This window comes from Bradyrhizobium sp. STM 3566 (assembly GCF_045571445.1).
Taxonomy (GTDB): Bacteria; Pseudomonadota; Alphaproteobacteria; order Rhizobiales; family Xanthobacteraceae; genus Bradyrhizobium; species Bradyrhizobium vignae.
Map to the genome: position 1 here is coordinate 3,330,901 of NZ_CP120692.1, position 55,932 is coordinate 3,386,832.

At 62.4% G+C, this 55,932-nt stretch carries 55 protein-coding genes and 1 pseudogene (1 of these 56 only partly in view); 34 read left to right on the plus strand and 22 right to left on the minus strand.

Annotation, left to right across the window (positions count from 1 at the left end; all coding sequences use genetic code 11):
* Positions 1 to 287: 287 nt before the first annotated feature.
* The 18 genes from P6U27_RS16015 (at position 288) to P6U27_RS16100 (ending at position 16,795) form a co-directional block, all read left to right on the plus strand.
* The gene (locus P6U27_RS16015) at positions 288 to 536 is read left to right on the plus strand and encodes a hypothetical protein (RefSeq protein ID WP_407194283.1); all 249 of its coding nucleotides are present in this window, start codon (positions 288 to 290) and stop codon (positions 534 to 536) included.
* An 85-nt stretch (positions 537 to 621) separates the two neighbouring features.
* Positions 622 to 1,827 carry a hypothetical protein gene (locus tag P6U27_RS16020; protein WP_407194284.1) on the plus strand — a complete coding sequence of 402 codons (1,206 nt, stop codon included), beginning with the start codon at positions 622 to 624 and terminating at the stop codon, positions 1,825 to 1,827.
* A 3-nt stretch (positions 1,828 to 1,830) separates the two neighbouring features.
* Entirely contained in the window at positions 1,831 to 2,025 is a 195-nt protein-coding gene (locus tag P6U27_RS16025) for a hypothetical protein (protein ID WP_407194285.1), read from the plus strand.
* Positions 2,025 to 4,385, plus strand: coding sequence for an AAA family ATPase (locus P6U27_RS16030; RefSeq protein ID WP_407194286.1), 2,361 nt, complete (start codon positions 2,025 to 2,027; stop codon positions 4,383 to 4,385). The genes P6U27_RS16025 and P6U27_RS16030 overlap by 1 nt, the downstream gene beginning before the upstream one ends.
* An 811-nt stretch (positions 4,386 to 5,196) precedes the next feature.
* Positions 5,197 to 5,595, plus strand: a complete 399-nt coding sequence (locus tag P6U27_RS16035) for a hypothetical protein (protein ID WP_407194287.1) — start codon at positions 5,197 to 5,199, stop codon at positions 5,593 to 5,595.
* Positions 5,588 to 5,863: a hypothetical protein gene (locus P6U27_RS16040; protein ID WP_407194288.1), complete on the plus strand. Its 276-nt coding sequence runs from the start codon at positions 5,588 to 5,590 to the stop codon at positions 5,861 to 5,863. Before P6U27_RS16035 ends, P6U27_RS16040 begins: the two co-directional genes overlap by 8 nt.
* 235 nt (positions 5,864 to 6,098) lie before the next feature.
* Positions 6,099 to 6,704 (plus strand): phage tail protein, encoded by a 606-nt coding sequence (locus P6U27_RS16045; protein WP_407194289.1) that lies wholly within the window; start codon positions 6,099 to 6,101, stop codon positions 6,702 to 6,704.
* A 487-nt stretch (positions 6,705 to 7,191) separates the two neighbouring features.
* A complete protein-coding gene (locus tag P6U27_RS16050; RefSeq protein ID WP_407194290.1) occupies positions 7,192 to 7,662 on the plus strand; it encodes a hypothetical protein in 471 nt (156 codons plus the stop codon).
* A 10-nt stretch (positions 7,663 to 7,672) separates the two neighbouring features.
* Complete coding sequence (locus P6U27_RS16055) at positions 7,673 to 9,478, plus strand: phage terminase large subunit family protein (RefSeq protein ID WP_407194291.1); 1,806 nt, start codon at positions 7,673 to 7,675, stop codon at positions 9,476 to 9,478.
* A gap of 6 nt (positions 9,479 to 9,484) precedes the next feature.
* Positions 9,485 to 9,847, plus strand: a complete 363-nt coding sequence (locus P6U27_RS16060) for a hypothetical protein (RefSeq protein WP_407194292.1) — start codon at positions 9,485 to 9,487, stop codon at positions 9,845 to 9,847.
* A 146-nt stretch (positions 9,848 to 9,993) separates the two neighbouring features.
* On the plus strand, positions 9,994 to 11,565 hold the full coding sequence (locus P6U27_RS16065; RefSeq protein ID WP_407194293.1) for a phage portal protein: 1,572 nt from the start codon (positions 9,994 to 9,996) through the stop codon (positions 11,563 to 11,565).
* Between the two features lie 15 nt (positions 11,566 to 11,580).
* The gene (locus tag P6U27_RS16070) at positions 11,581 to 11,868 is read left to right on the plus strand and encodes a hypothetical protein (protein ID WP_407194294.1); all 288 of its coding nucleotides are present in this window, start codon (positions 11,581 to 11,583) and stop codon (positions 11,866 to 11,868) included.
* A 9-nt stretch (positions 11,869 to 11,877) separates the two neighbouring features.
* On the plus strand, positions 11,878 to 12,654 hold the full coding sequence (locus P6U27_RS16075) for a hypothetical protein (protein WP_407194295.1): 777 nt from the start codon (positions 11,878 to 11,880) through the stop codon (positions 12,652 to 12,654).
* Between the two features lie 16 nt (positions 12,655 to 12,670).
* The gene (locus tag P6U27_RS16080; protein ID WP_407194296.1) at positions 12,671 to 13,006 is read left to right on the plus strand and encodes a hypothetical protein; all 336 of its coding nucleotides are present in this window, start codon (positions 12,671 to 12,673) and stop codon (positions 13,004 to 13,006) included.
* A gap of 148 nt (positions 13,007 to 13,154) precedes the next feature.
* A complete protein-coding gene (locus P6U27_RS16085; RefSeq protein WP_407194297.1) occupies positions 13,155 to 15,410 on the plus strand; it encodes a phage tail tape measure protein in 2,256 nt (751 codons plus the stop codon).
* Complete coding sequence (locus tag P6U27_RS16090; protein ID WP_407194298.1) at positions 15,407 to 15,847, plus strand: hypothetical protein; 441 nt, start codon at positions 15,407 to 15,409, stop codon at positions 15,845 to 15,847. Before P6U27_RS16085 ends, P6U27_RS16090 begins: the two co-directional genes overlap by 4 nt.
* A 493-nt stretch (positions 15,848 to 16,340) precedes the next feature.
* Positions 16,341 to 16,565 (plus strand): hypothetical protein, encoded by a 225-nt coding sequence (locus tag P6U27_RS16095; protein ID WP_407194299.1) that lies wholly within the window; start codon positions 16,341 to 16,343, stop codon positions 16,563 to 16,565.
* Positions 16,566 to 16,627: 62 nt separating this feature from the next.
* Positions 16,628 to 16,795: a hypothetical protein gene (locus P6U27_RS16100; protein ID WP_407194300.1), complete on the plus strand. Its 168-nt coding sequence runs from the start codon at positions 16,628 to 16,630 to the stop codon at positions 16,793 to 16,795.
* Positions 16,796 to 17,039: 244 nt separating this feature from the next.
* On the opposite strand, the gene P6U27_RS16105 is transcribed toward P6U27_RS16100, so the two are convergent.
* From P6U27_RS16105 to P6U27_RS16130, 6 genes are all read right to left on the minus strand, one after another.
* Positions 17,040 to 18,164 (minus strand): DNA methyltransferase, encoded by a 1,125-nt coding sequence (locus P6U27_RS16105; RefSeq protein ID WP_407194301.1) that lies wholly within the window; start codon positions 18,162 to 18,164, stop codon positions 17,040 to 17,042.
* 2 nt (positions 18,165 to 18,166) lie between these two features.
* Positions 18,167 to 19,039, minus strand: a complete 873-nt coding sequence (locus P6U27_RS16110; RefSeq protein WP_407194302.1) for an SIR2 family protein — start codon at positions 19,037 to 19,039, stop codon at positions 18,167 to 18,169.
* Positions 19,036 to 20,097 (minus strand): ParA family protein, encoded by a 1,062-nt coding sequence (locus P6U27_RS16115; protein WP_407194303.1) that lies wholly within the window; start codon positions 20,095 to 20,097, stop codon positions 19,036 to 19,038. The genes P6U27_RS16110 and P6U27_RS16115 overlap by 4 nt, the downstream gene beginning before the upstream one ends.
* A gap of 153 nt (positions 20,098 to 20,250) precedes the next feature.
* Positions 20,251 to 20,613: a hypothetical protein gene (locus tag P6U27_RS16120; protein ID WP_407194304.1), complete on the minus strand. Its 363-nt coding sequence runs from the start codon at positions 20,611 to 20,613 to the stop codon at positions 20,251 to 20,253.
* Positions 20,614 to 20,693: 80 nt separating this feature from the next.
* Entirely contained in the window at positions 20,694 to 21,965 is a 1,272-nt protein-coding gene (locus tag P6U27_RS16125; protein WP_407194305.1) for a tyrosine-type recombinase/integrase, read from the minus strand.
* Between the two features lie 1,346 nt (positions 21,966 to 23,311).
* Positions 23,312 to 23,983 (minus strand): TetR/AcrR family transcriptional regulator, encoded by a 672-nt coding sequence (locus tag P6U27_RS16130; RefSeq protein WP_162500247.1) that lies wholly within the window; start codon positions 23,981 to 23,983, stop codon positions 23,312 to 23,314.
* Positions 23,984 to 24,104: 121 nt separating this feature from the next.
* Here P6U27_RS16130 and P6U27_RS16135 point away from each other — a divergent pair, with 121 nt between their 5' ends.
* Positions 24,105 to 24,470, plus strand: coding sequence for a hypothetical protein (locus tag P6U27_RS16135; RefSeq protein ID WP_407122712.1), 366 nt, complete (start codon positions 24,105 to 24,107; stop codon positions 24,468 to 24,470).
* A 15-nt stretch (positions 24,471 to 24,485) separates the two neighbouring features.
* Positions 24,486 to 25,079, plus strand: coding sequence for an alpha/beta hydrolase fold domain-containing protein (locus P6U27_RS16140; protein ID WP_407122711.1), 594 nt, complete (start codon positions 24,486 to 24,488; stop codon positions 25,077 to 25,079).
* Positions 25,080 to 25,209: 130 nt separating this feature from the next.
* On the opposite strand, the gene P6U27_RS16145 is transcribed toward P6U27_RS16140, so the two are convergent.
* The gene (locus P6U27_RS16145; protein WP_122402948.1) at positions 25,210 to 25,449 is read right to left on the minus strand and encodes a hypothetical protein; all 240 of its coding nucleotides are present in this window, start codon (positions 25,447 to 25,449) and stop codon (positions 25,210 to 25,212) included.
* Positions 25,450 to 25,806: 357 nt separating this feature from the next.
* Here P6U27_RS16145 and P6U27_RS16150 point away from each other — a divergent pair, with 357 nt between their 5' ends.
* A complete protein-coding gene (locus P6U27_RS16150) occupies positions 25,807 to 26,778 on the plus strand; it encodes an SDR family oxidoreductase (RefSeq protein WP_129145808.1) in 972 nt (323 codons plus the stop codon).
* A gap of 263 nt (positions 26,779 to 27,041) precedes the next feature.
* Complete coding sequence (locus P6U27_RS16155; protein ID WP_122402950.1) at positions 27,042 to 28,154, plus strand: S9 family peptidase; 1,113 nt, start codon at positions 27,042 to 27,044, stop codon at positions 28,152 to 28,154.
* Between the two features lie 16 nt (positions 28,155 to 28,170).
* On the opposite strand, the gene P6U27_RS16160 is transcribed toward P6U27_RS16155, so the two are convergent.
* Complete coding sequence (locus tag P6U27_RS16160) at positions 28,171 to 28,677, minus strand: MarR family winged helix-turn-helix transcriptional regulator (protein ID WP_162500248.1); 507 nt, start codon at positions 28,675 to 28,677, stop codon at positions 28,171 to 28,173.
* Positions 28,678 to 29,085: 408 nt separating this feature from the next.
* On the opposite strand from P6U27_RS16160, the gene P6U27_RS16165 reads away from it, so the two are divergent.
* Positions 29,086 to 30,642, plus strand: a complete 1,557-nt coding sequence (locus P6U27_RS16165) for a porin (RefSeq protein WP_122402952.1) — start codon at positions 29,086 to 29,088, stop codon at positions 30,640 to 30,642.
* A 273-nt stretch (positions 30,643 to 30,915) separates the two neighbouring features.
* Here P6U27_RS16165 and P6U27_RS16170 read toward each other — a convergent pair whose 3' ends face one another.
* The 3 genes from P6U27_RS16170 to P6U27_RS16180 all read right to left on the minus strand — a co-directional run bounded on the left by P6U27_RS16170 (position 30,916) and on the right by P6U27_RS16180 (position 32,822).
* Positions 30,916 to 31,407, minus strand: a complete 492-nt coding sequence (locus P6U27_RS16170) for a GcrA family cell cycle regulator (RefSeq protein WP_162500249.1) — start codon at positions 31,405 to 31,407, stop codon at positions 30,916 to 30,918.
* 75 nt (positions 31,408 to 31,482) lie between these two features.
* Positions 31,483 to 31,680 carry a hypothetical protein gene (locus P6U27_RS16175; RefSeq protein WP_024341172.1) on the minus strand — a complete coding sequence of 66 codons (198 nt, stop codon included), beginning with the start codon at positions 31,678 to 31,680 and terminating at the stop codon, positions 31,483 to 31,485.
* Between the two features lie 200 nt (positions 31,681 to 31,880).
* Entirely contained in the window at positions 31,881 to 32,822 is a 942-nt protein-coding gene (locus P6U27_RS16180; RefSeq protein ID WP_122402954.1) for an acetamidase/formamidase family protein, read from the minus strand.
* Positions 32,823 to 32,990: 168 nt separating this feature from the next.
* On the opposite strand from P6U27_RS16180, the gene P6U27_RS16185 reads away from it, so the two are divergent.
* Genes P6U27_RS16185 through P6U27_RS16195 form a run of 3 tightly spaced genes read left to right on the plus strand, consistent with a single transcriptional unit; the run spans position 32,991 to position 35,783 of the window.
* Positions 32,991 to 33,758, plus strand: a complete 768-nt coding sequence (locus P6U27_RS16185) for a YdcF family protein (protein ID WP_162500586.1) — start codon at positions 32,991 to 32,993, stop codon at positions 33,756 to 33,758.
* A 54-nt stretch (positions 33,759 to 33,812) separates the two neighbouring features.
* Positions 33,813 to 34,595, plus strand: coding sequence for a DUF169 domain-containing protein (locus P6U27_RS16190; RefSeq protein ID WP_122402956.1), 783 nt, complete (start codon positions 33,813 to 33,815; stop codon positions 34,593 to 34,595).
* 9 nt (positions 34,596 to 34,604) lie between these two features.
* Positions 34,605 to 35,783, plus strand: coding sequence for a trans-acting enoyl reductase family protein (locus P6U27_RS16195; RefSeq protein WP_122402957.1), 1,179 nt, complete (start codon positions 34,605 to 34,607; stop codon positions 35,781 to 35,783).
* 208 nt (positions 35,784 to 35,991) lie between these two features.
* On the opposite strand, the gene P6U27_RS16200 is transcribed toward P6U27_RS16195, so the two are convergent.
* A complete protein-coding gene (locus tag P6U27_RS16200; RefSeq protein WP_122400484.1) occupies positions 35,992 to 36,963 on the minus strand; it encodes an IS110 family transposase in 972 nt (323 codons plus the stop codon).
* Between the two features lie 315 nt (positions 36,964 to 37,278).
* Positions 37,279 to 38,450 (minus strand): annotated as a pseudogene (locus P6U27_RS16205) (FAD-dependent oxidoreductase).
* A 147-nt stretch (positions 38,451 to 38,597) separates the two neighbouring features.
* Between P6U27_RS16205 and P6U27_RS16210 the strand changes: the two are divergent.
* On the plus strand, positions 38,598 to 39,074 hold the full coding sequence (locus P6U27_RS16210; protein ID WP_164937089.1) for a MarR family transcriptional regulator: 477 nt from the start codon (positions 38,598 to 38,600) through the stop codon (positions 39,072 to 39,074).
* On the opposite strand, the gene P6U27_RS16215 is transcribed toward P6U27_RS16210, so the two are convergent.
* From P6U27_RS16215 to P6U27_RS16225, 3 genes are all read right to left on the minus strand, one after another.
* Positions 39,043 to 40,299, minus strand: coding sequence for an O-antigen ligase (locus P6U27_RS16215; protein WP_122402959.1), 1,257 nt, complete (start codon positions 40,297 to 40,299; stop codon positions 39,043 to 39,045). The genes P6U27_RS16210 and P6U27_RS16215 overlap by 32 nt on opposite strands.
* 156 nt (positions 40,300 to 40,455) lie before the next feature.
* Entirely contained in the window at positions 40,456 to 42,006 is a 1,551-nt protein-coding gene (locus P6U27_RS16220; protein WP_129144932.1) for an undecaprenyl-phosphate glucose phosphotransferase, read from the minus strand.
* Positions 42,007 to 42,124: 118 nt separating this feature from the next.
* On the minus strand, positions 42,125 to 43,258 hold the full coding sequence (locus tag P6U27_RS16225) for a glycosyltransferase family 4 protein (protein WP_122402961.1): 1,134 nt from the start codon (positions 43,256 to 43,258) through the stop codon (positions 42,125 to 42,127).
* Between the two features lie 202 nt (positions 43,259 to 43,460).
* Here P6U27_RS16225 and P6U27_RS16230 point away from each other — a divergent pair, with 202 nt between their 5' ends.
* Complete coding sequence (locus P6U27_RS16230) at positions 43,461 to 45,755, plus strand: exopolysaccharide transport family protein (RefSeq protein ID WP_122402962.1); 2,295 nt, start codon at positions 43,461 to 43,463, stop codon at positions 45,753 to 45,755.
* 63 nt (positions 45,756 to 45,818) lie between these two features.
* Here the strand turns inward: P6U27_RS16230 and P6U27_RS16235 are convergent, their stop codons facing one another.
* Positions 45,819 to 47,000, minus strand: a complete 1,182-nt coding sequence (locus P6U27_RS16235; protein ID WP_122402963.1) for a GNAT family N-acetyltransferase — start codon at positions 46,998 to 47,000, stop codon at positions 45,819 to 45,821.
* Between the two features lie 128 nt (positions 47,001 to 47,128).
* Between P6U27_RS16235 and P6U27_RS16240 the strand changes: the two genes are divergently transcribed.
* Positions 47,129 to 48,175 carry a polysaccharide deacetylase family protein gene (locus P6U27_RS16240; protein WP_129144930.1) on the plus strand — a complete coding sequence of 349 codons (1,047 nt, stop codon included), beginning with the start codon at positions 47,129 to 47,131 and terminating at the stop codon, positions 48,173 to 48,175.
* On the opposite strand, the gene P6U27_RS16245 is transcribed toward P6U27_RS16240, so the two are convergent.
* Complete coding sequence (locus tag P6U27_RS16245) at positions 48,172 to 48,393, minus strand: DUF2842 domain-containing protein (RefSeq protein WP_122402965.1); 222 nt, start codon at positions 48,391 to 48,393, stop codon at positions 48,172 to 48,174. The two genes, P6U27_RS16240 and P6U27_RS16245, sit on opposite strands and share 4 nt — an antisense overlap.
* 110 nt (positions 48,394 to 48,503) lie before the next feature.
* Between P6U27_RS16245 and P6U27_RS16250 the strand changes: the two genes are divergently transcribed.
* Complete coding sequence (locus tag P6U27_RS16250; protein ID WP_122402966.1) at positions 48,504 to 49,586, plus strand: COX15/CtaA family protein; 1,083 nt, start codon at positions 48,504 to 48,506, stop codon at positions 49,584 to 49,586.
* Positions 49,587 to 49,591: 5 nt separating this feature from the next.
* Here P6U27_RS16250 and P6U27_RS16255 read toward each other — a convergent pair whose 3' ends face one another.
* The 4 genes from P6U27_RS16255 to P6U27_RS16270 form a co-directional block, all read right to left on the minus strand.
* Positions 49,592 to 49,936 carry a hypothetical protein gene (locus P6U27_RS16255; RefSeq protein WP_122406631.1) on the minus strand — a complete coding sequence of 115 codons (345 nt, stop codon included), beginning with the start codon at positions 49,934 to 49,936 and terminating at the stop codon, positions 49,592 to 49,594.
* Positions 49,937 to 50,133: 197 nt separating this feature from the next.
* The gene (locus P6U27_RS16260) at positions 50,134 to 51,414 is read right to left on the minus strand and encodes an O-acetylhomoserine aminocarboxypropyltransferase (RefSeq protein ID WP_122402967.1); all 1,281 of its coding nucleotides are present in this window, start codon (positions 51,412 to 51,414) and stop codon (positions 50,134 to 50,136) included.
* A gap of 139 nt (positions 51,415 to 51,553) precedes the next feature.
* Entirely contained in the window at positions 51,554 to 52,138 is a 585-nt protein-coding gene (locus P6U27_RS16265; protein ID WP_122406632.1) for a CoA-binding protein, read from the minus strand.
* A gap of 124 nt (positions 52,139 to 52,262) precedes the next feature.
* Positions 52,263 to 53,087 (minus strand): enoyl-CoA hydratase, encoded by an 825-nt coding sequence (locus P6U27_RS16270; RefSeq protein ID WP_162500250.1) that lies wholly within the window; start codon positions 53,085 to 53,087, stop codon positions 52,263 to 52,265.
* Between the two features lie 86 nt (positions 53,088 to 53,173).
* Between P6U27_RS16270 and P6U27_RS16275 the strand changes: the two genes are divergently transcribed.
* From P6U27_RS16275 to P6U27_RS16290, 4 genes are all read left to right on the plus strand, one after another.
* Positions 53,174 to 53,602 carry a PaaI family thioesterase gene (locus P6U27_RS16275; protein WP_129144929.1) on the plus strand — a complete coding sequence of 143 codons (429 nt, stop codon included), beginning with the start codon at positions 53,174 to 53,176 and terminating at the stop codon, positions 53,600 to 53,602.
* 156 nt (positions 53,603 to 53,758) lie between these two features.
* On the plus strand, positions 53,759 to 54,223 hold the full coding sequence (gene rplM, locus P6U27_RS16280; protein ID WP_027576505.1) for a 50S ribosomal protein L13: 465 nt from the start codon (positions 53,759 to 53,761) through the stop codon (positions 54,221 to 54,223).
* Between the two features lies 1 nt (position 54,224).
* A complete protein-coding gene (rpsI, locus tag P6U27_RS16285; RefSeq protein ID WP_018642439.1) occupies positions 54,225 to 54,704 on the plus strand; it encodes a 30S ribosomal protein S9 in 480 nt (159 codons plus the stop codon).
* 229 nt (positions 54,705 to 54,933) lie between these two features.
* Positions 54,934 to 55,932, plus strand: partial view of a diguanylate cyclase gene (locus tag P6U27_RS16290; RefSeq protein ID WP_122402970.1) — the 5' portion only. It continues 222 nt past the right edge of the window; the window shows 999 of its 1,221 coding nt (coding positions 1-999); it begins with the start codon at positions 54,934 to 54,936; its stop codon lies off the right edge, out of view.

The following is a 55,932-nucleotide window of genomic DNA, read 5'->3' on the forward strand; positions in this document are numbered from 1 at the left end:
GCGGCGCGGGACCCGAAAACAGCCTGATCTTCAAATCCTGTTTTCGGGAGACTACCAATGACTACCGTTACGCGGCGCACAGCGTGCGCCACGATTCCCGCTGACTTCCCCAATCCGCACCGACTCGGCGGCCGAGACTTGTTCATTACGATACTCGGCAACCCGAGCGTTACAACGTTCAATCGCATGTTGGCCGCTGGAAAGATTCCCCAGCCGCGCAAGCTAGGACATCTGAACCGCTGGCTCGAAACCGAGATGGCCGCCGTCCGTGATTCGGGAGTCGCACGATGACCCGCGACCTAGACACGCTTGCACGCCTGGTCCGCCGTCACGCTGACCGCCTTCCGCTTCCGTCGCATATCGTTCGCGGCGAACTCGCAATCCCGCTCGCGTCATGGCTCGGCGGCCTGTCGACCGACCGCCAGCCCGCGCCTACGCACGTTGCGGCACTAATAGGCCACCCGGCGGAACGGCCCACCGTGGGCGAGATCGCCGCGACCCTGGCCGCTCGCATCGCTGAAGAGCGCCAAGCCTGATCACTCTGCACGCCGTAACGCCGCAGCGTCGTGAAGCCTCTCAGTGAGAAGCGACACGCCGCGCGGTGATGGGGACTGACTTACCATGAATCACGATACACCCGCTTCGCTGTTCGATGACCGCGAAGCACTCGCCCGCGACGGCGAAACTGAACTGAGAGAGCCGCTCTGCACGACCACAGCCTCGAAGAGCCTTGAGGCCGATGGCACCGCCTGGCTGGCTCAGCACGGCGACGACGCCAACGGAAACCCGCTTGGGACAGACGGCGCGCCCGTCGCAAGCGAAGACATCATGTCGCTTGGCAAACGTGTGAGCGAGAAGCGCGGTGCGTTGCGCCCTGAGTTCGTTAGCGAAGCCGCGCTGAACAGCGGGGCGAAGCTGCACGCGGACCCGGAGAGCGAAATCGACGCGAAGCGTCGGCACCAAGTTGCTATGCATAATTTCTACATTTCTCACACTCAGCCTTGCGAGGATGCGGGCCGATATGACCGGATTGAAGCGGGGCTCCGACTGCTCACCAACACCCAATCCGAGTTCGAGGCTGACTTTATCTTGGGAGCCATTCGCCGCGATTGCAAAATTCTCGGCGTCGGCACGCCTGCAAAGCTGGCGGTCGCAATGGGGTGCAGCACCTCGACAGTCTACACCCGCATGCGAGACGCGAGTCTTGACGCTGCAATCCTGGCGATTGCTGCTGAGAAGGACCAAAGCCTTGCCGACGCCCGCAAGCTGCGAAGCCTGAAGCTCGACATTCGGAGCGCAACGCGCGGCACCGTATTCGACAGCCCGGCTTGGCATCGCGAGATTGAACGGCTCTACGCGAGCTTGAAGTATCAGATGGTCGACGTGCTCGCGCGCGAAACGACGCTCAGCCGCTTCGACGCTCAGAAAGGCACCGACAGAGCGCTGAGCATGATCCCGCATAGCCGCCTTGAGCTGCTCGCGGAATTGGACCTTCTCAGCCCGGAAGTCTGCCGGATGCTGGGCAAGATGAGCGAGGCTGACCGCGACGAGTGGATTGCAGAGCGCGACGCGGAAAGCCTAGCGGAGCTGTGCGGCGACGCGGATCAACGGCGGAAGGCTTCGGAGCGTTGCGGCTCTCAGCGCTTTGTGAAGCGCATCAAAGCCTATCTCGCAGCGAATGGCCGTAACCCTAGCGGGCCGGTGCTGCCGAAGCCCAACACGCCAGCGGCGCGCAAACCCAAGAAAGCCGCATTAACCAAGAGCACTAAACGAACTGCACGCGCGAACGTCGAAACGTCGATTGGCGCACAGACAGGGGGACTTTAAGCCATGCCCAAGAGAGGAACGGCCGTTGCGACATTCACGAACCGCGACGGGGAAACATTCACGGTCATCATTCCGGCGACCTACTACAAGGGGCAACTCTTAATCGACGCGGCCAACTACAACACCGCTCTGTGCGCTATCCGAGCTGCGGGCCTCGATGAAGTTGAATTCGAATTCGTTGAGACGGAAGCGGCTTGATGACTGTAGCAGATAAGAAAGCGCCGCCTCCGCATCCCGACGACCTGCGACGGTCCCACAACTTCAATATTGGGTTGCGGCTGATAAAGGCGGGCATTCCCGTTTTCGTCTCGCTTAACAAGACTTCGCGCATCAAGCGTTGGCAGCACCTAGACACTGAGCTGACCGACAGTGAGCGCGAAAAGGCGCGGCAAGAATACATTGCGGAAGGCAAGGTGCCGCTGAGCGTGATAGGGTCGACGCTTGACTCGAAGAAATGGGAACGCATGCACCGTCTCGCGCATCGCGACGGAACGGCAAGCATTTGTTGCGGACTCGCGAAGATTGTTGTGATCGACGCGGACAACAAAGATAGGGACGGCCCTGCGCTCCTGGCCGCTTATCTCGACGAACACGGCGGCACGCCCGAAGGCACGGTTATTTTGACTTCCCAATCCGGGGCGAAGCATTACGTCTTCGCGGACCGCGCGGGGAAGTATCGAAATAGCGAGGGGCAGATTAACCGCGTGCTCGGCTGCAACGTGCGCGGCGTTGCGGGCCAGATTGTCGCGCCTGGCTCTTGGCGAGCGGACGGCAAGCGCTACGGCACGCTTGACGACTTGCAACGGTTTATCGAAGCGGTCGCGTTGGACACGTTGCCGGAACTACCGCAATGCCTGGCAGACCTTATCGGCGAACAGTCGGGCGAGTCGATCAATGACAGTGATCCGCGCGTCAAGGCGGGCATTGCCGAGCTGAAAAACGAGGAATGGCCTGCCTATGACGAGGTATTCGGTACGGATGGAAGGCTTGATCTTGATCGGCTGAAGAGCGGTTCGGAAAAATTCCGCAAGCTGATGGATGAGCCGAGTTCGGACCGTTCGTCAAATCGCCTTTCGGCCGCATCGGCCTTGAAGGGTGCTTCGTCGCGCACAACCGTGCGAGACTTTGCAGTGCTTTGCGCTGAGTACCCTGACATATTCGGCGAGCATGTCGACAAGAACGAAGGCAGCGGCACCTATGACGACCGGAACCTCTCAAAGGACTTCACGACCGCAACGGCCGCGAATGTGTCGCTCTCAGACGGTGGGGCGTTCAGTGCTGTCAGTGAAGATGACGAGACGGCAGATGAGCCGAAGGGCAAGCAACCCGCATGGGCCGCAAACCTAACGAGCATCCCGAGCGATCTTGACATCAGCGCGTTGCCGCCGCGCGCTTACGTTTACGGCACATACTTGCAGAAAGGGCAAGTCACTTTGCTTTCGGCTGCCGGTGGCGTCGGCAAGTCCGCGTGGACGCTGAGCGTCGGAATCGACATCGCTTGCGGCGTCGACCATCTAGGCGTCGGAGAAATCAAGCAGCGAAAGGTCATGGTGTACGATGGCGAAGACGATACAGGCGAGATGCTGCGCAGGGCGGGAGCCTACTACACCCATCATCAATTCACGGAACCGATGCGCCAAGAGGTGGAGAAGAATTTGACTATCCTGAGCGGCGTGGAAGCGCCGCTGCGGTTTGCGGAGTATCGCGACGGCAGAGTCGTCATAAAGAAATCAGCGTTGGAGGCATTCGAACAGTTGATTGAAGAGCGAGGCGTCGAAATTGTCGCTCTGAATCCGCTGATCGGCCTGCACTCCATACCCGAGAACGACAACGCCGCTATGCATGCGCTCTTGATCGAATTGAACAAGATCGCGGCCAAGCGCGGAATTGCGTTGATGCTGGCCCATCACGACAAAAAGAACCTGGGCGCGAAGAGTGTTGAGGATGCCAGTCAGGACGACACGCGCGGCGCGGGGGCGATCACAACGGCGGTTCGTACGGTTATCGCGATGCGCCGTCTGAGCCCGCGCGACGCACAAGCCTTGCGTATCCCGTCCGAGGACGTGCCGCGCATCATCGCTCTGTCGAAAGGCGCGAAGTCGAACTATTCCGCGCGGGATGTCAGCGCAAAGCTGTTCTACACGCACAGTGTTGCTGCCGACAACGGCACGGAGGAATTCGCCGCCGACAGCACCGTGGCTCTTGCACCGTACAAGTATGAGCGGCGCGAAGCGGGAATCGAAGATGGAGCAGCCGAGAGGATTCTTGCGGCTCTCGACGGTGGCGAGCCTGTGGGCGCAAACCCGCGTCACGCCAATTGGCTGGGCGCGCTGATCGCGCGGGAGCTGCAATGGAACGTACACGACAAGAAAGTGAGGCAGACCATCAACAGCGTGATTGCGGACTGGCTGCAACGCGGCTGGATCGTTGAGGGCGTGTCGGACGCGGGCGGAAAGGGCGCGGAGCGCCGGAAGCCTGTCAGCGTGTACAAGCGCGGCGGATCGAAGCCGGAGCCAAAGGCCTTTGAGTTCGGCGCGGTGGATGACGATGACGAATAGGACACGACGCCGCCTGCTTGAAATACTCGCAGGCGGCGTTGTCCAGCCCCGGGAGGGTGACCAGCAAAATCCCGGTAGAGATAAGTCAGCAAATCCCATGCCAAGGTTCATGTGCCGGGCTTGGACAGATCAGCACCAGGCTGAAAGTCCATCAGCCTGACAGACAAGAGGGGCGGTCCGGTCTTGATGCCCGGCCGCCCCTTCGCTTTTGGACCTGTAAACCCGCCATTCCCATCATTTTGGGTCGGTCAACGTCGCTTGTTAGGTCGACCGACCCGACCGACGTTGACCGACCCTAAAACGTTGACCGACCACTGACCGACCTTCGACCGACCAAGAGGGAAAAACCCAACAGAAACAATGGTCGGTCAATGTTGACGTTGACCGACCATGTCGACCGGGGTCGGTCGTCGGTCAATGTCTACACACCCTTTAGGGGTGTAGACATGTTGACCGACCGGGGCACGTCGACCGTCCCGCAACTGTACGCCTGAGAGCCTGAGAGCCTGAGAGCCAATCGAGTTAGAGCAGGATGGGTGCATCGGCCTTCCAGCTCGAAGCGTCCCCGGGCGGCGCTTAGGCCGGGAGTGTTGTCGAAGACCGGCAGACTGAAAGTCTTTCAGACCAACAGCTTAGCGGGCGAATTCCGGCCGGTGCGCGATTCTTGGCGCGCGTTCACCCATAGATGAGGGGCCTTGCAGGCGGGTGTCTAGGCCTCTCCGTTCTTGGCAAGCCGCGCGGTCGGTTAGTCCCCAGCCGCGCGGCACGCCGCTTCCCATACCCGCCGAACCATCTCCTGAAGGATCGCCCCATGACATATTCCGACCCGGTCTATGCCGGACTGATTGAAGGCCTTAAGCCCGGCCGCACGCGCACGCTTGATGCCGGTGACACGCTCACTCTTAAGCCCAAACTGTTGCGAGCTGCGGAACGCCTTCGCATCGTGCGAGCCGTCGAGCGACAAGCCGAGCTGAGCGAGTCAATCCTAGCTGCTCACCTGCGCATCGCAGATGCAGTCGAACGACAGGCCGACGCGCTCGAACTTATCGGCGGCTTGTTCGCTTCCACCATTGGAGTCGGGACCGCCGCTTGTGGCGCTAACGGACCTGACCCAACCACTTACCAGACCGTCAACTTCGTCCGCACGGGCTTGGGCCGTAAGGACTTCGTGTGCGACGGCGACAGCTTCGAGAACGCCAAAGATGATTGACACCGCAGCATGGGCACAGGCCGCGTTCGCGGCCAATACCCCCGCCGTCGCTTCGACCATGATCCAACTTGCCGCTACCGGCTTCAGCGTCATGGCGACCGCCCGGGAACAGCGCATTCTGAGCGAGCTAGAGATTGAGCGGGCCGCACGTCGGCGCGCGGACGCCGCATCGCGTATCGTCATCGTGAAAGCGAGCGACGCACCGCGTTATGCCCGTGTGGGCTTCAGCGCTGGTGGCCTAGACCAATTCCGAGCTGAGAGGCTTTGACGCGCAACGCGCTGATAGTGCGCTTTAGTTCCTTAGAGACCTTCGCGACTGGCGTGCGAGCTTTCGAATGCTTCTTCAAGGTCCGTACGTCGGTCGCAGTCCATTCGCGGCGTTGAGGTATCGCCTTCTTCTTCGCTGATTTCAACTTGTAAGCTCCGTAGTTGTTAGAGCCGCCGCTGTTAGCAATCGCGCGGAGCGCTCGCAACTAACAATTCAGACATTGTGGGTAAGTGCAATGCCGTCACTCAGCGTCACGCTTGACGCCAGCAAACTAGAAGCCTGGGCTTCCGAGCTATCCGCGCGCGGCCTGCGAAACGCCATTCGCCGCGCTGTCGACAAATCCGCGACGGCCGCCCGGAAGGTAGCGCTCGACATTATCGCGAAAGACGCAGGCGTTCCTGTTGCACGCATCAAGCCGGGCGTCACGAAGTTGCGGCGCACGACTCAGTATGACTTGAGCGCTTCGTTCACAGCTAACAAGCTGAGAATCGGTATTCTCAACGTGCAGGGCGCGAGCGTCAGCAAATCAGGCGGGCTACGCGCGAGCACCTTCCGCCTGACGGGAGGCGGTTCTACGTCGCTGCAAATCAAGAATGCGTTTCTCGTTCACGCCAACGGCGGAACGTTTGTGGCCTTCAGGCGTGGCAAAGAACGACTACCGATCAAGGGCGTCTATGCCGAAATGCCGTCGACCGCCATGGGCCAAGACAACGCCGCAGCGCGGGTCGCATGGCAGAAGGAAGCAGAGAAGCAATTGGCTACACGCTTACCGGCTGAGATACAGAAGCAGCTACTTGCTGAGGGCCTGCCGTACTCCCCGCCTGCCGATACAGGCGACTAATCGACACAAACACCGATACCGCTCAGCGCGCGAGAAGCGGACATTGCGGGGCCGTAGACCCGCTACGTTCGTCGCAGCGCGGGCGGCTAGCGCGCCATGCTCAAAGCGGATTGATCGGGCGATCTTCATCCGCGCGGGCGTGGCGCGCACCTATTCGAGCGGCAAGCCGGAGGCCACAGCGCACCGCGATTGCAAGCTCTCTTGTCGCCCCGCCTGCCCCTTCGCATGCGCTTGGCCTCGCACAGTGCGCGCCCGCACGTCGCGGGAAGCCAACGCGGGGGCAGGCGGGGGCGACGCAAAAGGTAGTGCCCAATCGGCACGCCATGCGCCGTTCGGGGCTCGCTTGGGTCCTTACGAAAACCCGAAGATCGCCCCTTGCGGTGCGCCGCCGCACTTTTCGCGCAAAAAACGCCAACGATTTCAATAGCAGAGAACCGCCATGGGCAGGCCGAGAGGCACAATCAGCAAGATCGCCGACGAAACGAGCTTGAACCAAGCGACCGTACGCCGCGCGCTCAAAGCATCCAACATGAGCGAAGAGGAATGCGCGGCCGACTTTGCGAAGGCTGTCGAGACGGTGAAAGCGTGGGCCGACAGCGACAAGGTGCTAGGCCACAGCGCGAGCGGCAGGGGTGAAGGCGGGGGCAACGGCTCCGCTTACACGGAGGCCAAAGCGCAAACTGAACTGTACCGCGCTGAGAAGTTCCGACTCCAAAACGAAAAGCTGGCCGGACGACTGATCGACCGACAGGACGTGACGGACACCGGAATACGCATACTCGCCGATGCCCGCACCGCCTTCCTGTCGCTGGGGCATCGCCTCGCTGACAAACTAGCCGGGATGACCGACGCTCGCGAGATCGCGCGAGCTATCGAGGCCGAGGCTCGAATAGTGCTCGGAGAACTCGCCGACGAAAAGAAATTCTTCGAAGCGCTCGAAATCGAGGCGCTGACTTAGGACATCCGCAATGATCGACCACGACCTAGCGCGAGCATGGTTGCGCGCGCTTGCGCCGCCGCCGATTGTCGCGCCGACTGCTTTCGCCGAAAGTCAAATCGTTCTTCCGGCTAGCGCGAACGCACTGCCTGGGCCGTTGCGTCTCGCGCCTTACCAGCGCGAGCCAATCGACGCTATCGCAGACGACGACGTTGAAATCATTGTGCTCATGCTGGCTTCTCAAACCGGCAAGTCGACTACCATCAACGCAATCATGGGGCACTGCATCGCCAGTGATCCCGGCCCTATGCTTCACGTCTCGCCGACCGGAGGGCGTTCGGAAGAGTTTGTACGCGAACGTTTTGACCCGCTTGTGGCTTCGTCGCCTGCGCTGCGAGCACTGATCGGCAAGGGCCAAGACACGCGAAAGGGAAGTAGCGGGGGCGTCAACTCGGTCACCGCGAAGACCTTCCCGGGCGGACAACTAAGCTTCGCGTCGTCGTTCAAGGCAGACGAGCTAGCCGCTCGCGCTGTGAAGTACCTGTTTCTCGACGAAATCGACAGGTTCGCGGCGTCGGCAGGCGTTGAGGGCGATCCTATCGGCCTGGCACTCAAGCGAACGAAGACGTTCGAAGGCAGGGGCCGTAAGATCGTCATCGTCAGTACGCCAACCACTCGCGTCGGCTCGCGCGTCAACGATTGGTATCTGCGCGGCGATCAACGGAAGTTCTTCGTCAAATGCCCCGACTGCGAACATTCGGCACCGCTCGCCTTCGAGAGCTTGAAATGGGAGCCTGGCAAGCCTGAAACGGCGCACTTGGTTTGCGAGGCTTGCGGCGTGGTTCACGACGAACGCGCCCGCCGATCAATGATCGAAGGCGGCACATGGCAAGCTACGGCGATAGGTGAGAAGGGTATTCGCTCTTACCATCTGACGGAGCTGTCTTCGCTCTTCAGCACCATGGCATCAGTCGCACAACAGTACGAGGCGGCCACAACACCGGAGCAAAAGCAGACCTTCTACAATACGACGCTCGCGCAGGTGTATGACGCTGGCACGGAGGTAGAGCTGTCACCGTCCGAGCTGCAACAGCGTGCCGAGAAGATCGCGCCGCCCTATGCGAATCTTGTCTGTGTCTCGGCAGGTGTAGACGTTCAGTCGAATCGTCTTGAAGTGACTTTCTTAGGTCACCACGCCGACCAGACGTTCAGCGTTCTAAATCACCTGAAGCTGACGGGTGACACAAGTGGCGACGCTGTATGGCGACAGCTCGACGAAGCGATGGGCTCGACGTTCCCGACGACAGACGGGCGTGCGTTGCCTGTTCTAATCCAGGCCGTCGATTCCGGCTTCAACGCCGATCAAGTCGTGAAGTTCATACATGCGCAGCGCGGGAAATCGCGTACTGCATTTCCCGTAAAGGGCAAAGAAGGCTTCGACCGAATGCCACTCGCTTCTGGCGGACGCCTTAAGGGGCAAATGCGGTTGCTGATTGTGGGCGTCGACGCGGTCAAGCTTAGTGTGCAAAAGGCACTTGCCATCGACCACCCGTCGCCTGGCTTTGTCCGATTGCCGGATCATCTCGACGACGATTACTTCGCTGGCCTCGCTTCTGAACAGTTGCGTGCTCGCGTCGTCAAGGGTGCGCCACGTTACGAGTTTCACCGCACTGTGCGGCGTAACGAGCCCCTTGACTGCTTGGTCTATGCAACAGCCATCGCGAGGCACCCATATGTGCAGGCTGCAATAAGCAAACCGCCTGCGCTCACACAACCCAAACCATCCCTCGAAGAGTCGGCCAAACGGATAGCCGCGCTCTCGCAACCCATGAGGTAACCACACATGTCTGCCCACAAGAAACAGCCTGCCGTGACTGGCGAGGCAAACGCTGCAATCGCCAGCGAGCGCTTGCGTATTGCCGCTATCTTGGAAAGCCCGGAAGGCAAGCGCAACCCGGCAATGGCGCAAAAGCTCGCGCTCGGTTCTGCGCTCGACGCTGAGACCGCGCGCAGCATTCTAGCCGAGGCACCTGCCGCCAATCCGTACCTTGCCGCTATGGACCGCGAAGGCCCGATTGGGTTGAGCGCCTCCACGGTCGACATCACAGGCGACCCGAAGGCCGCACGTATGAAAGAGATCGAAGGCAGCATGAAGGCGTTCAACGCCGAGAACCGCCGCGCGCAGGGCCGTGCAGCGAAGGGCTAAACAGTATGTCCAAGATCAAACGACACAAGAGGACGGGGAACACCCGTTTGGCCCGTCTCAGTCGGTCGTCACGGCCGACCGTGGCACAGGGGCTGCTTAGGCAGACGCTCGCACCTATTGAGGCGACATCCGCCCAAGCTGGAATCATGGACGGGACGGACGGTAAGCCGTCGCTCGTGTGGGCGCGCTACAACGGCGCACCGTTCATGTCCGGTCATCTCGGCGGCTGGCAGCCCTATTGGGGCACACCGGGAAGCGAGATTAGCCGGGAGCGTTCGCAAGTATCCTCAATCACTCTCGACCTGTTGATGTCCAATCCGGTCATTGCGGCATTGGTAGAGGGCTTCGCGACTTACGCTGTGGGGAACGGGCTCACGCTCTCGTCACGGCCTGACTATGCTGCGCTAGGCATTTCCAAGGATGCTGCGCGCGAACTGTCGAGTCAGATCGAAACGGCCTGGCAGGCCTGGGCCAAGAATGGTGCCGAGTGCGATGCTTCCGGCCGTCACCCGCTGCCTCAGCTAGCGGTCGCGGCATACAAGAGCTTCCTGCTCACAGGCGAAACGCTGTTCGTTATCGACTGGCAGCGGGCGGCCGGTGCGGCCACGCGGACGAAAGTCAACATGCTTGATGTCCGACAGCTCGACCAAAGCATTACCCGAGTTGTCGAAGGTAACAACGGGGGCAGCATCATGCAGGGCGTTCAGTTCGATAAGAACGGCAGGGTTGAGGGCTATTGGATCAGGCCGTTTGTTCTCGGCAATTTCAACTCTGCGCCGCAAGCCGTATTCGTCCGGGCTCGCACGTCGTGGGGCCGTACACGCATCGGCCATCTGTTCGATTTGATCGCACCCGGGCAAATTCGTGGCATCTCGCCGCTGGCTGCGGCTCTCACGCCTGCACATTCGAAATCGACACTGCGGGAGTTTGGGCTAGCTGCCGCCCTGGTGCAGTCCATGGTTGCCGCCACAGTGGAATCCGATTTGCCGCGCAATGACGCCCTTAGATCGCTTGCGACCGCTGATGCAATGGATATGCCGGCACCTCCGGGAATATCGCCTGAAGCGTGGGCGGCGGCTGGCGCAACGTACTATGAAAACGTCAAGGTCAATCTTCAACCGGGTGTAGTCACGCACATGATGAAGGGAGACCGGCTTGTGCTGCATCGGCCGCAGAGTCCCAACACTGTGCATGATGCGCTCGATAAGAGCTTGTCGCGGGAGGCTGCTAAGGCCGCTGGCTCGTCAGCGGAAGACGTTTCGGGCGACTATTCGCAGACATCTTTCAGTGCTTCGCGCCTCGCGCAAGAGCTCCCGTGGCGGATCAACAAACGCAGACGCAGTGCCATCGTCGAGCCGTTCTATCAAGCGGTGTTCGTCGCCTGGATGGAAGAGGCTTGCGAGACCGGGCGCATTCGTCTTCCGCAGGGCGCACCCGCGTTCTGGCAAGCCCCGGAGGCTTACAGCAATGCGGTGTGGCGCGGTGAAGGTAAGCCGGTTGCCGACCCGCTCAAAGCGGCGCAGGCTGACATTCTCGAAATCGAAAACGGCTTGTCGACGCTCGAAGCGAAGCTTGGCGAACGTGGCTTGGACTTCGAGGAAGTTCTGGCGCAACGCAAGAGCGAGCGCGAGCAACTCGAAGCGGCGGGCCTACGTTACCCCGTGCCGAAGAACCGGGACGACTGGAAGCCCGAAGACGACACGCCGTCGTCGACCTAGCAGGACATAACGATCATGACAGACTGTACACCGCGCGGCGGGATTCTCCCCGCCGTCGACAACCCCTGTGCGTTCCTGCCTCAACTTCGCGCCGCGCTTTACCAGCTTCTGGCAGGCCAAGCGCGCGCACAGGTTCGCAACGGCGACCAATGGCTGACGTTCCATCGTGCCGACGTGAAGACGCTTCAGCATGAGGTGCGTCGCCTCGAAACCATCTGTGAATCGGGAATGAACGTAGGGCGCGCCGTTCGCGTCGGGCCGTACGTCCCCGCCCGTTGGCCGTACCGGCCCTTTCGTTACTGAGGTACTTCTATGACGACCGTAGTTTATACTCATCCCGAAGCGCGCCGCGAGGTGCTGACATCTTCGGGCGAGCCGATGTCGCGAGCGGACGCAAAAGCGCTGGGATATACCATAGCGCCATATGCCGATCTAGTAGAGCCATCGGCGCGCATTGCCGTTAGGCACCCCGAACACTTGGACCTTGTGAGCTTACCGCCCTTTGGCTTGGTGACCACGGCACAGGCGGCGAAGACAATGGGGTTTGTCGTCTCGCAAATCGCGACCGTGCCGCGTGCCGTATCGCGCCCCGATCCGAAAGCCTCCTGGCGTTCAGCCATCTTTACGTCGCCTGAAGCCAAAGAGCGGCCGTCCGCAACGGCCGAGCTTGTGACTTCGCGTACACCTGAAAACCTGACAGTCGACCAAGCACGCGCATTCCTGCGTGGGCTGCCTGTCGAAACCGAACACACTGACACCACGGAAGAGACCATGACGACCAATGACGACCCACGCGCCGCGCGACTTGCCGAAATCAGCAACAGCATGGCGGCGTTTAACAAGAACATGGGATACGGCGCGAGCAAGACGCCGATGAAGGCCACAACGCCCGCGAACGTCGAGCCCGCGAAGCTGAAGCGGCTGACCGAAATTCGCCTTGCGGCGATGGAGGCGAGTGGGCGCGGCCGAACCCAAGAGGCCAAGACGCTGAGGCTTGCGCTCGAAACTCACGACCGTGTCGGCACGCCTCTGAGCAATGTGTTCGCTCAGCTCGGCATCGATGCCGCCAAGTTGCTCCCGAAGACCTAACCAAGGATTTCCTCACATGATTACCGAGACTTTCACTCTGTCACGTCCCCTCAAGACCCATAACGGCGAAGTGCTCACGCTCACGCTGCAAGAGCCGACTGCGGGAGCGTTCGTCGACTATAACGAGCCGTTCACCGTGAAACCCCGCAAGGGCGAGAACGGCGAGCCGGATGGCGTGACGTTCGTCTACGACAACAACAAGGCATTCATGCAATTCCTTGTCGACATGATCGTGGAGAAAGGGATTGACGACCTAGTCCTGAAGGCGATGAGCGCGAGCGACTTCCTGCGCCTTCGCGGTGTCGCGACGCACATCATTTTGCTCGGGGTACAGGACCAACGCCCTACCTAACCGTCCGCCGCGCAGTCGCGATGATGATTCGCGATTACGGAGTGCAGCCTTCGGAGCTGCACTCCATGCGCGTGGGACGGCTTGTTACCCATATCAAGATGCAGGCGGACCTCTCTAAGGTCCGTGAGAAGAATGCAAGGTAGGACGAATGTCTAATCCTTCAGTAACGGCGACAATCAGCGCCGACGACAAAGCCAGCCCCAAGCTTCGCGAGCTTGTCGAGCTAACGCAGCGTCTCGCGCAGACTGCGAAGGCGGCATTTAACGAGAGCGCTGGTACAAACTACACGAACGGCTTTCGGCAGGCCACGTCAGCCGCCATGCAGCACCTCTCTGTGTTGGAGAAAATCCACAAGGTGCAGTCCGCAATCGGCGCGACGGTCGCGGGTGTTGCAGGCGCAAAGGCGTTGCAGGTCGCGCGCTCAGCCTTCACGAACTACATTCCTTATGAGCGCGATGTTCGTTACCAGCGCGCTATTCAGCACTACAGCGACGCGGACATGGCGTTGCTGGAACGGCAGAGGATCAACGCGGCGACAGTCTACGGCCTGAAGCCGGAAGACACGCTGCACGCTCAGCAAGCGTTCGTCACTCGTAACTTCTCCGCCCCAATCACCGAGGCGGCGACCAAGCAAGCCATTGTGCTCGCCAAAGCGCTCAACGTGAAGACCGATGAGGCCGCGAAGATCGTTGAGGGCTTGACGTTCGGACAGGGCATCCACCTGCACAATCCAGCGCAGGCATCGCGGGAGATCGCGAGATCAACGGATCTTGCCGCAATCGCCGCTAAGGCCGGTGCCATGTCGCCTGAAGACATTCAGGCGTTCGGCAAGTTTGGTATCGGCATGTCGACCGCAGCCGGTATCAGTGCGCAGCAAGCGTTCGCAGCGGCCATGACGCTGAAGCGCGCGAATGTGGGAGGCGACGAGTCTGGCGTCTTCATGCGGCAGTTCTCAGCTCGCCTGCTCGCGCCGACAAAGCAGGCGTTCGAAGCGTTCGCCCACATGGGCATTAACTACGCTGACTTCGCGCCGCAAGGCAACGTGAGCCCGGAAGCTATAGACGCGAGCTTGCGCCGTCGCTACGGCAAGGGCCTATCCGACGCGGGCAAGGCGAGCCTAGCCGCAGCGTTCGGGGATGAGAGCCGGAACGTGCTCGGCAGCCGCGAAGGCTTCACGGCTGCCGTTCGTGAAGCCGTTGAGGCGAGCGGCGAGAAGCTGTCGAAGATGGACCAAAAGCATTTGGTCGACACGGCGCTACGTCAATACGACCTGGCAAAGGGCGCGCTCAATGGTGGCGCGCTGTTCGAAGCCATCCTTCAAAAAGCAAGCGCTCGCGATATCCAAGCGATCTTGGGGGACAAGCAGGGCGGCAGGGCCGCGCTTCTGCTAGGTGCTCGCGATCAATACGGCGAATACCTCGAAAAGCTCAACCACGGCGAAGGCTTCGCGCAGAAGATCGCCGAAGAGCGCATGCAGGGCTTGGCGGCGGCCGTCGACAGACTCAGCGCTTCGATTGACAGCGCCGAAAAGCAAATGGTCAAGGCCAACGAAGGATGGCTGACACCGCTTGCCGATGCCGGGGCGAAGCTCGCAGGTTTCGCCGCTGGGCTCTCTGACGCTCAGAAGCAGACTGTCAGCGTCGCGGCTGGTCTCGCTTCGCTGTCTGGCCTCGCGGCGGCAGGAGCTACCATTGCTTCCGTCATATCGAGCTTCACGGGCCTTGCGGCGAGCGCCAACGTGGCGTCAGCCGCCTTGACCAGGATGGCGGGTGGAAGCGCCGTGGCGACCGCCGCAAACGCTGCGGGCGGGGTCGCGGGCTCGCGAGCTGTCACCGGCCTGGGGCTGCTCTCTAAGGGACTTGGCTGGCTATCGCTCGGCACCCTGATCGGCCCCACGCTGTGGGATGAGACACGTAAAGAGGCGGCGGGGATTGACGATGCCAAGGGCGGCGGGGCGGCGAACTACCGCCGAAACCTGGCCCGGCTGCACGCGATGCGCGGTAGCGAGTTTGAAGACCTTGTGAACGACAGCGGGCCTTTCGACCGCTACCAGCCGAGCACATGGAACGTGCGACGCGGTGCGACTAGCGAGTACCTTCGCCAGCTCGGAGCATCGGACGATGGGACTGGCAGCCGTTTCGGTTGGCAAGACTCAATTCGTGCAGTCGGTCAGTCGTCCGGCTTCAAGGACGTTGCCGTAACAGGCACCGTGAGCGGCGAAGCCGAGCTGCATCAATCTTTGCAAATCGAGGTGAAGCCCACGGCTTATTTCGAGTCGCTGGTCAAGCGCATGGAGGCGGTAGCGAACATGCATCTGAACGGACAACTCGGCACGGGCCTGCAAGGGCCTGGCGACAATTCGGTTAAGCCGCCGCAAGGGCCGCCGACAGGAGCGCAGGAATGACGTTGTTTCCAGAAGTGAACGATTGGCGTGCAGGCATGCAGGACGTGTCCGCCGCTATCGACGAAACCATGGCTGAGGCCGTGATCGTAACTCCGGTCCGATCAGGCGGCGTCAACTTCCCAAAGATACCCGAACCCGAGAAGGCCATAACGGTTGCGGCCGTCTTCATGGCGAAAGCTGAAACGGTAGTGATGGGCGAGAACATGGGAAAGATACACAGTGGGCATGTCGTCAGCCCGCTTGTGTCGACCCGCAAGCCTGTCTTCACTTTCGACCATCGCGTGTTGCCATGGCCGCTGAAGCAGGGCTACAGGATCAAGCTCTGCCGGACGGGAGAGACTTTCGAGGTGAAGGACGTAAAATCCGACAGTGTCGCGCGGATCACAGCCGATGTCGTACAGCTCGGCAGGGAATCAGGAGCGCCGTGGTGGGAGTAGTAAAACTGCAATTCCCACCAAGGGGGCCTGCCGTCGAGATAGACACGCCTGACGTGATCGTGCCTGCGCTAATCAGGTTGTCGCGCTGTACGAATGCAATAGACGTGCTTCAGCTCACTGACGAGCTGCCGGACATTGTGTTGCCGTACCTTGCTTGGGCGGCATCACGAAAGGCGGACATTCCCGCGCGTCACGTTCGCATTGTTCTGAAGTGTTGTGGAGACACATTCCTAGAGCGATGCTTGGGCACGCGGCGCTATCGGCAACTGAAGCAGCGCTACCCGACAAGCGAGCCGTTCGAACCGCTGCACTGATCGTTCTGCAAGACTGAGCGCGTTGCGGCGCTCGGTCTGTCAGTTCTGTCAGCTATTTCGCCTGACGCATCTCCAATTGCGGCCTTACAAACATTCTGCCACGTTCGCGGGATCGAAAGGGGAATCGAAAACACGGGGAGAGCCTGCGCCAACAGGCTCCCCACTTGGGCACAGGGGCAATGCAGAGCTTCACAATCGCGACACGGCGCTACTTCTGTTACGGAATTAAAGAGCAACTTGTGGACCGCATGGTCCGTAAACCTTGCGGCTCGTTTGTTCTTATCGAGGGTCCCGAAGAGCCGGGCGGCCTTGAAGTCGAAAAGCCTTACAGCGTTGAGCAAGTTTTTGAGTGGCTGCGAGAGCTTCCGTGGCAGATAGAGCGCACGGTAATCGAGACGACCTAGCTCGACTCATGGAGCTGGTTGTCACCCGTCACGTATGGGGGCGGGGTTTAACGGCGGAACAGATGCAAGAGACCCTTGCATCTGCTCTCGATGAGGGCCGCCGTCATCTCGTCACCGTCCGCAAGGCGCAAGGCGGACGGCTGGAGATAGAGTTCAACCCGGAGCTAGGTGACGTGGGCCGCGCATTCGCCGAGGCGGCGAAAGGTGCGCCCAACAATCGGCCCTCATAGGAGCGTAGCGCCGTCAGCGACCTGACGTTTTCAGCGCTTCCACTCCACGCGCGATACGGTCAAGCAAGCCGATCACTAGGATCATGAAAGCCCCGACGCATATAATGCCGACGATCCACCCATATCCTGCGAGTGTAGCGACTAGTGCGATACAGCCCCAAAACAATATTGCAATTCCGATACCGAGCTTCTTCACGTCCTACCTTCTAGCTTCATTCTTCGAGGCGTCGCCAAAGCGCATCAATCATCCCTTTTTCAGAACGAGAACTAACTCGCGTTTTGTCGCTCCTTCTGTCCTGCGAGACCGCCTAACATCGGGTATCTTATCGCGAATGACGTGCTCGACTCGTAGCTTGGGATATTCTGCGGTCAGTCTAGCGAGCATGCGCTCTGCGGGATGGGTCTTTACGCGCTTGCGTAGCACGGTCTCACCAACAACAAGAACGCAATGTCCGCCCTTGCGGAGATACCTCAATGCGTTGCTTGCAAATGCAGCGGTGATAGCATCGGACTGCATCTGCCGCTCCGTCGGCTCCGGTGAATAGTCAACCGTCGAGCGATCCAAGAACCACATACGGAGTCTGTTATCTCGAACGTAGTCGAGGGCATTCATGTATGGGGGGCTTGTGACTATCGCGTCTACTTCAAAGTCGAGCTTTAGATCAGCGACGCCCACTTGAGCGATTTGCAGAACCTTCGACCGATTTACTTTGGCACCGTGCTTGTAAGTACGAGCGAGCTTAGCTGCCAATCGAGGGGCTAGCTCACGCTCCGTATACATCTCCGGGTATTCCACCCTGGGAAACTTGCGGTCGCGAAGGTATGGTACGAGATGGCTGCTCGGGTATGACAGAAAGCCGGGTCGCTGATGGTGGAGAATGCTCAGTAGACAAGCGAGAAGAAACGGGTCGTCCTTCTCGATGCATTCATCCGCAAAGCGGACTGCGTTCTGAAGGGTTTTCGGGTGAAAGAACTTCCGAACCCATAGGGGTATCGTTCTTTGGTCGCACCTGGGGCGTCTCTGCGAATCTAACAGCCGTTGAGCCAACTGCTCATTAGCCGCTTCCAAAGTGGGAGGCGCTTCCAGCTTCGCGCGCGTCAGTGTAATGGCGTAGGGATTAGTATCGAACGCCAGCGTGCGCCGTCCGAGCATCACGGCTTCGAGGGGAATCGTTCCTGAGCCTGAGAAGCAGTCGAGCACGATGTCTCCCGACGAAGTGAACTGTCCTAGTAGCTCGCGCGCAATGACCGGCTTCAGCTTGCCGATGTATGGCGCAAGCTGGTGCAGACATGAATAATCAACGTTGTGAGAGGAGCCCCGCCATTCGCGAGGGGCTCGCTGCGCTACAGATGAAAGCTGACGGGACATCGCTACCACCCCGCAGTATCGGCGAGCTTCTCGCGAGCACGCTCGACCTTGTCCACTAGTTCAGCAACCGAATCTGCAAGTTCCTGATGGTTGTTTGCCGGATCGTACACCAGGGCCTTAAGGTTCATTGTTTCCTCTAAGACCCGAAGGATGCCCGTTTTCGCGGGGTCCCATGGCATTGCCATGTAGTGCGGGCGCGCTCCCTCAAAACGATATGCATGGTCTTCCAGCAACAACTGCATGTCGGGATCGCGCATAGACGCCCCTAGAAAAACGAATGTATGTGTAACAAACAAACCTCGAAGCAATTGGTAGAAGTGACCATAATCTCTGCGCGCGATTGCGTACTGGCTTCGGGTGAAGATTGTGCTGTCAGGTACGTCGATGGTCCCGTGCACCTTGATAACTACACGGTCCTGTCGACGAAATACATCCGCCACGTCCTTGTCGTAGTAGCTCTTTACGATAACCGTGTTGTGTTGGAGTTGATTGGCTCTGTTTTCATAGAGCTTATCGAAATTCGAGGTCATCACTAGTCGAGAGTCGACTCGGCTAAGATCGTCGTGAATTTTTGCGTGTCGATAAGCGTTGCCGACGAACTCTTGGAGCATCTCCGTTTTGAATGTGGAAGGGGTCAAATATTTTCGAGCAAGCTCGCATGCAGTCAGTAGGTCCCCGTCTTTGATGCATTGCCTGACCTCTGCCGCCTGCGCCGCGTCTGTAATCCGAGAAGCAAGATGGCCCAAGTACTGCGACCATTCCTTTGGGTGCACGCCGTGCTCGTTCTGAGCGTTGCGGGACACGCCTGCGCCCAAAAATAGAACGGATCGGCGAGCGGCGATATCTGCAACTAAGTCTTCTGGCCAATCAATCATGCCCGAATGTCCGCAGTACGACGGAGGTTGCGCATGAGTGACGCAGTGAGTTGGCCAATGAACTCTTGGTACTGACGCTGTTGCTGATACTGTCCGCCGGATAGCCCCTCACGTCCGGTCAACTTATGGATGGGCGTGTGCGCCGTTTGGGCGAGTGGGACGAGGCTGAACATGTGCGGCACGTCACCAAGCCGGACCTCGTCAACCGTCAGGCGGGGAGCGACGAACTGTCTAAGGCTAGTTGCGATTTCATCCGGGATTTTCTTGAGTATCGCTTCGTAGGCGGCAGTTGCTCTTTTCTGATCGCGAATGGTTTTCGTGATGTATTGCTGAACTGTGTACCCGACAAAGCGAGCCATCAGGCTCGACGATACCCGAACCTCACCAGTGTACTCCGCGAGTGTCTGCTCATGCCGCGCTACCACCTGCCCATAGGCCTGATCGTAGTAGTTTCGCCATTGAGCGATCCAGTCGGCGATATTCTCAATCCCAATCAAGCTGAAAATGTCACAGCCCATCGGAGCCAGAAAATAATCAACGCCAATGAGAATTGACCTATTCAGCGCTCCGAGGCTTGGCCCGACATCGTAGATTATCAAATCGTAGTGGGGCTTAAGGTGGCTCAAGAGCTGCGTGTTCCAATTGGAAACTCGGGCGCCGCCTAAGTCCCCGCCCATGAACTGCGTCCAATTGGTGCTGAGCCGATCTTCGAGCAACGCAACATGCGGATGGCCCGGTATGACCGAGATGCCGAATCGATTGGTCTCGGGGCCTGCAACCTTGTGCGTAGCCTCAAGTGACGCGTCTCCCTTCAGAAGGGGGAGCAGCACCTGCTTAAGCGTATCCATGTGAGGCAAGCCAGCCGCAGTTTCGTAGAGGCGTTCCGTCGTGTCGTCCGGCAACACCAATTGCGTCGCATTACATTGGGGATCACCGTCGATCAGAAGGACGTTCAGGCCCTCCGTCTCCGCGATGTACGAGGCGACGTTGCAGGCTAAAGTCGTTTTCCCAACACCGCCCTTGTTGTTGAAAAAGCAGAGGCTGCCGAGCGCGGGCATTCAGTGAGGCTCCAAAGGCCTGAAGGCGATTCGTCACATTTTGACGGTTTGGCCATGACATACAAGTGGTTGTAACGCCACGGTAGCACATTAAGGCCTTACGGCCCCTTAAACTCAGGACCGCGTTGGCCCAGAGCGGAGGGCCCGTCGCCTCTACAAATGCATGAAGAACGTCAGAGCACAGAGTAGGCTGATCAGCCCGAGAAAGCAGGCGTCAATGTAGAATTTAGCGCGCCACCGCTTGTAAATGGCTCGCTCATCGGATCGGTCGCCCGGACTGTACGCCCCATCTATCCATGATCGGATCGCATCGAGTTGCTCTTGCTGCCGCATGGCGATGTCAATCATCGCTAACCCCTGAAAGCCCTGGGTCGTTCGGATCGTTACATAAATTATTCCGAGGACGGGGATGACTAGGGCCTCAGCTCGCTCGTGAAGTTTGTCTAATGCCCATGCGACGATAAACAGGATGACAATATTAACTGCGACCTTCCAGATGTAGCCGATGACGACCATTTCTTAGCCCTGAGTGCCGGAGATTGAAGGCACTCGCTTACAGCGGCACGGCGTTCAGGGAAATACCGCCGTTGAAACCTTCACCTGATAAACTGGGCTACTGCTGTTCCGATAGCCTCGATTGCCTCGCGCTTCTCTTCGAACATATGCCACCGAGCGTAGACGCCAGTCACGCCCTTGTCGTTGTGGTTCAGTAACGCTTTGACATAGTCGAGGGGCAGTCGCGCGGCCTGTACGATTGTTGCAGCCGTTCGCCGAAGGTCGTGAGGCGTGAAGGCTGCCAGCTCCTTGTCTTCTAGCAGGCGGCGGACGGCTTGGCTCATTGAGTGACGCGAGAGCATTCCGACGGTTTCAAAGCGACTGGCGAACACGGGCCTATCGGCTTTGTCCTCGCCGTCCTCCGGCTTGCCAATCTCTAAGGCCGCTTCGATCAACCGCACCGCAGTCGGCGAGAGCGGCACGGTATGTTCTGCCTTTTTGTTCTTGGTCCGCTCTGGCGGAATGATCCAATGGGGCTTGTCGCCATCGAGGCCATGAAGCTCAGAACGCATCATGCCCGCGACTTCGCCCGGGCGCTGGGCTGTCAGCAATACGACTTTCAGCGCCGCGCGCGTCGCGTCCGTGATGCCCGCTTTCTCGTCATCAAGGATCGCAAAGAAGGCCTTCAGTTCGTCGAGCGTAAGGACGCGGTTCTTCTCGACTTCCTTGCCGCCGACCTTCTTCATGCCGTGCAGGAAGTTTTCCGTCAAAATCTCACGGTCGTTCGCGTACCCCCACATGGTGCGGATAACCGACTGAGTCCGATTCGCCGACGACGGCGAGGCCTTGGCGATCTCTTCGAGGAACTCCCTGATCTCACCCCGGGTAATCGAGCCCACGGCGCGCTTGCCGAACTTCGCCTTAGGGCGTTTCAGATACCCTTCGTCGTTTTTCCAACTGCTCTTGCGCGGCCTGCCGGTGCGGGGGTCGATAGCCTGTATGTGGGCTAGGTATTGGTCGCACAGCTCGCCGAACGTGACGACACCCTTCCGGTGCTCGACAAGCTGACGCTCTTGCGCGGCCTTGGGGTCCTCGCCCTGGCCGTTCCTGGCCTCTTCCCGGTCCCGTGCGTCCCGGGCGAGCTTCAGGGAGAGGGCGGGAGCCTTCGGACCGTACAGCCCCAGCGTCACGCGGCGCATGCCTCCCTTGGCCCGGGAGCGATAGGCGAACGTCCAGCGCGCGACGCCGGACGGCGGACAGCGCAGCACCAAGCCGCCCCCGTCGCTCAGCTCGATCCGCTTCCCGGTCTCTTTGGCCTCCGCAATAGCCTTGTCGACCGCCTTGGCCGCGAGCCGGTTTCGAGCCCTAGTCATGGTTGCCCCTTCCGATTTGTTTCCCCGGCGTTTCCCCGGCGTTTCCCCGCGACCTATTCCGGGGTGTGAGCCCTAGTCTGTAGCGGTGCGCCGGAGCGGCCTTATACCCTATTTGGGAAACTTTTGGGAAACATCGGCGCGGGATTGGCCGGTTACTGGCGGTAACTAGTGGTAGCTCTTGGTATGGCCTAAATTGCTGATATTACGGCACTAATGGTGCCTCTTGGTACGCGCTGCTCTTTCGCGGTATTCCGGTTTGGAATCACTGGGAGACTAGGGGTCGGAGGTTCAAATCCTCTCGCTCCGACCATTTTTCCAAATACTTTCGATCTCGTCTCGAGACGGCCCGTTTGCAGCGGGCCGCCCGTTTACAGGCGGTTTACGCAATCCGTTCGCTCCGCGTTCTCTTCGGCTAGGAGGCCAAAGGCGGAGAGTCCACGAGATCGACACCACGCGCGTCGTCGAGACCCGCGCCGGGGCACCAAGTCCCAGCCTACATCCCAAACATGACAACGGACGGCATCGACTCCGTAAGCCGCCGCGACAGGGCACTGTACGGCTCGATCAACTAACGCATCTGGCGGGCCCTTCTGGCTGCGAGCACTACCGCTCCGAACGACCGCCACTTGCGATGGAACCGGAATAAACATATGATAATCTTATTGAAACTCAGAGTTGCGTTAATTGAAGCACATTGCACCAGGCGGGCTCCGGTGCCGCACAGTTTTCACTAGGCCTGACAAGATCGCGCTTGCTGCCATCGGGGCTATGGCAGCGTTGGCAGTTCTCTCGGGCTTACTGAACCCACAATCGGAGACAACCAAAAGCGTGTTTCGCACCCCACCCAGCTGCTATTCAATCGGCACCTCGGTAGCCCCAGGGTGTTCAGCGACGCCAAGTGACACGACGAAATAGCCCGCGGACTTTGACTTCGCGTAGTTCGAGACGGGGCGAGCTATGAGGTCCGTCGACATCGTCGGAGGGGTTCTTCTAGGGATCGAGATCATCGCTACACCAAGCGCGAGCAGAAGCCCGCTAGCTTGAGGCCGAGCCAACGATGCGATCAGCTAACGAAGCATCAAAGTCTTGCGAAGGCTGCATGCGTAGAAAACCAACCGACCCCGCTGCCTGGGGAGCCGATGCATTGATGCTCCAATTTCGGATCGAGCGAATGGCAAGTGGGTTGGCAGGATCAGCACTGTATTGGTGCCTCTTGTCATGATCTGCCGTCAGCGTGCGATCGCGATCCTCCAAGGGGAGGTCTGGGAGAGCATCTTGAATATTCGTCCTATGATGCCATCGAGCTTACGCTATCAACTCCAAAATCGGCAGTTGCCAGGTAGGGGCTAGCCAAGCGCTGGTTTTGCGGCGGCGCGCAGCTCTGGGTTTGAGCTTACGGCCAAATACCCCACCACCATCCGCGTCGTCTCGTCCACCAGGACCTTCACCCTCTTCTCCGACAGCATCTCGGCGTGGTTCAGCACCGTGTTGTGCGCGACGGCCTCGATCGTGCTGACGCAGATGAACGTCGCTAGGCCCGGATCGATCTTGCGCATCTCCTTGCGGCGGCTTCCGAGATAGGTGCGCACCAAGGTGTGGACTTCGCGGTTGAAGGCTTCGACGTCCTTCAGCTGGCCGGTGCGGGGGATCTGCTCGGCGAGGACGCGGTGGAGTTTCGGGTTGATGCGGTGGGCTTCGATTGCGACGGTGACGAGTTTTCGCACGGCTTGCTCGATCGGCATGTCGGCGACTTCAAGGAGCGCGGTGCGGACGAGGCCCATGATCTCCTCGTTGTGGCGGTCGATCACGGCGGCGACGAGCGCCTCCTTGCTCGGGAAGTATTGATAGAGCGAGCCGACGCTGACGCCGGCGATCTCGGCGATGCGGTTGGTGCTGGCTTTCTCAAAACCTTCCTTGACCAGAATGCGAGCAGTCGCCTCGACCAGCGCGTCGACGGTGGCGCGGGATCGCTCCTGCGAGGCATTTTTCCGGGGTTTTGTGGGCGGTTTGCGGGCCACGGCCTTGTGATCTGAATGCGAGTAGGAAAAGCGAGTGAATGCTCGCATTATAGCGGCAAGCGGCGGCGGGTCGGCAAGCCTGTTTGTCGCCGCCGCGAACGCGCCAGATGGGGATATGGCCATGAGCGTTGCCAGGATCGTGTCGGCCTTGCAGTTTTGCCCGGGTGGTTGCGTGTTCAGTCCACCGGCCCGGCGCGATCCCGCGCCAAGCCTGCAAAGCCGCGCCTTCAACCTGCTGCTGCGCCTTCTTCCGTTCAAGAAGCAGCTGGCATCAGCCGAAGCCGTGCAGGCCCACGTGCGGAAGCTCGCATTGGAGCCTGTAACGTTCGAGCCGACGGGGCTCGGCCGCGGCGTCGAGGCGACGCTGACGAAGATGGGCGGCTGGCCGGTCTATTACACGGCACCGTCGTCGGGCCATGAGGGGTGCAACTACGTCATGTTCCTGCATGGCGGCGGCTTCATCAATGAGATCGTGCCGGCTCATTGATGCTTCGTCGGACAGATGACTCGGCAGGCGCGCGTTTGCTGCGTCGTGCCGATCTATCCGCTGGCGCCGCGCGCGACTGCGAAGGACGTCGTGCCGACGACGGCCGAGCTGCTGCGCATGCTGCTGGAAGACGCAGGGTCCGCAAAGGTCACGGTGGTCGGCAATTCCGCCGGCGCAGGGCTCGCGCTCGCGGCCTGCCAGTGGCTGCGCGATCGCGGCCATCGGCAGCCGAGCCGTCTGGTGCTGATCTCGCCCGCGGCCGATGCGTCGGTCAGCCGCGTGGAGCAGGTTGCGATCGCTGCGCGCGATCCGATCCAGGACATTCCGGGGATCGTCGAGGCGGGACGGCTCTATGCCGGCGAGCTCGATGTCGGCCATCCCTTCGTCAGTCCGCTCAACGGCGCCTTCCGCGCGCTGGCGCCGATGACGATCTTCTCGGGGACGCGCGATCTGCTCTACCCTGACAGCGTCGATCTCGCGGAGCGGGCGCGGACGGTGGGCGTGTCGGTCGAGCTGCATCTTTTGCGCGGCCAGCCGCATAATTATGCGTTGATGCCGACGCCGGAAGGACGGCGGGCGCGTGCAATCATCCTGCGTGAGATTGGGTAGGAATGTGGCGTGATCATCGTCACAGAGCGCGTTGCCGCGAACGGTCCGGCGCTGGCGGCGCCCGCGTGGAGGGATAAGGCGATCCCCGGGGCGTTTCCTCGTCGTCTTGCTATCCGTTTTTTGCGGGCCTTCAGGCGCGGCCCTTGATCTCGTAGTGACCTGGCACGCATTTGTAGCGCTCGAGGCGCCAGTTGGCGTGATAGATCGGATGCTCGCCCATCCATTTCGCTAAGGGGGCCTGTGCACCGACCGCACACTGCATCATCGAAATCTCGGGCGTCATGTTGCTGTCGGTCACGATTTCCTCGACGCAAGCGCCCGAGGCAGACGCACCTAGCCGGCAGAGCACCGCTACGACGGTCACGAACATTCCTGTCACCTCATTGGTTGTTTCTGACCACGAAGAGGATGCAAGCGGAGTGCCAGAGCCTGTTACACGCAAACAACACGCTGGCTTGGCCGACTCAAACCCAGCGTCCATTCCCCCGTGGTTCCCGCATTTGTCCGGCTTCGGGTTATGGCGGTGCGCCTTGAGACGCCGACCGCGCGCTCCGCGTGGTGACCGCACTGGAGTGGCCGATAATCCGTGTGCCGAAATAACTGATGCCGAATGGCATCGCCGATCCGCTTTTACCCGCGGATGCGGCGCTGCTACAGTTTTGCGCGCGCCTCGCTAAATGGCGCTGCGACGAAGAAACATACCGACAAGGGGAGGGACCGAAGTCCGATGAAGGATTTTGCTGGAAAGATCGCGGTCATCACCGGCGGCGGCACGGGGATGGGGCGCGAGCTCGCGCGGCAGCTCGTCGCCGAAGGCTGCAACGTCGCGATGTGCGACGTCTCGGAAGCGGCGATGGCCGAGACCAAGCGGTTGTGCGAGGTCGACAGGCTGCCGCAGGGCCTGCGCGTCACGACGCATGTCGCCGACGTCGCGATCGAGGATCATCTGAAGCGCTTTCGCGACGAGCTCGCGGAGCAGCAGAAGACGGACAAGATCCATCTCCTGTTCAACAATGCCGGCATCGGCGGCGGCGGCAGCCTGTTCACCAACACGCGCGAGCAGTGGGAGCGCACCTTCAACATCTGCTGGGGCGGCGTCTATCTCGGCGTGCGCACCTTCCTGCCGATGCTGGTGGCGGCGGACGAGGCCCACATCGTCAACACCGCGAGCGTCAACGGCTTCTGGGCCTCGATCGGCATGAACCAGGCGCACACAGCCTACAGCTCGGCCAAGTTCGCCGTGAAAGGATTTACCGAAGCGCTGATCAACGATCTTCGCCTGCATGCCCCGCACGTCAAATGCTCGGTGGTGATGCCCGGTCACATCGGCACCTCGATAGTCTCCAATTCGCGCAAGGTGCAGACGGGCGACGGCTCGGAGCGGCTCAGCGACGACGAGGTGGCGCTGACCCGCAAGCGCATGGCCGCGGCCGGCGTGCCGGATGCCGACAAGATGTCGGACGACGACATCCAGGCGGCGTTCGCCGAGCGCGCCCGCAGCTTCCTGGAGGATGCGCCGACGACGGCGGCGCAGGCGGCGAAGATCATTCTCGACGGCGTCAAGGCGGAGCGCTGGCGTATTCTCGTCGGCGAGGACGCCAAGCATCTCGACGAGCGGGTGCGCGCCACGCCGGAGCAGGCTTACGACCGCGCCTTCTACGAAAGTTTAACGCAAGAGGTGGGCTGGCGGCTCGGGTGAGTCGGCACTGCCGACCCACTCAAGAGAAGCGCCCAGATGTAGGTATGATGGTCGTCATGACAAGAGGTGCGCGGCTGATTTCGCGTGCCAGCTCCCGCCAATTGGTAGCCGTATGATGAATTGGAATATCGGGCATGCGACAGGGACGATCGTTCAAGCGATGGTGATCTCAAGCGAGTCTCATTTGAAGCACGGTAGCTTGGTTGCTGAACTGAAATAGTTTAGTCAATCAGGGTAACGCGACGACCAGAGCGTAGCTCACCATGATGCCCGCATGCCTCTCCGACGATTTGATCTTTTGCCCGGAGCGTGAGGACATCTCCGCTGAATTCACGCGGCTCCTCACCGCGGCGCAGGAGGGTGGCGCCACCATCGCAGAATGCCTGCTGATCGCCCGCCAGCTGAAGCGTGGCGACGATCAGTCCTGGCACCGTGAATGGAAAAAGCTCGCGCGGGCCAACCGGCACCGCGCCGAAGCCGCGTTCGCGGAAGGGCACATGGCGAGCGCGCAGCGCAACTGGCTGCGCGCGATGAACTACTACGCTGCGGCGGCGATGCCGCTCGAGGCGGCCGACGAGCGCCGCTGGGTCGCGGTGCTCGCGACGCAGGAATGCGCCCGCCGCTATCTGTCGGCACGCACGCCCCCCGGCGAAGTGGTGACGATCCCCTGGCTCGATGACCATTCGCTGCAAGGCTATTTCCTGCCTGCGCCCTCGGGTCGAGGGCCGGCCCCGACCGTGATCTGCATCGGCGAGCCCGGACACCGCAAGGAAGAGTTTCTGTTCAAGCTGGCGCCGCATGCGCGCGAGCGTGGCTTTGCAATGCTGGCGCTGGATCTGTTCGGCGATCAGCGCGACGATTATCTCGATGTGCTGCTGCGGCGCCGGGATCTCGAAAGCGCAATTCCGGCCGTGATGGACTATCTGGAGACGCGCAGCGATGTCGATGTCGGCCGCATCGCCATCGTGGCCGATGGCTGGGGCTCGTCCTTCGTGGCACGCGCGGTGTTGCAGGAGCCGCGACTGGCGGCGGCCGTTTGCGACGGCGGACTGTGGGACTTGCACGAGCGGGCCTTCTTCGCCAGCCGCTTTGCGATGAGCGACGTCAGCATCGTTCCGGTGCCCCATGCGCCGCTGATGGCCTCCAGCGCCGAATGTCCGGTGCTGATCACGCTGGGCGAGGACGGCTGGCTCAAGGCCGACCGCGCCCGCCAGATCGTGCAGACGTCGCGGCTTGGCAGCTCCGAGGTCATGCTCAAGGTGTTCACCGCCGGTGAAACCGGCGCCGCGCAGGCCCACGCGGACAATCCGAGCCTCGCCAACGAATACATCTTCGACTGGCTTGAATCCCGGCTCAGTTCGCCTCTGCGAATCTGAAGCGCTACGACCTCCCTTAGAAGTCGAGGCTGAGGCGGACGCAGGCCTTCTCGAGGCGCGACTTCAACATCGCGAGCTTGGTGGTGAATTCGGTGAGCTCGTGCTCGTCGAACTCCTGGAAGACGAATTCCTTGATCGTCTTGTACTGTTCGTTGAGGCTCGCGAGGTGCTTCTGCGTCTTCTCGGTCAGGGACAGCCGCACCACTCTTGCGTCCGTCGGCGAGGGGCGGCGGCGCAGCAGGCCTTTCTTCTCGAGCAGCTTGGATTGCGTGGTGACGAAGGACGGATCGACGTGGAGGAGCTTGGAGACGACGTTGACCGGGATGCCATCGTCCTTGTCGAGGTCGGAGATCGCCATCAGTATCAGCCATTGCGGGCCGCTGATGCCGAGCGTCCGCGCCCAGATCTGCCGCACTTCCTCCAGATACATGTTGATCGACGATATCTCCCAGGTGAAGCGCCTGATGATATCCAGGTTGGCGATCGAGCGCAGGCGCGCTCCCTCTTTCCTCGTCGCGGACACAGCGTCACTCCCGTGAACTGATCTTTCAGGCCGGTGATCGTGGGATGCCATAGTCCACGCAAGCCTGCCCCGACGCAAGTGCAGAGCAGGGTAATTTTGTCACTAAAATTACAAAGATGAGAAAGTCAGGCTATAGGCTTCGGCGGAAGTGTTGCGCCGCGGGCACAGGTTTAGCGAAACCAGAAAGCTGATCAAATAAACTATTTTGATTAGCGAAACGGCGCAGGCATATTGATGCGTGACGGTGGGGGGTACTCGATCGTCCCGTTGCAGGTGGTTCGCTCACGTCCCTCGCCTCGATTGCGGGTGTGGCCGAAAGCGCAAAGCGGCCGAGCGGATTTGAGAGACGGGGATCTTGGGGGGCCTCACGGTCCGGTCTCCGTAAAATGAGCAACTTGGAGGTTTTAAATGAAAGTGGTGAAGAGCCTTTTGCTCGGCACTGCGGCGGGTCTGATCGCCGTCGGTGGAGCCCAGGCCGCCGATCTTCCGGTCAAGGCCAAGGCGGTCGAGTACGTCAAGATCTGCACGCTCTACGGCGCGGGCTTCTACTACATCCCGGGCAGCGACACCTGCATCAAGCTGGGCGGCTATTTGCGTGCCGAAGTGGCGCTCAACGCCGGCGGCAATTACAGCGCCCAGTACAACGGCGTGTTCGCGGCCAACAACCGCCTGACCAACTACTACTCGATGCGCGCGCGTGAAGATCTCAACATCGACACCCGCACCGCGACCGAGTACGGCGTCGTCCGCACCTATTTCGACGCGGTCTTCACCTGGACGACCGGCAACTATGGCGGCACCGGTTCGGCCACGGGAGCGACCCAGTACAGCGGCACGATCGGCCTCAACGCGGCCGGCACCGGCCTCACCGGCTCGAGCGGCGGCGCCGTCAACGGCACGGACGGCGGCATCTCCGGTGGCGCGCTCGGCGTCTACTACGCCTTCATCCAGTTCGCCGGATTCACCATGGGTAAGGCGGTGTCGCAGTTCGACGCGCCCTGGATCAACTATCCCGGCAACAATTTCGACCAGCTGGTCGGCGGCAGCGGCACCACCAACGGCGTGGCGCAGTTCACCTACACGGCCGATTTCGGCCAGGGCATCACGGCCTCGTTCTCGGCGCAGGACCAGACGCAGGTCTTCCAGACCAACATCTGGAACACGGCCGGCATGTCGACCACGGGCGTGCTCGGCGGTGCCTACGGTTCGAACGACCTCGGCGGCAGCCGCTCGCCCGATCTCGTCGCGATGGTTCGCGTCGATCAAGCCTGGGGCCTGTTCCAGGCGTCGGTCGCGGCGCACGACAACCATGTCGCTTACTACGGCGCCACTGAAACCACCGGTCATCCGGAAGACAAGTGGGGCTGGGCCGTCCAGCTCGCATTGGGCATCAAGAACATCCCGACTGGCGCCGGCGACGTGATCAACATCTCGGGCGTCTACACTGAAGGCGCGAGCCGCTACAACTTCCAGGAGCTGGCCGCGACCAGCTACTCGATGTTCGGCAGCTCGAACGCGGCCTATCAGAGCATCGGCTTCGCCGGCGTGTCTGATGCGGTGTTCGCACCGGGCGGCAGCCTCGAACTGACCAAGACCTACGGTTTCCGTGGTGCCTACACCCACAACTGGAATCCGTACTGGAACACGGCGCTGTACGGCGCGTGGGCTGCGGTCAATTACAGCGGCACGGCGAAAGGCCTGATCTGCGGCAGCGCCGCGTTCGCCACCCTGACCGGCACCTGCAACCCGGACTTCAACATCGGCCAGGTCGGCGTCATCACGCGCTGGACGCCGGTGAAGAACCTGACCTTCTCGGCCGACTTCACCTACAGCCATCTCGACCAGAAGTATTCGGGCGCGATCACGACCGGAGCCCTGACCGGCGTCGCCAAGCCGGCGGCGACCTACGAGCTGAAGGACCAGGACACCTACAGCCTGCTGCTGCGCGCCCAGCGCAACTGGTAAGCTTGGGGTATCGAGCCCTTGATGAAGCCCCGGCGGGAAACCGCCGGGGCTTTTTTCCGCAATGAGGGGCGTTCGGAAAATCCGGCAGCCGTTGCGAAGCGCGAAGACGAGCCATGCGGTTCGATCGCCTCAAATTTATTTACTTACCTGAGTTACTAAGCTATATGGCTTTTGGCCAAATACGAAAGTTGCGGCTCTTAGCTTCACGCTAAGCCTCCAGAAACCTCCGGTGATGCCCCGCCGGAGGTTTTTTGTTTTTGGAGATGCTGCAGATCAACCGCGCATCGCGCGAGCGCGCGCATACGGCCGGTAGGCGAGGCGGCTGTGACCGGCGCAATAGGGCTGGCCGTCGGGCGTCGTGTTGCCGCAGAAGCAGAAATCGTCTTCGCCCGGCGTCGAGATCGGCCATCGGCAGCGGTTCTCGGACAGCTCCAGCAGCGAGCAGCGATTGGCGTCGTCGATCGGGCCTGCGACCACCGGCGCGTCGGCCTCGCCATAGATGGTGGCGAGCATCTCGTATTGCAGCCGCGGCACGGCCTTGCGCGCCCGCGCCGGCGCCAAGCCTCTGTCCTGGACCTTGCGGTCGTCGAATGTCCGGCCGCGCGTCAGATTCAGCCGCGACAGCTTGCCGATCACGGCGTTGCGGCTGACGCCGATGTCGGCGGCGATCTCGCTGCAGGAGAGGCCGGCGTCGAAGTGCCGCTTCAACAGCTCAATGCGTTCGTCGGTCCAAGTTCGTGAAGAGGCAGGCGAGAGAACAGGCATGTGTTGCGATCCCAGGTTGCAGATGTCGGCCATCCGCCCGCTCGGAGATCCGTCCGCCTCACGTCCGGCGCGCGCTCACGTCCTGCCATTGTCGCGGATCGACAGAAGCCCGTCCTTGATGGCGAGACGGATGCCTTCCTCGATCAATGTCCGCGCGACGCCGGGAACGCTGGTGCCGTGGGTGCCCTGTCTCACCAGTTTCTCCAGATAGGCGATGGTCGAGAGCGCCAGGGTTACGGGAATGCGGTCAGTCTCGGCTTTTTCGGTGGCCATGGCCCGAACGCTAGCCTCTTACTCGGGTACATAAAAGTAACGATTAAGACTCTATTTAGTTTCGGGGGTGGAAGTCAAATCAGCGCCGGGGCAGCAGCTCACCTGGTTGGAATCGCTTGGGAATCGGACACGTCGCGGCGCGCCGCAGGGAAGACCGGGCGGCGGCTCGATGTCGGCAGGTCGGGGAAGGGCGCGGCGGCTCAGCCGTGCACGATCGTCTTTTCGATCATGCAATGGATGCCCTTGGCGCCGTTGACGGTCTGGGTCACGCGCAGGTCTGCGGCCAGGCTGCACAGCGTGTAGGCATCCTCGCGCGATAGATTTCGCGTCTCGCCGAGCAGCGCGATCATGTCGCGCAGCGCACGCACCACGCATTGGTCGAGATCGGGGTCCATCGCCATGGTCATGTAGTGCGTCGGCGTCTCGGCGCGGGGGTACTCGAGCCTGAGGTCCTTGCGCAGCGTGAGGCGGAAGCGGCCCCGCAGCGCGGTCTCGATCGCGGTGACGCAGACCTCGCCGTCGCCCTGCACGCCATGGCCGTCGCCGCAGGAGAACATCGCACCTGGCACGAACACCGGCAGATACAGCGTCGCACCCGCACCGAGCTCCTTGTTGTCGAGATTGCCGCCCATTGCGCGCGGGATCAGCGAGGAGATACGGCCCCAGCTAGGTGGCGGCGATACGCCCATCACGCCGAAGAACGGTTTGAGCGGCAGGTCTAAACCCCAGGGCATGCGGCCGACCATCCGCGTCCGGTCGAGTGGGATGTTGAGGAAGCGCGTCTCGTGGAAATCGTCGGGCAGGGTGCCGGCCAGCGGCTTGATCATGTTCCAGCCCCAATCCTGCCGGAGCTGCACGTCGAGGATCTCGACCGCGAGCACGTCGCCGGGCTCGGCTCCCTCGACCGCGATCGGGCCGGTGAGGATGTGGCCCGGCAGCATGCGCTCGTTTGTGGCATGAACCTGGTGCATTTCCGGCGGAATGTGAAATTTGTCGCGATCGGGCAGCACGTCCGGACCGCCGCTGATGGTATCGACCGTCACCTCATCGCCGCTTGCAATGGTGAGGACGGGCTTGAGCGCGGCTTCGAAGAAGCCCCAATGACAGGTTTCGGGGGTGGAATGCAGGTGATGATGGGTCATATGCCGCGTCCGGTTGGTTTCATCGGCCGCGGGCTTGACCCGGCGATCGATCCTCTTTCAAGAAGATTTCTGAAGATGGCGGGGCCGGTCAAGCCCCGCACAGACAGGCAAGATGATTTCAGCGAGGCTCCCCTGTTTTTCGTTCTTTCCAAGACCCTCGGCACCGCGCTGCTGCCGATCAATCTCCTGGTCGAGCTCGGAATCCTGTCTGTCGTGCTGATGGTGACGCGCTTTGCCGCGCTCGGCCGCAAGCTTGCCGTGATCACGCTGGTGCTGCTGGCGCTCGCGGCGTTCTCGCCGCTCGGCAATCTGTTGATCTATCCGCTGGAGTCTCGCTTTCCTGCGTGGGACGCCTCGCGCGGCGCGCCCGACGGCATCATCGTGCTCGGCGGCTCGGTCGACACCGATCTGTCGGCGGCGCATCGCACGCCGGTCGTCGCGCACGCGGCCGATCGTCTGTTCGCGCCGGCCGAGCTTGCCCGCCGCTATCCGAGCGCGCGCATCGTGTTCACGGGAGGCAACGCGAACCTGGTTTCGACCGAGGCGAAGGAGGCCGACTATTCCGCGCCGATCCTGGAGAACCTCGGCATACCGAAGGAGCGCCTGATCCTCGAACGTGACTCCCGCAACACCTGGGAGAATGCGATGTTCACCAAGAAATTGGTGTCACCAAAGCCGCGCGAGCGCTGGCTGCTGGTGACGTCGGCCTTCCACATGCCGCGCTCGATGGGGATCTTCCGCAAGGCTGGATTTGACGTCGAGGCGTATCCGGTGGACTGGCGGATGGGCGGACGAGACGATTTGTTTTCCTTCACGAATATGGGTGCGGACGGACTCGGCCGAACGGAAGTGGCCATCCGCGAGTGGATCGGCCTCGTGGCCTACCGTCTGATGGGCCGAACCGGCGAGTTGCTTCCAGGACCGGGCAGGGACTAGAACGAGGGCACCAAGACAAGAACACGGCGCGCGATCGCCGGCGCGGAGGAAGCCATGCAACAGCAGAGTGCAGACAGGATCGATCTTGCCGGCCTCGTCGCCGATCTCAACAGCTTGCTGCGGCTGAAGACCAACGTGATCGGCATGAAGTTGTTCGCGACGGCCGCAGAGATGGAGGCGATCCCGAAAATCCGCCGCCCGAATGCAATTCACACCACCGATCAGATCGTCAGCATGGCGGCGCGCCTCGGCTGGACCGTCGGCATCACCGCCGACGATCTCGTAGGTAGCCAATGCCGCGCCGTGATCGGGCTCAGCCCCCAGGACGACAAATGGCTCGCCGGCGAGAACTATGTCGGAGTCTGGCATGGTACCGCAGAAGATGCGCGCAAGCGCCAGGAGGCGCTGGACGTGGTTCCGTTCGGACACTATCAGGCGCTCGCCGTCAGTCCGCTGGCGAGCGGCCGGCTCGATCCGCCCGACATCTGCCTCGTCTATGCAACGCCGGGGCAGATGATCATCCTGATCAACGGGCTGCAATATACCGGCTACAAGAAATTCGAGTGGGGCGTGGTCGGCGAGACCGCGTGCGCGGATTCCTGGGGGCGGGCGCTCAAGACCGGGGAGCCCAGCCTGTCCTTGCCATGCTATGCCGAACGGCGCTATGGCGGCGTGCCGGACGAGGAGATGCTGATGGCATTGAAGCCTTCGCATCTCGCCAAGGCAATTGAAGGCATGAAGGCGCTGGCCAAGAACGGCCTGCGCTATCCGATCCCGCCCTATGGCATTCAAAGTGACGTCCGTGCCGGCATGGGCGTGAGTTACGCGAAGAAGTAAAGGCCGATCATGAGCTCTGCGAAATTCGACATCGTCGTCTACGGCGCGACCGGCTTCACCGGCCAGCTCGTCGCCGAATATCTGGCGGCCCATTACAAGGACGACATGGCGCTGAAATGGGCGATGGCGGGTCGCAGCCTCGACAAGCTGAAATCGGTGCGCGACGCCATTGGCGCGCCAGCCGACACGCCGCTGATCGTGGCGGATGCGTCGGACGCGGCGTCGCTGAAGGCGATGGTGGCGCAGACCAAGTCGGTGATCACGACGGTCGGTCCCTATCAATTCTATGGCGAGGACCTGCTCGCGGCCTGCGTCGCTGCGGGTGCGGACTATTTCGATCTCTGCGGCGAGCCGGTCTGGATGCGACAGATGATCGACAAGTACGGTGCGGCGGCCGAGGCGAGCGGCGCGCGCATCGTGTTTTCCTGCGGCTATGATTCCGTGCCGTTCGAGCTCGGCACTTTCTTCGTGCAGGAAGAGGCGAGGCGTGTGTTTGGCGCGCCGGCCCCGCGCGTGAAGGGCCGCGTGCGCGACATGCGCGGCACGCTGTCCGGTGGCACCGCGGCGAGCGCGAAAGCGACCTTCGACGCCGTCGCGAAGGATCTCAGCCTCGTCGCCATCCTCAACGATCACTTCGCGCTGACGCCGGGCTTCACCGGCCCGAAACAGCCGAAGGGCAACAGGGCGACTTACGAGGAGGACCTGCAATCCTGGGCCGCTCCGTTCATGATGGCGCTGATCAACACCCGCAACGTCCATCGCTCCAACATGCTGATGGGCTTTCCGTACGGGAAGGACTTCGTCTACGACGAGATGGTCCTGACCGGTCCCGGCGAGAAGGGCGAGGCCAATGCGAAGCGCGTGATGGCGGCCAATGCCGAGAAGACCGGTCCGAACGCACCGAAGCCAGGCGAGGGGCCGTCGAAGGAGGAGCGCGAGAACGGTCTGTTCAATCTGCTCTACGTCGCGATTGCTCCCGACGGTCGCATGGTCCGCGCCGGCGTCACCGGAGACCGCGATCCCGGTTACGGCTCGACCTCGAAGATGATCTCCGAATGCGCGATCTGCCTGCTGCGCGACGCAGCAGACGTTCCGGCCGGTTTCTGGACGCCGGGCGCAGCGATGCAGCACAAGCTGATCAAGCGGCTGGTCGATCACGCCGGGCTGACGTTCGGGGTGGAAGGGTAGGTTGGCTCTCGTAGCAACCATTAGATTCGCCCGATCGCTGAGGGTAGCATGACGCCGTGCTTGCGGCCGTCAAGGCGTGGCCTGGCGGCAGCGGAGATGGAGTTGAGGCCAGGGCGACGGCCAGCCTTTGACGGCCGCGGCGCGCGGCGTCTTTGTGACGGCAGGTCGGGACGAAGAAACGGTGCTTCGGCCGAACAAAGAAACGCCATCAGGTAGCCGGAGCCCTCGCGATCTCGGGCGGTTTTGTCTGCCAAGGCGTGCCGCGGGCGACCACTGTGTTGGCGAAGATTAATAGCTTTCTGGCGCAAGCGATCAATGCGCGCTTGTGTTCCTTGCCTGCTCCCATCAGCCTTCCATAGAGCGTGATGAGCTGCGGATTCCAGCGAAATGACGCCGGCAGCGCCGCAGTAAAGAGCGCACGTCGCAGCCGTTCACGCCCGCCGGCGATGTGACGAACGCCGGTGCGATCGCCGCTGTCGTCATCGTAAGGGGCAATGCCAGCCAGCGCGGCCGCTTGCTCGCGCGTGATCTGACCGATCTCGGGCATCCGCACCAGAATGACCATGGCGGTCTTTAGCCCGATACCATCGATGCTGTTGATCAAGTCGAGCCGCTCGGCAAGATCGCGATGCTCACGGATTGCGGCGGCCAGTGCCTTCAGTTCGACCTTCTCGCGCTTGGCCAGGCGAGCGATATCCTCCTTCCACAGCTTCTGGAGCCGCATATTGCGGCAGCTCTCGATCCGGTTCTTCAGCCGAGCAATGTCCTCGGTGATCTGGTCGATCATCGTCAGGTGCTCGGCAAATGGCAGCAAGCGGGGATCCGGAGCTGCGTGGATCTTCTTGACCGCGGCGGTGCAGGCCGCAATCAGCGCGGCATCGATCTTGTCGTTCTTGGCGCGCTGCAGCTGGAACACGGCATAAGCGCGCACCTGGGCCGGCTGAAATACGACGACCACAAACCGCTGGCGCCGCAACTCGGCGACGACAGCCTGCTCATAGCCGCCGCTCGCCTCGATCCCGACCCGTTTGACCTTGTGGCGCTGCAACCATTCCACCAGCACTTTATAGCCATCCGGCGTGTTATCGGCCTGAAGCCGCTCCAAACTGCCATCAAGTGCCACATCGAGCTTACGTTTACCGGTATCGATCCCGGCACAGATCGTGATACGCTTGGCCATCTTCGTCGACCCTCCCTTGTGTGTGCGAACCTAAAGTTCGTTCAACCATCCGGGTCCCGATGAAGTACCGATCGCGATCCTGCTACGAAAGGCAGCCCTCAAGGCTTCGGTGGGCATCGATCCGATCGATCGGCAGCCCAGCTCGGGCGGCCACCCGAGCTGGGCCATTCCTCACGGAACGAGGCCATTCTAGTCCGGTGCGCTAAAACAAGGGTGGGCAAAGGCGCAACGCGCCGTGCCCACCATCTCTCTGGGATCGCATCAGCAATGGTGGGCACGCTTCGCTTTGCCCACCCTACTGCACCGTTCGTGGTGCTACGCCGCCCGTGCATCGTACGCGTACATGAAATCCATGCCTTTGGCGCCCAGCGGCAGCAGCCATTTCAGCATCTGATTGCGCATCCACGCGCCGATGGCGCTGAACTCGCGCTTGCTGTTGCCGTTGCGGCGGGCCATCGCGACGATCTTCTCGGTGCGTGGGCGGCGCTCGGCCTCGAAGGCCTGGAAGATGGCGCCGAGCTCCTGGCCTTCCTGCATCAAGCGCGCGAGCCGGCGCCCTGGCCGGCATGTGGGCTGGTTGCGTGCGCGGCATCGCCGATCAAGAGCGAACGCTTGCGCGACCAGGCCGGCAGGGTCGCGACGTCGAGCGTGTCGGTGACCACGATGTTCTCGGCCGCTTCGATGATAGCGGGGATCGGATCGTGCCAGCCGCGATGGAAGCCGCGCAGATGCTGCTTCAGCGTCGCGTGATCGAGCGCGCGGAACATCGCCGCGTCCATGCCACATGCGGGCTGAGTACTCCACCACATCACGCCGTCGGTCGGATCCGGGCTGCAATAGCCGTAGCCGAAGAATCCGCTCTGGCCGAACGTCGTCTCGACGCGCCGGCCGATCGGCCTGCCGTCGAGCACGGCGTGCGGCACGAAGCCGCCGAAGCCGATCAGGCCGGTGTCGAACGGCTGCGGCCCGTCAGGCACGACCTGGCGGCGCACGACCGAGTGGACGCCGTCTGCGCCGATCAGGAAATCGCCTTCGGCGGTGGTGCCGTCAGCGAAATAGGCGATGATCGGCTGATCGCCACGATCCTCGATCTTGATCAGGCGTTTCTCGAAATGGAGTGAGACGCAGGCGCACCAGGCCTTGTCGATCAGGATCTCGTTCAGCGTGGCACGGGAGATGTTGACGGCCGGCTGGCCGAAGCGCCGCGCCAAGTCGCGGTTGATCGAGCCCAGCTTCTCGCCGCCCTGCGAATAGAAGTCGAAGGACTCCGCCACCGAGCCACGGCTGATCAGCTCGTTCGAAAGGCCGATCTCGTCCATCACATGCATGCCGTTCGGGGCGATCTGGAGGCCGCCGCCGATGCCTTTCGAATAGGGCCAAGCCTCGTAGATCGCGGATTCGATACCGGCGCGGCGCAGCAGGATGGCGGCAACGGGCCCGGCGATACCGGCGCCGATGATCAGGGCCTTGCGGGGACGGTTGGACATGGCTTGCTCCCGACGTTTCCATGGTGCTAGGAGAAATCACGGTCGCTAAATCTCTTAGCGACTAAGATATATATCTAGTAAGAGAAGGGGCCGGCCTTGTCAAGGACGAAGGCGCGCGCGGCGCTGTTGCAGGAGCTCGAGGCGGCGATGCGCAGGTCGTCTGCGCAGGGCGTGCTCTACGGCCAGACCGTTGCCAACGTTGCCGGAATTGCCAATTCCGACCTGGAATGCATGGACATCCTCTATCTCGAGGGACGCGTCACCGCGGGCCGGCTCGCCGAGGTCACGGGCCTCACGACGGGCGCAATCACGGGCGTTGTCGACCGGCTCGAAAAGGCAGGGCTGGTGCGCCGCGAGCGCGACGAGAAAGATCGTCGCAAGGTCTTCATCGCCGTCGTGCCGGAGACGATCGCAAAGCTCGGCCAGTTCTACGTGCCGATGCAGCAGGCGATGGAGAAGGTCTGCAACGGCTATTCCGATGAGGAGCTGCGCCTGCTGTTGCGCTTTTGCAACGAGGGCTACAAGGCAGTGCTCGCGGCAACAGAGGCGCTCAAGCGCCTGATCGATACGCCACCGGAGAAGCGTCCCGATCTCAAGTTGAAGAAGCGTCCCCGCCAGTCCTAGTCTTGTAGACCTGCGCAGCCGCGATCATGCCCCACATCGCGCCCAGCATCATCCAGAAATGCCGCCAGTGGTCGGTATCGATCACGAAGCTTTCGCCGACCGTGCCGAGGAATGCGGAAAACACCGCGAGGTAGGCGCGCTGCCAGGGCACAGGGATGAAGATGTGGCGAAAGCCCATGATGACGGTGGTGAAGACCAGCGCGGGATAGCACACGCCGGAAAGCCAGCCGCCGGACATGAAGGCATTCAGGTAGGAGTTGTGGGTGTCCTCGGGGAAGTAGCGATGGAATTGCAAAGGACCGATGCCGAACGGCAGGTCGAGCGCCATCTCCGCGCCGAGGATGTGCCGGCCGAACCGGCCGAAGCGGCCTTCGTCATAGCTCTGGTCGAAGCTCGCGCGCTGCTTGAACATCTCGGCGGTGGAATCGAACGACAGCAGCACCGCGATCAGCGCCAGCCCCAGCACCGCGGCGACGATCGCCATGATGATGATCCGCGAGCGCTGCGCATTGGTGCGGCTGGTCAGCACCATCAGCGCCAGCATGAAGGCGGAGGTCAGCACCAGCCCGCCCCAGGCGGCGCGGGAGAACGCGAGCAGGATCGCCAGAGACATGATGCCGAAGGCGATGACGTTGCGGAACGCCTTGGCCAGCTTGTCCGAGACCACGCTCTGCAGGGCGAACAGCGCCGGCAGGATCAGGAAGGCGCCGAGCACGTTGGGGTCCTTGAACGTGCCGCGCGCGCGTCCGTAGAGCGTCAGCAGGTCGTTGCCGCCGGGAACCAGGTGGAAGTAGCCGGCGACGGCTAGCAGCGAGGCGACCATCGCGCCGACCACGAGGCCGCGGCGGAGCATGTCGAGTCGGGCCGCCGTGTCCTCCGAGGAGACCATGGCGAAGAACACCACGGTCACCGCCATGTACCAGGAGGTTGCGATCCAGCTCACCACCTCCGCCTGCGCGAACAGCGGGATCGCGCTGATGGTGTAGCCGACATTGAGGAGGACCAGCATCAACACCAGCGGCATCAGCACCAGTCTCAGGCGCAGGCCGGTGGCGAAGAAGGTGACGGTCGCGAGCAGCGTCGCGATCTCGTAGGGGCTGGGCTCGATGAAGACGATGGCGCCGCAGGCACCGACCAGCCACACCAGCGCGCGCTGCAGCGCCAGCACGCCCGGAGCAGCTGGTGCGGCTACGTTCATTCCACCGGCCGTCACGGCATACGTCATCGCACGCTCATACGCTTACGCAACTCTTACGCTACAAGCACTGCTGTCATCGCCCGGCTTGACCGGGCGATCCAGTACTCCGTGACGCGCATAGTAGGAAACGACTGGCGCTGCGGAGTACTGGATGCCCCGGTCAAGCCGGGGCATGACGAAAAATCAATACGCGTTCTCGCTCTTTGTCAGCAGCGAGATCGGCGTCTTCAGGAGAATGTAGAGATCGAGCAGCACCGACCAGTTCTCGATGTAATAGAGGTCGAACTCGACGCGCTTCTGGATCTTCTCTTCGTTATCGATCTCGCCGCGCCAACCGTTGATCTGAGCCCAGCCGGTGATGCCGGGCTTGACGCGGTGGCGGGCGAAATAGCCGTCGACGGCCTCGTCAAACAGGCGGTTCTGGAGCTTGCCCTGCACCGCATGCGGCCGCGGGCCGACCAGGGAGAGATTGCCCGAGAAGACCACGTTGAAGAGCTGCGGCAGCTCGTCCAGGCTGGTCTTGCGGATGAAGCGGCCGACGCGGGTGACGCGCGGATCGTTCTTGGTCACGACCTTCGACGCGGTCGGATCGGCCTGATGGTGGTACATCGAACGGAATTTGTAGACGTCGATGCGCTCGTTGTTGAAGCCGAAGCGCTTCTGGCGGAACAGCACCGGGCCCTGGCTGTCGAGCTTCACCGCCAGCGCCACCAGTCCCATCACCGGCAGGGCGGCGAGCAGCGCGAGACTGCCGACGACGCGGTCGAACAGCCACTTCATCACCAGGTCCCAGTCGGTGATCGGCGCTTCGAACACGTCGAGCGTCGGCACCTCGCCGAGATAGGAATAGGAGCGGGGACGGAACCGCAGCTTGTTGGTGTGGGCGGAGAGGCGGATGTCGACCGGCAGCACCCAGAGCTTCTTGAGCATCTCCAGGATGCGCGTCTCCGCCGAGATCGGCAGCGCGAACAGCACGAGATCGACGCGGGTGCGACGGGCGAACTCGACGATGTCGTCGACCTTGCCGAGCTTGCGCGCGCCGGCGCAGGTGTCGAGCGCGCGGCTGTCGTTGCGGTCATCGAACACGCCGAGCACGTGGATGTCGGAATCCTCCTGCGCCTTCAGCGCCTCGACCAACTGCTCGCCGTTGCTGTCGGAGCCGACGATGATGGTGCGGCGGTCGAGCCGGCCCTGGCGCGCCCAGCCGCGCACCAGCGTGCGCAGCACCAGACGCTCGGCCATCAGCGCGGCGAGTCCGAGGAAGTAGAAGGCGGCCAGCCACAGCCGCGAGATTTCGCTGCCGTATTTGGCGAAGAAGGAAATGCCGATGAAGAGCAGGAAGACGAACGACCACGACGAGATCATCCGCGTCATCTGCCGCAGTTGGCCGCGGAACAGCTGCACCTGATAGATGTCGGCGGCCTGGAAGCAGACCACGGCGGCGATGGCGACGGCGACGACCTCGGCCGGATAAATCCAGCTGAAGGCGCCGGAGAGCGGCATGACATAGCCGACATAGAGCGCGATGCCGACGAGGCTCAGCAGCACGAAATCGGCAAGGCGGACGAAGCCGGCGATCACGATCGGCGAATAGGCGCGGGCGACCTTCTGGTTGACGACTTCGAGCGCCGCAGGCGAGAGCCGGCGACGGCGCTCCACAAAGGGCTGGTCGGCAGGCTTTGCCGCAGCGCTGGTCGCGGCATCGAGCATCGAGCGTGCGTTGAGCGGTTCCACGGGCGTCCACGTCCATTCCAAAAGCAAGCGGCGCGGCCTCGCGCGGCCGGGCAAGTATCCCCTGGCGCTTCGACTATCGAACAAATCGGAAGATTTTCTAAAGCTGGATTAAGGATGGTTAATGGTTGACAAATGCGTCGCGATAGCCGGCAAGCACGCCCTCGACCATCGCGGCTTGCGAGAAATGCGCCGAGATGCGCTCGCGCAAGGACGCCGCGCGCTGCGCTGTCGTTTGCGGATCGTCCAGTGCGGCGGCGATCGCCTCCGCCATGGCTTCGGGATTGCTCGGCTCGAACAGAGCGGGGCTGTCGGCGCCGAAGATCTCGGGAATGCCGCCGATTTTCGATGCGATCATCGGGATGCCGGCGGCGCCGGCCTCGATCACGACATAGGGCATGGAATCGCCGCGAGAGGGAACGACCAGCAGCCGCCCCTTGGAGAAGCCGTAGCGCGCCTTGACGTGACCGATGAAGCGGATGGATCCGGTGAGGCCGAGCCTCTCGACCTGCGCTTTCAGCGCCGCCGTCTCCTCGCCGTCGCCGCCGAGCGTCAGCGTGACCTTCTTGCCGCCTTCATGCAGACGTGCCACCGCATCGACCAGCAGGTCGGCGCCCTTGATGTGCCGGAACTCGCCGACATAGCAGAGGTCGGTCGCATCCTCGGCAGCGATGACGGGCTCGAACTCCTCGGGCGTGACACCGTTGAAGACGCAATGGACCACGCCCTTGGGTGTGCCGACGATGCGCTGATAGGTGTCGCGGGCGAACGCGCTCTCGAACAGGAACAGGTCGGTCGCATCCATCAGCGCGCGCTCGAGCCGTGCGTAGAATTCGCCCTTGAGGGTGTTGAGCGGATAATGCAGCGAGCCGCCATGCGGGGTGTAGATGCGGATGGTGTCGTCGGTGCGCCGCCGCATGCGGATGAAGGCGCCGGCCTTGGCGCCGTGGCCATGCATCACGTCGGGCTTGAGCTTCGCGATCAGGCGTCGCATCCGCAGCCACACCATGACGTCATCGGGTGACGGCTCGCGGCGGATCGCCATGCGGTGCACGCCGAGCTTCAGCCGCGGCGCGAGCTCGGCCAGCGCCTTGTCGGCGCGCTCGCCGCCGGTGAGGCTATCGGCGAGGATGCCGACATGATGGCCGCAATCGACCTGGCCGTTGGCGACGTCGAGGATGTGGCGGAAGATGCCGCCGACCGGAGCACGCACGGCGTGCAGGATGCGAAGCGGCCGGTCGGGAGAGGGAGGCATGATCCAAAACCAGCTCGACGGCGACAGCCGAACAATTCTCACGAAATAAACGAGAGGGATTAAGGGCCCTCGTGGTTAACAAATGGTGACCAGTGCGCGCGTGCGAGGCGCGCGATATCGCGATTAACCCAGCGGCAACCTTAATGGAGTGTAATCGCCCGGGTTGAAGTAGAGTCGCAGCATTGCCCTGCGGGAGTGTTCGATGCGTTTAGCGTTCTGGCGTGCCGGCAAGAACAAGGCAGTGATCGAGCGGGCTGTCTCGAAGTTCAAGCCCGCGGACGCGCCCAAGATCAACTCGAAGGTCGAAGCCGGGGTCGAAGCAGAGCCTGCACCCGTCGTCGCGAAGCCGGCGCAAGTCGAATCCGGCGACATCGACCTGCACGCGCTCGGCGCGGCATTGGCGCGCAAGCGCGGCTGGATCATCGTGCCAACGGTGCTGGCGCTCGTTGCGTCCCTCGCTGTCGTCAATCTCGTCACGCCGCGCTACAAGTCCGAAGCCCGCATCCTGATCGACGGCCGCGAGAACGTGTTCCTGCGCCCGAACAGCGATCGCACCGAGGAGCGGCAGGCGCTCGACGCCGAGGCCGTCACCAGTCAGGTGCAGCTGGTGCTGTCGCGCGATCTCGCGCGCGAGATCATCAAGAAGAACAAGCTTGCGGAGCGGCCCGAATTCGATCCTGTGCTGCAAGGCATCTCACCTCTGAAGTCGCTGGCCGCGCTCATCGGTATCGGCCGCGATCCGTTCGCGATGACGCCGGAAGAGCGCGTGCTCGATGCCTATTACGAACGCCTCCAGGCCTACGCGGTCGACAAGTCGCGCGTGATCGTGGTCGAATTCCAGTCCGCCGATCCCGAGCTTGCTGCCCGTGTCGCCAATTCGATCGCCGACGGCTATCTCGTGCTGCAGCAGGGCGTACGCCAGGAGCAGGCCAAGAACGCCAGCCAATGGCTGGCCGGCGAGATCGAGAACTTGCGCAAGAAGGTGTCCGAGGCCGAGGCCAGGGTCGAGGACTTCCGCTCCAAGTCCAGCCTGTTCGTCGGCACCAACAACACCACGCTGTCGAACCAGCAGATGGGCGAGGTCAACACCCAGCTCAACAATGCGCGCTCGATGAAGGCCGACGCGGAGTCCAAGGCTCGGTTGATCCGCGAGATGCTCCAGAGCGGCAAGCCGATCGAGGCATCCGAGGTCGTGAACTCCGAATTGATGCGCCGCCTCTCGGAGCAGAGGGTGACATTGCGAGCGCAGCTCGCCGAACAGTCGTCCACACTGCTCGGCAATCACCCGCGGATCAAGGAGCTGAAGGCGCAGCTTGGCGACCTCGACAATCAGATTCGTGACGAAGCGGCGAAGATCTCGCGCTCGCTCGAGAACGACGCCCGGATCGCCAGCGGCAGAGTCGATGGCCTGACCGTGAGCCTGGAGCAGCTCAAGAAGCAGGCGGCCTCGACCAACGGCCAGGACGTCCAGCTTCGCGCGCTGGAGCGCGAGGCCAAGGCGCAGCGCGACCTGCTCGAGACCTATCTCGCCAAGTACCGCGAGGCCAATACCCGCGAAACCATCGACGCTGCGCCGACGGATGGCCGCATCATCTCGCGCGCCATTGTCTCCAACACGCCGGCCTCTCCGAAGAAGCTGCCGATCGTGCTGATCGCGACCATCGCAACGCTATTGCTGTCGTCCGGCGTCGTCGTCACCGGTGAGCTGCTGCGCCAGACCGCGCCGCGCGCGGCGGCGGTTGGACCGGCGCAGGCGCAGGCGCGTCAAGAGCCGCTGGTCGTTCAGCGGGCCGTCGAGCCTGTCGTCGACAGGGGCAACGATCCGGTGATCGATCCGGCTCTGGCAGATCCCGCGCCGCTGCAGCCGGCGATGGCGACCGACATCGACGTCAGCGAATTCGCCGAGATCGAACGTCTGGCGGACAGGTTGCTCGCCGCGGGCGCTGCGGCCAGGAAGGTCACGGTGCTCGGTACCGCGCCCGGCGAAGCCATCACGCTATCGACGTTGACGCTGGCCCGGCACCTCTCGCGCGATGCGCGCGTCGCCGTCGTCGATCTCGCCGCGTCCTCGCCGACCGTTGCCGCGGTATCCGTCGATGCGTCGGCTCCGGGCCTTGCCGAACTGATGCAGGGGGAGGCCTCCTTCGCGCAAATCATCACCCGCGACAAGCTCTCGCGGCTGCATCTGGTCATGGCCGGCCGTCCCGGCTTCGACCGCAGCCTGCTGCAATCACCGCGCGTGGCGCTCGCGATCGACGCGTTGCTGCGCGCCTACGATCACGTGCTGATCGACGCCGGCAGCGCCTCCGACCTTCCGGCCGAACTGCTGACGGCGCATGCCCGTGCCGTCGTGGTGCCCGACGCCTCAATGGCACCGGATGCGCGCACGCAGATGTGCGAGCAGCTGAGAGCAGTCGGCTTCAGCGAGGTGACGATGCTGAGCAAGCCGGTGCAGGCCTCGGATGCGGTCGAAGCGCCACGCGTGGTGGCGGCGTAACCTCTCTTTCCTCTTCCCTTGCCACAAGGGGAGAAGGGAAGGCAGCCGTGCAAGCGGAAAGAGCTACCCGAACGCCTGCCGCAGCCGGCGGGCCATGTCGAACAGCATCTGGTTCTGCTTCACCAGCCGCTTGCCGCGGTTGAATGAGGACATCGCCATCGCCGCGAGTTTTCCGCGCGGCGTCAATGGAACAAAGTTGTCGAAGATCTCCTCGTCGTCCTTGCAGAACATCCGTTTGTAGTCGTCCGAACCGATGCCGAGGTCGAGCGAGCGGTAGCCACGTTCGCCGTAGCGGTCGATGATGTAACGCATCAGGATCAGGCCCGGGCTGTAGCGGGCGTGCTCGGACATCGTGTAGGTGTTGAACATCATCGAGAAGCGCGCCCCATCGGCGACGCCGGCGAAGATAGCGATCACCTCGTCATCGCATTCCAGCGCGTGGATGTCGATGACGTGCCCTTCACCGCGCGGCGCAAGGCAGGCGCTGCGGACGAACTGTTCGACGCCGGGCTCGGCGAAGACGTTCGGAAGCTTTTGCTCTGCCATCCGCACCGGCTTGACGCGGAAGAACCAGTCGAGCAGGCGGGTGATGTCTTCGTCCGACGTGGCGAGGTGATAGCGATAACCGGTGAGGGACTGGAGCTTCTTTTCCTTGCTCTTGAGGCGGCGGCGGAGGGAATTGCTGATCCGCGATTCCTTCGGCCCGCCCGGCTCCATCAGCAGCCGCGGACAGCCGTTGACCGCGCCTTGTCGCGGCAGAGCTGCAAATGGGTTCTGCTGGTCATGCCAGCGCTCGGGCTGCTGCATCAGCGCGAGCACGTCGACATGCTCACGCAGCGGCGCAAACAGCGCGTCGAGATCGGCGAGGCCGGCCTGCGCTGCGAACTCGGCGTTCCACAGGCCCATATTGAAGGTCGTGTGCTTGCCGCCCATGAAGCAGGCCGTGCGCACGCCGTGGCTCTGGCGCAGCGAGAGCGGCAGCAGGGTGAGCGGCCGGCGATCGGCGTCGCGGGCGATCACGATGAGCGGCCGGGCGCCTTCACGGGCGCCGACCAGTCGCTGCCACGGGCTGAGCAGGTCGAAGCGCTGATATGGCGTGAAGAGCTGGCCGCTCGCCTCGAAGGCACGCCAGACCGCCTCGGCCTCGGCGAGATCGGTGACGATATCGACCTGCGCGATACGGCTCGCTTTCGACCGCGCAGGTGCTTCTGCCGTCCGGCTTTGCATCGCCGCAGCCATGGTCATTCGCGAAACCTGTCGAGCAATCGAAAATACGCAATTCGGCCTGTGGCCGACCTTTGCAAACAAAGGTCAACAAAGGGTAATGACAATGGGAGAGGGACGGACCGCCGGCACGCACGAAGGGTGGGATTTTGGCTTTCGACGACAGATGGCTGGAACGGCTGCGCCTCGAGCTGACCTGGTTCAGCGGTCAGGCGGCGCTGCGCAGTCGTGGTGCCGGCGCCATCCTGCGCTTTATGCATGTGCGGCCGCGGCGGCGCGGATTTCAGCCGCTGCGCGCGAACGAGATCACGCCGCAGTTCCTCGACCGCGCCATCCGCGCGCTGAAGCGGTGGAAGTATGATTTCCTCGGCATGGACGAGGTCTGCCGGCGTGCCGTGATGCTGCCGGAGAAGCGGCGCTTCGTGGCGCTGACCTTCGACGGCGCCAACAAGGATGTCATCAACTTCGCCTATCCGGTGCTGGCACGTCACGACGTGCCCTTCACGATCTATGTGCCGACCGCCTTTCCCGATGGCGTCGGCGAGGCCTGGTGGCTCGGGCTCGAGCGGGTGATCGCGCGCGAGAGCCGCATCAGCCTGATGATGGGTGAGAAGGAGCAGCGCTTCACCGTCACCGACAATGCCCGGAAGCGGGCGCTGTTTTCGTATCTGGAGAGCTGGCTTCGCTCGCTGCCGCCGGCGGATTTGTCGGTCGCGATCGCCGATCTCTGCACGCGCTACCGCATCGACCTCGCTGCGCTCTCGCGCGAGGCGTCGATGGACTGGGAAGACCTCGCGAAGCTTGCTGCCGATCCGCAGGTGACGATCGGCAGCGCCACCGTCAACTATCCCGTTCTCGCCAACATGAAGGATGCCGCGGCGCTGCGCGAGATGGCGATGGGCAAAGCGGTCGCGGAATCGGCTTTCCGCCGCGACATCCGGCATTTCGCCTTTCCGTTTGGCGACCGCTCCTCGTTTCGGCGCAGCCACGTTGTGATGGCGGAGGAGGCCGGCTTTGCCAGCGCGGTGTCGACGATCCCGGGCATCGTGGAGGCGGAAGGGCGCACCAATCTGCGCGCGCTGCCGCGCATTTCCTGGGACGGACGGGTGCGCTCGCTGCGGGTGATGCGCGTGCTGGTGTCGGGTGTTGCCTTTGCGCCGGTGAAGCCGACCGGCAGCACTACGGGCAAGGCCTAACGAGCGGACTTGACCCGGTCGGGACGCTGCATCCAGCTCACGATCGGCATCGCCGGCAGCACCCAGCCCATGCCCACCACGACATAGTAGATCGCCTGCCGCCAGCCGGACTCCGCGATCCACGGCATCTGCGCCGCCGCCATGCCGAGCAGGGCCCAGACCGTGGCCAGCATCAGGAGCAGGATGGCGCCGAGGAACTTGCGGGTGCGGATCGTCATGGCGGAATGTCGCGGTCTTTCGCGTAACTTGCGCTGCGGGAGCGGGGGACTATAAGGGGCACGCGTTCCGGTTCAAGTCTGTTGGTTGCAAGGGTTGGTTTGTCCCTGAAATGACGACGATTTCCGCTCCAATCAACCCGCATCGCGCCGTGCGCTGGTGGCTGATCTCCGTGGCCGCGCTGATCGCGCTGATGGTGCTGGTCGGCGGCGCGACGCGGCTGACGGAATCCGGCCTGTCGATCGTCGAATGGAAGCCGGTCACGGGCAGTGTTCCGCCGCTGTCGGAAGCGCAGTGGACCGAGGCGTTCGAGGCCTACAAGAAGATCCCGCAATATCGCGAGCTCAATGCGGGCATGAGCCTGTCCGAGTTCAAGGAGATCTTCTGGTGGGAGTGGAGCCACCGGCTGCTCGGGCGCTTCATCGGCGTCGCCTATCTCTTGCCGTTCCTGTTCTTCCTGTGGCGCGGCGGCCTGTCCGGTGAATTGAAGCGGCGGCTATGGCTGCTGTTCGCCCTCGGCGGTCTGCAGGGTGCGGTCGGCTGGTGGATGGTTGCCTCGGGCCTGAGCGAGCGGGTCGAGGTCTCGCAATATCGGCTGGCGACGCATCTGCTGCTGGCGCTGCTGATCTTCGCCGGGATCGTCTGGACGGTGCGGCGGCTCAAGGAGCGGCCGCAAATCACAGCATCGGCTCGGCTGAGGTTCACGAGCGCGCTGCTGCTCGTCGTGACCTTCGTGCAGATCTATTTCGGTGCGCTGGTCGCGGGCCTGCGCGCGGGGCGCGCCTATAACACCTGGCCCGAGATCGACGGCGCGTTCATTCCATCGGCCGAGCGGCTGTGGTTCGAGACGCCGTGGTGGCGCAACATGTTCGACAATGTGCTGACCGTGCAGTTCGAGCACCGCATGACGGCTTATGCGCTGTTCGTGCTGGCGGCCTTGCATGCGATCGACGCGCTGCGATCGCGCGCAGGGGCGGCAGCGAGCGGTGCGCTGTGGCTGCTTGCGGCGGTGAGCCTGCAGGCGGTGCTCGGCATCCTCACGCTGCTCAACCAGGTTCCGATCGGACTGGCGCTCGCGCACCAGGCAGTGGCGATACTGGTGCTCACACTTGCGGTGATGCAGGTTGAACGGCTCGCGTCAGGACGGTCTGCGGAGACGCAGCCGCGTGCGGTCCCGGTCAGCCAGCCCAGCTGATCCGATCAGCAGTAGCCGTAGACGCCGCACGCATAGGGCAGGCGCCAGAAATAATCGACCTGCTTCCCGCCGTAATACGGGCCCTGGTAATCGTAGCTCCAGGGCCGGCCGTAATAGCCCGGCAAGGTGTTGGATCCCGGCAAGAGCGGCGTGCCCGGCAGGTTGCGGATGTAGCTGCCGATGCCATAGGCCGGCGAGATCAGCGCATCCGGATCGGTCTCGACGTAGACCTGTGGCGGATCCTGCGGCGGCACGGCTGCGCGCCGCTTTGGGCTGGCCGGCAGATCGGCGGCGAGCGCGCTTGAAACGGTCAGCATCGCCGCAAGGGCAGGCACCATCCAGCGCAGCATCGTCGGCTCCGAATCAAAGGGGCGATCCAAGGACGATTTATGCGGCAGATACGGTTAATGACTGTTAACCGACGGTCGCCGAAGCGACCGTCATTCCGGGGCAGTGCGAAGCAGCGAACCCGGAAATCTCGAGCGGACCTGACAATATCGAGGTTCCGGGTTCGGTGCTTCGCCACCGCCCCGGAACGACAGCGAGCTTAAGCCCCCAGCGCCTGTTCCAAATCGGCGATCAGGTCTTCCTTATCCTCGATGCCGATCGAGAGCCGCACCACGTCGGGACCGGCACCGGACTTGGTCTTGGCGGCGTCGTCGAGCTGGCTGTGCGTGGTCGAGGCGGGGTGGATCACCAGCGAGCGGGTGTCGCCGACATTGGCGAGGTGCGAGAACAACTGCAGTTTCGACACCAGGCTGACGCCGGCGTCATAGCCGCCCTTCAGGCTGAAGGTGAATACTGCGCCCGCGCCCTTCGGCGCATATTTGCGCGCGAGCTGGTTGTACTTGTCGTTCGGCAGGCCGGCATAGCTGACCGAGGCCACCGCCGGATGTCCCACGAGGAATTCGGCGACGGCCTTGGCATTGTCGCAGTGCTTCTGCATGCGCAACGGCAGCGTCTCGATGCCGGTGAGGATCATGAAGGCGTTGAACGGCGACAGAGCCGGGCCGAGATCGCGCAGGCCGAGCACGCGGCAGGCGATCGCGAAGGCGAAGTTGCCAAAGGTCTCCTGTAGGCGGATGCCGTGATATTCCGGCCGCGGCTCCGACAGCATCGGATATTTGCCGCCGGTCGACCAATCGAAGGTGCCGGCATCGACGATGATGCCGCCGAGCGAATTGCCGTGGCCGCCCAGAAATTTCGTCAGCGAGTGCACGACGATGTCGGCGCCATGGTCGATCGGACGGATCAGATAGGGCGAGGCCAGGGTATTATCGACGATCAGCGGCACTCCCGCCTTGCGCGCCACCGTCGAGATCGCTTCGATATCGGTGATGCTGCCGGCGGGGTTGGCGATCGATTCGATGAAGATCGCCTTCGTGCGCGGCGTTACCGCGCGCTCGAAGCTCGCAATGTCGTCGGGATCGGCCCACACCACGTTCCAGCCAAAGCTCTTGAATGCATGCGTGAACTGGTTGATAGAGCCGCCATAGAGTTTTCGCGCGGCGATGAACTCGTCGCCGGGCTGCAGCAATTGCTGTAGCACCACGACCTGCGCGGCGTGGCCGGAAGCGACCGCGAGCGCAGCCGTGCCGCCTTCGAGTGCGGCGACGCGCTCTTCCAACACGGCATTGGTCGGATTGCCGATCCGCGTATAGATGTTGCCGAACGCCTGCAAACCGAACAGCGAGGCGGCGTGGTCGGCATCGTTGAAGACGAAAGAAGTCGTTTGATAAATCGGAGTCGCGCGCGCGCCGGTGGTGGGGTCGGGCTGTGCACCGGCATGCACGGCGAGGGTCGAAAATCCCGGAAGGCGATCGCTCATATAAGGCGTCCTGTTCTCGTGGTCTGAAATCGCGCGGCATGCTGATGGGCGGGGCGCTCGCCGTCAAGGCGCCGCTTCACATCGGAACGATCTTGCTACGCATTGTCGCGTTCGCGAGATGAATCCTTCGCGGATTGCGTCAGCTCTGCTCGGTCTTGCTTTTCGCGGCGCGATCCGATGCTGCCGTGTTGCCGCCCCCGACGCTCATCCGATTGAGGGACAGCCGCATGCCCTGTGTCGGTGCCGGCGCGCGCTTGGAGCTGAGCGTGCGCGAGTTCACGCCCATCCAGGAGATCTCCGACGACAAGCGGCCATATTCGATCTTCGGGCAGCGGTTCATGACCACCTTGATGCCGACCGACTCCGCCTTTGCCGCCGCCGCATCGTCGCGCGCGCCGAGCTGCATCCAGATCACCTTCGGCAGCGGGTCCAGCGTGAGAGCTTCCTCGACCACGGGCATGATGTGGCTGGAGTTGCGGAATATGTCGATCATGTCGATGGGGCGGCCGATATCCGACAGCGAGGCGACGAAAGGCTTGCCGAGCAGGTCCTTGCCGACATGGCCGGGATTGACGGGAATCATGTCGTAGCCGCGCTGCGCCAGATATTTGAACGCGAAATAGCTCGGCCGCACGTTGACAGGCGAGGCGCCGACCATCGCGATCGATTTCACGCTGTTGAGGATGCCGCGGATGTAATTGTCGGGATAGGCGTCGTGGTTCATGTCATCCTTCATTCGTCATTCCGGGCGGCTCGAAGAGCCGACCCGGAATCTCGAGATTCTCACGTGCGCAATTGCGCACCATAGTTCGATGCTTCGCATCGCCCCGACGGCACAAGAGATACAGTTACTCATCCCGCCATGTCGGCGCGCGCTTCTCGATGAAAGCGCCGATGCCTTCCTCGGCGTCGCGCGCCATCATGTTCTCGGTCATGACCTCCGCCGCATAGCGATACGCATCTGCAAGGCTCATCTCGGCCTGGCGATAGAACGCCTCCTTGCCGAGCTTGACGGTGTACGCGGATTTCAGCGCAACCTGTTGCGCCAACGCGATCGCGGCCTCGCGTTCGGTACCCGCGGCGACCACGCGATTGACGAGGCCGATCTCGCGGGCGCGCGCGGCCGGAATCGGCTCACCGGTCAGCAGCATCTCCATCGCCTGCTTGCGCGGCACGTTGCGCGACAGCGCCACCATCGGCGTCGAGCAGAACAGGCCGATGTCGACGCCGGGAGTGGCGAAGCTCGCCGCTTCCGAGGCGATCGCCAGATCGCAGCTTGCCACGAGCTGGCAGCCCGCCGCGGTGGCGATGCCTTGGACGGCAGCGACCACGGGCTTGGGCAGGCGCACAATCGCCTGCATCATGGCGCTGCACGCCGTCATGATCTGCGCAAAATAAGCCCGGCCGCGATCCGGATCGGTGCGGCGCGCGGTCAGCTCCTTCATGTCGTGGCCGGCGGAAAAAGCCGGCCCGTTGGCTGCGATGACGGCCGCACGGATGTGCCTGTCTTCCGCGATCGCATTGAGGCTCGCATGCAGCTGTCCGATCATCGCCTCCGAAAGGCTGTTGCGCGCGGCTGGTCGGTTCAGCGTGAGCACGGCGACACTGCCGACGATCTCGCGCAGCAGGATCGGCGGTTGCGGGGAGGGGGCGCGGGCAGCCTGGACGGACATTGACGCGATTTCCGCTAAATGATTGCAATTGGATGACACCAATAACTTAATGTAACAGGGCAAGCGAAGCGAGGGTGGGGAACGACATGGCGTCAGCGAAAATGAGCGTAGTGGAGCTCGAGCAGTTCCTCCGTGACGAGTTTCCCCAGGCCTTCAGCGGTGACGACATCACGATCGAGAGCGCGGACGGCCAGACCAGCCTTTTGCGCCAGCGCTACAGCGAAAGGATGCTGCGGCCGGGTGGAACCGTGTCCGGCCCGACGCTGATGGCGCTCGCGGATTTCGCGATGTACGTGGTGCTGCTGTCCGCGATCGGGCCGATCGGGCTCGCGGTCACGACCAATCTCAACATCAACTTCCTGCGCAAGGGCCAGCCAGGCCAGGACGTGCTGGCCGAGGCTCGGCTGCTCAAGCTCGGCAAGCGCCTGGCAGTTGGGGAGGTGAACCTCCTGTCGGGCACATCCGCCGACCCGATCGCCCATGTCACCTCCACCTATTCCATTCCAAATGTTTGAGGTTTTTGCAGGTAACATAGCACCATATTTTCAAGATATTGATTTCGTTGTTATAATTTCCATCTCAGGGCATTGACCGTTGCGCCTGTCTTCTCTAGAAACCCGCGCAGTCCGGTGCGGTGTTCGCGCCGATGTCTCCCTCACGGAAATTCTGACATGAAAACCTTTTCGGCAAAGCCGGCCGAGGTGACGAAGAAGTGGGTGCTGATCGACGCCAAGGGTCTGGTCGTCGGCCGTCTCGCCACCATCGTCGCCATGCGGCTCCGCGGCAAGCACCTCCCGACCTATACCCCGCACGTTGATTGCGGCGACAACGTCATCATCATCAACGCGCAGCATGCGGTCCTCACCGGCCGCAAGCGCGAGCAGAAGACCTACTACAAGCACACCGGTTACGTCGGCCACGTCAAGGAGCGCACCGCGCGCCAGATCCTCGAGGGTCGTCATCCCGAGCGCGTGCTCGAAAAGGCCGTCGAGCGTATGATTCCGCGTGGTCCGCTCGGTCGCGTGCAGATGGGCAACCTCCGCGTCTACGGCGGGCCGGATCATCCGCATGAGGCGCAGCAGCCCGAGAAGATCGACATCGCCAAGTTGAACCGCAAGAACACGAGGGCCGCATAACATGGCCGAATCCATCCAGTCGCTCGACCAGCTCTCGCAGCTCAAGACGGCGGCCGCGCCCGAAGCGCCCAAGCACGAGAAGAAGGTCGACAAGTTCAACCGCGCCTATGCCACCGGCAAGCGCAAGGACGCGGTCGCCCGCGTCTGGATCAAGCCGGGCGCCGGCAAGGTCACCGTCAACTCGCGCGAGGTCGAGGTCTATTTCGCCCGTCCCGTGCTGCGCATGATGATCGAGCAGCCGTTCTCCGTGGCCCAGCGTTCGGGCCAGTACGACGTGATCTGCACCGTCGCCGGCGGCGGCCTGTCCGGCCAGGCCGGCGCGGTCCGTCACGGCATCTCCAAGGCGCTCACCTATTTCGAGCCGGAACTGCGCTCTGTGCTCAAGAAGGGCGGCTTCCTCACCCGCGACTCCCGCGTGGTCGAGCGCAAGAAGTACGGCAAGGCCAAGGCTCGCCGGTCCTTCCAGTTCTCGAAGCGTTAATCGCTTCTGTCGCATTTGCCGCGAAAGCGGCTTCAATGAGATGCAAAAGGGCGCCGATTTCAGCGCCCTTTTTGTTGTTCGTTTGTATGCAAATTGATGGCGTGTTTCCCGAAAACTTAGGGATCCGCGAAAACCTGAATGGAACCCGCGGGACATAGCGTCGCACTTGGAAGGGCGCGCAAATCGGATGTGCCGATCGCGTAACTGCTATGTTCTAGAGGGGGCCGACATGATGTCGCTCGATAGCATCACGCTCTATTTGGTCGCCACCATGGTCGCCGCACTGCTCGGCGCCATGATGGTGTTTTTCGGCAGGCAGGAGAACAGCCCGGCGCTGAAATGGTGGGGCACCGCCTATCTCCTCGGTGCTGCCTCGGTCGCGCTGTGGACCGCAGCAGGCGACAGGCTGGGCGCCCATCTTTACCTTGCGCTGAATGCCGTCGGCTTCGTCGCCTGCGGCATGGTGTGGAACGCGGCGCGCGTCTTCCACGGCCGCAAGCCGAACTGGCCCGGCCTCGTGCTCGGCGCGCTCGCCTGGGTCACTGCCGCGACGCTGCTCGATCCCACAGCATCGATGCTGCGCATGCTCGTCGGTGCCGGCATCGTCTCGGTCTATGCGGCGCTGACCGCGAGCGAGCTCTGGACCGAACGGCGCAAGAGCCTGCAACGACGCTGGCCGGCCTTCATGATGCCGGCGATGCATGGCTGCGTGTTGATGCTGCCGATCCTGATCGGCAGTTTCCTGCGTCCGCACGATGCCGGCTTCTCCTCGAGCATCTGGGTCACCGTATTCGCGGTCGAGCTCATACTCTATGCCGTCGGAACCGTGTTCGTGATCTTCATGCTGGTGTCGGAACGCACCGTCACCGCGCATCGGACCGCCGCGTCGACCGATCCGCTGACCGGCATGCTCAACCGGCGCGGCTTCTCGGAAGCCTGTGCGCGCGTGATCGAGCGCGAGGCCAAGGCCGGACGGCCGGTGACCGTGATGATCTTCGACATCGACCACTTCAAGTCGATCAACGACCGCTTCGGCCATCCCGCCGGTGACGAGATGCTGAAACTGTTCTCCACTGTCGTGATCAGCAACTTGCGCATCTCCGACCTCTCGGGCCGCATCGGCGGCGAGGAGTTTGCGGCTCTGTTGCCGTGCTCGTTGGAGGAGGGCGTGCTCGTCGCCGAGCGCGTGCGCGAGGCATTCGAGACCTCCGGCGTCGTGGTCGATGAA

Excerpts from the sequence above, each read along its gene's own strand:
- P6U27_RS16230 (WP_122402962.1), top strand. The coding sequence starts at position 43,461 with ATGCGTTTAGCGTTCTGGCGTGCCGGCAAGAACAAGGCAGTGATCGAG.
- P6U27_RS16085 (WP_407194297.1), top strand. The coding sequence starts at position 13,155 with ATGTCTAATCCTTCAGTAACGGCGACAATCAGCGCCGACGACAAAGCC.
- P6U27_RS16070 (WP_407194294.1), top strand. The coding sequence starts at position 11,581 with ATGACAGACTGTACACCGCGCGGCGGGATTCTCCCCGCCGTCGACAAC.
- P6U27_RS16065 (WP_407194293.1), top strand. The coding sequence starts at position 9,994 with ATGGACGGGACGGACGGTAAGCCGTCGCTCGTGTGGGCGCGCTACAAC.
- P6U27_RS16090 (WP_407194298.1), top strand. The coding sequence starts at position 15,407 with ATGACGTTGTTTCCAGAAGTGAACGATTGGCGTGCAGGCATGCAGGAC.
- P6U27_RS16275 (WP_129144929.1), top strand. The coding sequence starts at position 53,174 with ATGGCGTCAGCGAAAATGAGCGTAGTGGAGCTCGAGCAGTTCCTCCGT.
- P6U27_RS16150 (WP_129145808.1), top strand. The coding sequence starts at position 25,807 with ATGAAGGATTTTGCTGGAAAGATCGCGGTCATCACCGGCGGCGGCACG.
- P6U27_RS16235 (WP_122402963.1), bottom strand. The coding sequence starts at position 47,000 with ATGACCATGGCTGCGGCGATGCAAAGCCGGACGGCAGAAGCACCTGCG.
- rplM (WP_027576505.1), top strand. The coding sequence starts at position 53,759 with ATGAAAACCTTTTCGGCAAAGCCGGCCGAGGTGACGAAGAAGTGGGTG.
- P6U27_RS16215 (WP_122402959.1), bottom strand. The coding sequence starts at position 40,299 with ATGACGTATGCCGTGACGGCCGGTGGAATGAACGTAGCCGCACCAGCT.
- P6U27_RS16200 (WP_122400484.1), bottom strand. The coding sequence starts at position 36,963 with ATGGCCAAGCGTATCACGATCTGTGCCGGGATCGATACCGGTAAACGT.
- P6U27_RS16145 (WP_122402948.1), bottom strand. The coding sequence starts at position 25,449 with ATGTTCGTGACCGTCGTAGCGGTGCTCTGCCGGCTAGGTGCGTCTGCC.
- P6U27_RS16120 (WP_407194304.1), bottom strand. The coding sequence starts at position 20,613 with ATGGTCGTCATCGGCTACATCTGGAAGGTCGCAGTTAATATTGTCATC.
- P6U27_RS16075 (WP_407194295.1), top strand. The coding sequence starts at position 11,878 with ATGACGACCGTAGTTTATACTCATCCCGAAGCGCGCCGCGAGGTGCTG.
- P6U27_RS16105 (WP_407194301.1), bottom strand. The coding sequence starts at position 18,164 with ATGTCCCGTCAGCTTTCATCTGTAGCGCAGCGAGCCCCTCGCGAATGG.
- P6U27_RS16115 (WP_407194303.1), bottom strand. The coding sequence starts at position 20,097 with ATGCCCGCGCTCGGCAGCCTCTGCTTTTTCAACAACAAGGGCGGTGTT.
- P6U27_RS16175 (WP_024341172.1), bottom strand. The coding sequence starts at position 31,680 with ATGGCCACCGAAAAAGCCGAGACTGACCGCATTCCCGTAACCCTGGCG.
- P6U27_RS16225 (WP_122402961.1), bottom strand. The coding sequence starts at position 43,258 with ATGCCTCCCTCTCCCGACCGGCCGCTTCGCATCCTGCACGCCGTGCGT.
- P6U27_RS16245 (WP_122402965.1), bottom strand. The coding sequence starts at position 48,393 with ATGACGATCCGCACCCGCAAGTTCCTCGGCGCCATCCTGCTCCTGATG.
- P6U27_RS16270 (WP_162500250.1), bottom strand. The coding sequence starts at position 53,087 with ATGTCCGTCCAGGCTGCCCGCGCCCCCTCCCCGCAACCGCCGATCCTG.
- P6U27_RS16265 (WP_122406632.1), bottom strand. The coding sequence starts at position 52,138 with ATGAACCACGACGCCTATCCCGACAATTACATCCGCGGCATCCTCAAC.
- P6U27_RS16125 (WP_407194305.1), bottom strand. The coding sequence starts at position 21,965 with ATGACTAGGGCTCGAAACCGGCTCGCGGCCAAGGCGGTCGACAAGGCT.
- P6U27_RS16110 (WP_407194302.1), bottom strand. The coding sequence starts at position 19,039 with ATGATTGATTGGCCAGAAGACTTAGTTGCAGATATCGCCGCTCGCCGA.
- P6U27_RS16140 (WP_407122711.1), top strand. The coding sequence starts at position 24,486 with ATGACTCGGCAGGCGCGCGTTTGCTGCGTCGTGCCGATCTATCCGCTG.
- P6U27_RS16195 (WP_122402957.1), top strand. The coding sequence starts at position 34,605 with ATGAGCTCTGCGAAATTCGACATCGTCGTCTACGGCGCGACCGGCTTC.
- P6U27_RS16190 (WP_122402956.1), top strand. The coding sequence starts at position 33,813 with ATGCAACAGCAGAGTGCAGACAGGATCGATCTTGCCGGCCTCGTCGCC.
- P6U27_RS16210 (WP_164937089.1), top strand. The coding sequence starts at position 38,598 with ATGCGCAGGTCGTCTGCGCAGGGCGTGCTCTACGGCCAGACCGTTGCC.
- P6U27_RS16260 (WP_122402967.1), bottom strand. The coding sequence starts at position 51,414 with ATGAGCGATCGCCTTCCGGGATTTTCGACCCTCGCCGTGCATGCCGGT.
- P6U27_RS16040 (WP_407194288.1), top strand. The coding sequence starts at position 5,588 with ATGATTGACACCGCAGCATGGGCACAGGCCGCGTTCGCGGCCAATACC.
- P6U27_RS16170 (WP_162500249.1), bottom strand. The coding sequence starts at position 31,407 with ATGCCTGTTCTCTCGCCTGCCTCTTCACGAACTTGGACCGACGAACGC.
- P6U27_RS16045 (WP_407194289.1), top strand. The coding sequence starts at position 6,099 with ATGCCGTCACTCAGCGTCACGCTTGACGCCAGCAAACTAGAAGCCTGG.
- P6U27_RS16250 (WP_122402966.1), top strand. The coding sequence starts at position 48,504 with ATGACGACGATTTCCGCTCCAATCAACCCGCATCGCGCCGTGCGCTGG.
- P6U27_RS16095 (WP_407194299.1), top strand. The coding sequence starts at position 16,341 with ATGCAGAGCTTCACAATCGCGACACGGCGCTACTTCTGTTACGGAATT.
- P6U27_RS16025 (WP_407194285.1), top strand. The coding sequence starts at position 1,831 with ATGCCCAAGAGAGGAACGGCCGTTGCGACATTCACGAACCGCGACGGG.
- P6U27_RS16100 (WP_407194300.1), top strand. The coding sequence starts at position 16,628 with ATGCAAGAGACCCTTGCATCTGCTCTCGATGAGGGCCGCCGTCATCTC.
- P6U27_RS16020 (WP_407194284.1), top strand. The coding sequence starts at position 622 with ATGAATCACGATACACCCGCTTCGCTGTTCGATGACCGCGAAGCACTC.
- P6U27_RS16055 (WP_407194291.1), top strand. The coding sequence starts at position 7,673 with ATGATCGACCACGACCTAGCGCGAGCATGGTTGCGCGCGCTTGCGCCG.
- P6U27_RS16155 (WP_122402950.1), top strand. The coding sequence starts at position 27,042 with ATGATGCCCGCATGCCTCTCCGACGATTTGATCTTTTGCCCGGAGCGT.
- P6U27_RS16015 (WP_407194283.1), top strand. The coding sequence starts at position 288 with ATGACCCGCGACCTAGACACGCTTGCACGCCTGGTCCGCCGTCACGCT.
- P6U27_RS16180 (WP_122402954.1), bottom strand. The coding sequence starts at position 32,822 with ATGACCCATCATCACCTGCATTCCACCCCCGAAACCTGTCATTGGGGC.
- P6U27_RS16030 (WP_407194286.1), top strand. The coding sequence starts at position 2,025 with ATGACTGTAGCAGATAAGAAAGCGCCGCCTCCGCATCCCGACGACCTG.
- P6U27_RS16165 (WP_122402952.1), top strand. The coding sequence starts at position 29,086 with ATGAAAGTGGTGAAGAGCCTTTTGCTCGGCACTGCGGCGGGTCTGATC.
- P6U27_RS16135 (WP_407122712.1), top strand. The coding sequence starts at position 24,105 with ATGAGCGTTGCCAGGATCGTGTCGGCCTTGCAGTTTTGCCCGGGTGGT.
- P6U27_RS16255 (WP_122406631.1), bottom strand. The coding sequence starts at position 49,936 with ATGCTGCGCTGGATGGTGCCTGCCCTTGCGGCGATGCTGACCGTTTCA.
- P6U27_RS16080 (WP_407194296.1), top strand. The coding sequence starts at position 12,671 with ATGATTACCGAGACTTTCACTCTGTCACGTCCCCTCAAGACCCATAAC.
- P6U27_RS16060 (WP_407194292.1), top strand. The coding sequence starts at position 9,485 with ATGTCTGCCCACAAGAAACAGCCTGCCGTGACTGGCGAGGCAAACGCT.
- rpsI (WP_018642439.1), top strand. The coding sequence starts at position 54,225 with ATGGCCGAATCCATCCAGTCGCTCGACCAGCTCTCGCAGCTCAAGACG.
- P6U27_RS16035 (WP_407194287.1), top strand. The coding sequence starts at position 5,197 with ATGACATATTCCGACCCGGTCTATGCCGGACTGATTGAAGGCCTTAAG.